At 69.1% G+C, this 57,105-nt stretch carries 47 protein-coding genes (2 of these 47 cut by a window edge); 11 read left to right on the top strand and 36 right to left on the bottom strand.

Features of this window, described 5'->3' with window-relative positions; translation table 11 throughout:
* From FG99_RS33070 to FG99_RS08020, 5 genes are all read right to left on the bottom strand, one after another.
* Positions 1–1,495: the beginning of an RNase A-like domain-containing protein gene (locus FG99_RS33070; protein WP_051878596.1), read on the bottom strand. The gene continues 6,473 nt to the left of window position 1, outside the view; only the first 1,495 of its 7,968 coding nucleotides appear in the window; the start codon lies at positions 1,493–1,495; its stop codon lies off the left edge, out of view.
* Positions 1,452–2,156 carry a filamentous hemagglutinin N-terminal domain-containing protein gene (locus FG99_RS33180; RefSeq protein ID WP_051878594.1) on the bottom strand — a complete coding sequence of 235 codons (705 nt, stop codon included), beginning with the start codon at positions 2,154–2,156 and terminating at the stop codon, positions 1,452–1,454. Before FG99_RS33180 ends, FG99_RS33070 begins: the two co-directional genes overlap by 44 nt.
* A gap of 28 nt (positions 2,157–2,184) precedes the next feature.
* Positions 2,185–3,882, bottom strand: coding sequence for a ShlB/FhaC/HecB family hemolysin secretion/activation protein (locus tag FG99_RS08030; protein WP_051878591.1), 1,698 nt, complete (start codon positions 3,880–3,882; stop codon positions 2,185–2,187).
* A 113-nt stretch (positions 3,883–3,995) separates the two neighbouring features.
* Positions 3,996–5,060, bottom strand: a complete 1,065-nt coding sequence (locus FG99_RS08025) for a fatty acid desaturase family protein (protein WP_043268664.1) — start codon at positions 5,058–5,060, stop codon at positions 3,996–3,998.
* 18 nt (positions 5,061–5,078) lie between these two features.
* Positions 5,079–6,176, bottom strand: a complete 1,098-nt coding sequence (locus tag FG99_RS08020; RefSeq protein WP_043268662.1) for a flavin reductase family protein — start codon at positions 6,174–6,176, stop codon at positions 5,079–5,081.
* A 147-nt stretch (positions 6,177–6,323) separates the two neighbouring features.
* Here FG99_RS08020 and FG99_RS08015 point away from each other — a divergent pair, with 147 nt between their 5' ends.
* The 5 genes from FG99_RS08015 (at position 6,324) to FG99_RS07995 (ending at position 9,826) form a co-directional block, all read left to right on the top strand.
* On the top strand, positions 6,324–6,959 hold the full coding sequence (locus FG99_RS08015) for a TetR family transcriptional regulator (protein ID WP_043268660.1): 636 nt from the start codon (positions 6,324–6,326) through the stop codon (positions 6,957–6,959).
* A gap of 473 nt (positions 6,960–7,432) precedes the next feature.
* Complete coding sequence (gene ureE / locus FG99_RS08010; protein WP_043268658.1) at positions 7,433–7,933, top strand: urease accessory protein UreE; 501 nt, start codon at positions 7,433–7,435, stop codon at positions 7,931–7,933.
* Complete coding sequence (locus tag FG99_RS08005) at positions 7,930–8,604, top strand: urease accessory protein UreF (protein WP_043268656.1); 675 nt, start codon at positions 7,930–7,932, stop codon at positions 8,602–8,604. Before ureE ends, FG99_RS08005 begins: the two co-directional genes overlap by 4 nt.
* Before the next feature lie 11 nt (positions 8,605–8,615).
* A complete protein-coding gene (ureG, locus tag FG99_RS08000; protein WP_043268654.1) occupies positions 8,616–9,230 on the top strand; it encodes an urease accessory protein UreG in 615 nt (204 codons plus the stop codon).
* Positions 9,231–9,253: 23 nt separating this feature from the next.
* Entirely contained in the window at positions 9,254–9,826 is a 573-nt protein-coding gene (locus tag FG99_RS07995) for a HupE/UreJ family protein (protein WP_043268652.1), read from the top strand.
* Between the two features lie 274 nt (positions 9,827–10,100).
* On the opposite strand, the gene FG99_RS07990 is transcribed toward FG99_RS07995, so the two are convergent.
* From FG99_RS07990 to mdlC, 5 genes are all read right to left on the bottom strand, one after another.
* On the bottom strand, positions 10,101–11,351 hold the full coding sequence (locus FG99_RS07990) for an OprD family porin (RefSeq protein WP_043268650.1): 1,251 nt from the start codon (positions 11,349–11,351) through the stop codon (positions 10,101–10,103).
* Positions 11,352–11,448: 97 nt separating this feature from the next.
* Entirely contained in the window at positions 11,449–12,924 is a 1,476-nt protein-coding gene (locus tag FG99_RS07985; RefSeq protein WP_043268648.1) for an aldehyde dehydrogenase family protein, read from the bottom strand.
* Between the two features lie 25 nt (positions 12,925–12,949).
* A complete protein-coding gene (locus tag FG99_RS07980) occupies positions 12,950–13,918 on the bottom strand; it encodes a ketopantoate reductase family protein (RefSeq protein ID WP_009613394.1) in 969 nt (322 codons plus the stop codon).
* A 28-nt stretch (positions 13,919–13,946) separates the two neighbouring features.
* Positions 13,947–15,338, bottom strand: coding sequence for an MFS transporter (locus tag FG99_RS07975; protein ID WP_043268646.1), 1,392 nt, complete (start codon positions 15,336–15,338; stop codon positions 13,947–13,949).
* 59 nt (positions 15,339–15,397) lie between these two features.
* Complete coding sequence (gene mdlC / locus FG99_RS07970; protein WP_043268644.1) at positions 15,398–16,984, bottom strand: benzoylformate decarboxylase; 1,587 nt, start codon at positions 16,982–16,984, stop codon at positions 15,398–15,400.
* 109 nt (positions 16,985–17,093) lie between these two features.
* On the opposite strand from mdlC, the gene FG99_RS07965 reads away from it, so the two are divergent.
* Entirely contained in the window at positions 17,094–17,990 is an 897-nt protein-coding gene (locus tag FG99_RS07965; protein WP_043268642.1) for a LysR family transcriptional regulator, read from the top strand.
* Between the two features lie 7 nt (positions 17,991–17,997).
* Here FG99_RS07965 and FG99_RS07960 read toward each other — a convergent pair whose 3' ends face one another.
* On the bottom strand, positions 17,998–19,323 hold the full coding sequence (locus FG99_RS07960; protein ID WP_043268640.1) for an MFS transporter: 1,326 nt from the start codon (positions 19,321–19,323) through the stop codon (positions 17,998–18,000).
* Between the two features lie 336 nt (positions 19,324–19,659).
* On the opposite strand from FG99_RS07960, the gene FG99_RS07955 reads away from it, so the two are divergent.
* Both FG99_RS07955 and FG99_RS07950 read left to right on the top strand, forming a co-directional pair.
* A complete protein-coding gene (locus tag FG99_RS07955; RefSeq protein WP_043268638.1) occupies positions 19,660–20,718 on the top strand; it encodes an aromatic ring-hydroxylating oxygenase subunit alpha in 1,059 nt (352 codons plus the stop codon).
* 52 nt (positions 20,719–20,770) lie between these two features.
* Complete coding sequence (locus tag FG99_RS07950; protein WP_043268636.1) at positions 20,771–21,715, top strand: PDR/VanB family oxidoreductase; 945 nt, start codon at positions 20,771–20,773, stop codon at positions 21,713–21,715.
* A gap of 206 nt (positions 21,716–21,921) precedes the next feature.
* On the opposite strand, the gene FG99_RS07945 is transcribed toward FG99_RS07950, so the two are convergent.
* The 10 genes from FG99_RS07945 to FG99_RS07900 all read right to left on the bottom strand — a co-directional run bounded on the left by FG99_RS07945 (position 21,922) and on the right by FG99_RS07900 (position 33,520).
* Positions 21,922–22,650: a GntR family transcriptional regulator gene (locus tag FG99_RS07945; RefSeq protein ID WP_043268634.1), complete on the bottom strand. Its 729-nt coding sequence runs from the start codon at positions 22,648–22,650 to the stop codon at positions 21,922–21,924.
* A 388-nt stretch (positions 22,651–23,038) separates the two neighbouring features.
* On the bottom strand, positions 23,039–23,800 hold the full coding sequence (locus tag FG99_RS07940; protein WP_043268632.1) for an SDR family oxidoreductase: 762 nt from the start codon (positions 23,798–23,800) through the stop codon (positions 23,039–23,041).
* 357 nt (positions 23,801–24,157) lie between these two features.
* Entirely contained in the window at positions 24,158–25,090 is a 933-nt protein-coding gene (locus tag FG99_RS07935) for a bifunctional Delta(1)-pyrroline-2-carboxylate/Delta(1)-piperideine-2-carboxylate reductase (protein ID WP_043268630.1), read from the bottom strand.
* Positions 25,091–25,168: 78 nt separating this feature from the next.
* Positions 25,169–25,885 (bottom strand): ABC transporter ATP-binding protein, encoded by a 717-nt coding sequence (locus FG99_RS07930; protein ID WP_009613406.1) that lies wholly within the window; start codon positions 25,883–25,885, stop codon positions 25,169–25,171.
* Positions 25,882–26,754, bottom strand: a complete 873-nt coding sequence (locus FG99_RS07925) for an ATP-binding cassette domain-containing protein (RefSeq protein ID WP_009613407.1) — start codon at positions 26,752–26,754, stop codon at positions 25,882–25,884. Before FG99_RS07925 ends, FG99_RS07930 begins: the two co-directional genes overlap by 4 nt.
* Positions 26,751–28,040: a high-affinity branched-chain amino acid ABC transporter permease LivM gene (gene livM / locus FG99_RS07920; RefSeq protein ID WP_043268628.1), complete on the bottom strand. Its 1,290-nt coding sequence runs from the start codon at positions 28,038–28,040 to the stop codon at positions 26,751–26,753. The genes FG99_RS07925 and livM overlap by 4 nt, the downstream gene beginning before the upstream one ends.
* A gap of 2 nt (positions 28,041–28,042) precedes the next feature.
* The gene (locus tag FG99_RS07915) at positions 28,043–28,957 is read right to left on the bottom strand and encodes an ABC transporter permease subunit (protein ID WP_009613409.1); all 915 of its coding nucleotides are present in this window, start codon (positions 28,955–28,957) and stop codon (positions 28,043–28,045) included.
* A 143-nt stretch (positions 28,958–29,100) separates the two neighbouring features.
* Positions 29,101–30,237 (bottom strand): branched-chain amino acid ABC transporter substrate-binding protein, encoded by a 1,137-nt coding sequence (locus FG99_RS07910; protein ID WP_009613410.1) that lies wholly within the window; start codon positions 30,235–30,237, stop codon positions 29,101–29,103.
* Between the two features lie 387 nt (positions 30,238–30,624).
* Positions 30,625–31,908: an L-pipecolate oxidase gene (locus tag FG99_RS07905; protein ID WP_043268626.1), complete on the bottom strand. Its 1,284-nt coding sequence runs from the start codon at positions 31,906–31,908 to the stop codon at positions 30,625–30,627.
* 121 nt (positions 31,909–32,029) lie between these two features.
* Positions 32,030–33,520: an L-piperidine-6-carboxylate dehydrogenase gene (locus FG99_RS07900; protein WP_043268624.1), complete on the bottom strand. Its 1,491-nt coding sequence runs from the start codon at positions 33,518–33,520 to the stop codon at positions 32,030–32,032.
* Between the two features lie 170 nt (positions 33,521–33,690).
* On the opposite strand from FG99_RS07900, the gene FG99_RS07895 reads away from it, so the two are divergent.
* Positions 33,691–34,587, top strand: a complete 897-nt coding sequence (locus FG99_RS07895) for a LysR family transcriptional regulator (protein WP_043268622.1) — start codon at positions 33,691–33,693, stop codon at positions 34,585–34,587.
* Between the two features lie 99 nt (positions 34,588–34,686).
* Positions 34,687–35,514, top strand: a complete 828-nt coding sequence (nadE, locus tag FG99_RS07890; RefSeq protein ID WP_009613414.1) for an ammonia-dependent NAD(+) synthetase — start codon at positions 34,687–34,689, stop codon at positions 35,512–35,514.
* Positions 35,515–36,346: 832 nt separating this feature from the next.
* Here nadE and FG99_RS07885 read toward each other — a convergent pair.
* Positions 36,347–36,979 carry a PAQR family membrane homeostasis protein TrhA gene (locus tag FG99_RS07885; protein WP_043268620.1) on the bottom strand — a complete coding sequence of 211 codons (633 nt, stop codon included), beginning with the start codon at positions 36,977–36,979 and terminating at the stop codon, positions 36,347–36,349.
* A 104-nt stretch (positions 36,980–37,083) separates the two neighbouring features.
* The gene (gene azu, locus FG99_RS07880; protein WP_009613416.1) at positions 37,084–37,530 is read right to left on the bottom strand and encodes an azurin; all 447 of its coding nucleotides are present in this window, start codon (positions 37,528–37,530) and stop codon (positions 37,084–37,086) included.
* Positions 37,531–37,904: 374 nt separating this feature from the next.
* On the opposite strand from azu, the gene FG99_RS07875 reads away from it, so the two are divergent.
* On the top strand, positions 37,905–38,492 hold the full coding sequence (locus FG99_RS07875; protein WP_009613417.1) for an LOG family protein: 588 nt from the start codon (positions 37,905–37,907) through the stop codon (positions 38,490–38,492).
* Here the strand turns inward: FG99_RS07875 and FG99_RS07870 are convergent.
* From FG99_RS07870 to FG99_RS07810, 13 genes are all read right to left on the bottom strand, one after another.
* Entirely contained in the window at positions 38,489–38,884 is a 396-nt protein-coding gene (locus FG99_RS07870) for a type IV pilin protein (protein WP_043268618.1), read from the bottom strand. The genes FG99_RS07875 and FG99_RS07870 overlap by 4 nt on opposite strands.
* Entirely contained in the window at positions 38,881–42,558 is a 3,678-nt protein-coding gene (locus FG99_RS07865; RefSeq protein ID WP_051878588.1) for a pilus assembly protein, read from the bottom strand. Before FG99_RS07865 ends, FG99_RS07870 begins: the two co-directional genes overlap by 4 nt.
* Before the next feature lie 9 nt (positions 42,559–42,567).
* Positions 42,568–43,152: a pilus assembly PilX family protein gene (locus FG99_RS30725; protein ID WP_051878586.1), complete on the bottom strand. Its 585-nt coding sequence runs from the start codon at positions 43,150–43,152 to the stop codon at positions 42,568–42,570.
* On the bottom strand, positions 43,149–43,907 hold the full coding sequence (locus FG99_RS30720; protein WP_009613424.1) for a PilW family protein: 759 nt from the start codon (positions 43,905–43,907) through the stop codon (positions 43,149–43,151). Before FG99_RS30720 ends, FG99_RS30725 begins: the two co-directional genes overlap by 4 nt.
* Position 43,908: 1 nt before the next feature.
* Entirely contained in the window at positions 43,909–44,442 is a 534-nt protein-coding gene (gene pilV, locus FG99_RS07850) for a type IV pilus modification protein PilV (RefSeq protein WP_043268616.1), read from the bottom strand.
* Positions 44,439–44,903, bottom strand: a complete 465-nt coding sequence (locus tag FG99_RS07845) for a GspH/FimT family pseudopilin (protein WP_051878584.1) — start codon at positions 44,901–44,903, stop codon at positions 44,439–44,441. The genes pilV and FG99_RS07845 overlap by 4 nt, the downstream gene beginning before the upstream one ends.
* A gap of 278 nt (positions 44,904–45,181) precedes the next feature.
* A complete protein-coding gene (locus tag FG99_RS07840; RefSeq protein ID WP_043269128.1) occupies positions 45,182–46,033 on the bottom strand; it encodes a mechanosensitive ion channel family protein in 852 nt (283 codons plus the stop codon).
* Between the two features lie 768 nt (positions 46,034–46,801).
* A complete protein-coding gene (locus FG99_RS07835; protein WP_141766098.1) occupies positions 46,802–47,731 on the bottom strand; it encodes a transglutaminase family protein in 930 nt (309 codons plus the stop codon).
* Positions 47,731–50,229, bottom strand: a complete 2,499-nt coding sequence (locus FG99_RS07830) for a circularly permuted type 2 ATP-grasp protein (protein ID WP_043269124.1) — start codon at positions 50,227–50,229, stop codon at positions 47,731–47,733. The genes FG99_RS07835 and FG99_RS07830 overlap by 1 nt, the downstream gene beginning before the upstream one ends.
* Before the next feature lie 50 nt (positions 50,230–50,279).
* Positions 50,280–53,564, bottom strand: coding sequence for a transglutaminase family protein (locus FG99_RS07825; RefSeq protein WP_043268615.1), 3,285 nt, complete (start codon positions 53,562–53,564; stop codon positions 50,280–50,282).
* A 452-nt stretch (positions 53,565–54,016) separates the two neighbouring features.
* Positions 54,017–55,144, bottom strand: a complete 1,128-nt coding sequence (locus FG99_RS07820; RefSeq protein ID WP_043268613.1) for an SO2930 family diheme c-type cytochrome — start codon at positions 55,142–55,144, stop codon at positions 54,017–54,019.
* Positions 55,141–56,388, bottom strand: a complete 1,248-nt coding sequence (locus FG99_RS07815) for a parallel beta-helix domain-containing protein (protein ID WP_043268611.1) — start codon at positions 56,386–56,388, stop codon at positions 55,141–55,143. Before FG99_RS07815 ends, FG99_RS07820 begins: the two co-directional genes overlap by 4 nt.
* A gap of 428 nt (positions 56,389–56,816) precedes the next feature.
* Positions 56,817–57,105, bottom strand: the final stretch of a protein-coding gene (locus FG99_RS07810) for a YgiQ family radical SAM protein (RefSeq protein WP_043268610.1). It continues 1,967 nt past the right edge of the window; only the last 289 of its 2,256 coding nucleotides appear in the window; its start codon lies beyond the right edge, outside the window; it ends in the stop codon at positions 56,817–56,819.

Raw genomic sequence — 57,105 nt, 5'->3', positions numbered from 1 at the left:
CGTTCAGGGCAAAGCCCTGGTTGCTGGAGATTTCCCCACCACGGTTGTCGAGGTTGCCCAGGCCGTTGACCTGCAGCGCGCCGGCGGCGCTGAGCAAGCCGCCGCGGTTGTCGAAGTCGCCATGCTGACCGTTGCTGTCCAGGTCGATACGCACGTTGCCTTCGCCGATCAGCTTCGCCTGTTGCTGGATCAGCCGGGCCACGCTCAGCTGCAGGTCGCCCTTGGCAGAGACTTCGCCGCCACCGATGGCCTCGAATTGCCCGGCGCGCAGTTCGAGGGCGCCCTGGCTGGTGATCAGGCCGCCGGGTTGGCCGGCGGTACTCGTACCGTTGCGGATGTCGCCGGCATGCAGCGACAGGCCCTGCTGGCCGCTGAGCACGCCGGCGCGGTTGTCGAGGCCGGCGGTGCTGGCGTCGAGGCGGCCCTGGGCGAGGATCTGCCCGCCACGGTTGTCGCTGGCGCCGCTGGCCAGTTGCAGGTTGCCGTTGCTGGAGAGCAGGCCGCCCTGGTTGTCGAGGCTGCCGGCCATGACGTCGAGCGTGCCGCTGGCGACCAGGGCGCCGTCGCCGTGGTTGTCCAGCGCGCCACGCACATTCGCCCGCAGGTCGCCGCTGCTGGCCAGGGTGCCGCCGTCGCTGTTGTCGAGGCTTTCGAGGTCCAGCTGCAGGCCGGCCTTGCCGCTGGCCACGCCCTGGGTACTGTTGTCCAGCTTGCCGCCGGAAACGCTCAGGACGGCATCGCTGACCAGCCGCCCGCCGCGGTTGTCCACCGCCCCGGCCTGCACGCCCAGCGCGCCCTTGGCCGAAAGCAGGCCGTCGGCATGGTTGTCCAGCTTCTGGCTGACCTTGGCCTGCAGCGTGCCGTTGCTGACCAGGGTGCCCTGGCCGCTGTTGTCGAGGCTGGTGAGGTCCAAGCTCAGCGCCTGGCCGGCACTGAACAGGCCGAGGCGGTTGTCGAGGTCGCCGCCGCTGACCTGGAGGCTGGCGGCGCCGGCCTGGCCGTTGCGGTTGTCCAGGCGCTGCGCCGCGAGCGTCAGGTTGCCGTCGGCCAGCAGGCGGCCCTGGCGGTTGTCGAGGGTGTTGGCCGTGAGGTTCGCGTTGCCGCCCTTGATGGCGCCGCCCTGGTTGTCCAGGGTGCCGGCGACCTTCGCTTGCAGGTTGCGGCTGGCAAGCACGGTGCCGGCGTTACGCAGGTTCTGGGCGTCGATGACCACGTCGCCGCGGGCGTTGCGGCTGTTGTCGGCGTTGACGCCAGCCTCGATCACGCCGTCGTTGCTGAGCTGGCTGGCCTTCAGTTCGAGGGTCGAACCCGCCGCCAGGCTCTGCGCATTGCTCAGCGCCCCACTGGCCTGCACGCTGGCACTGCCCCCGGCATAGGCCGGGCCGTTCAGCGCCACGTCCTGGCCTTTCAGCGCCAGGTCCCCGCTGGCCGCTACCTGGGCCAGTTCCAGCTTACCGTTGGCGTCGATGCGGATGTCGCCAGCGCTGGCCGCCATGTTGCCGGCCAGCCACCACGGTGAGCTGTTTGGCGTACAGGTCGGCGTTGAGCTTGGCGCTGCGGGTGATCAGCTCGAACTGGTCGAGGTTGCTGGCATTGAGCCCGGCGCCTTCGATGGCGATTTCGCCGCCATCCACGTCGTAGCCCTGCAGGCGTTCGCCGGCCAGGATCGGTTTGCCGGTGGTGAGGGTGGCGCGCGGGGTGTTGATGAAGCCGCAGCCGTTGCAGGTGATGCCGTGGGGGTTCGCGACTATGACGTGGGCGCCCTGCCCGGCCACTTCGGTGTAGCCCTTGAGTTGCGAGGGGCTGCCGCCAGTGACTTCGTTGAGGCTCTTCTGCGCCGCCTGGCCCTTGAGGTTGGGGTTGCCGAGGATGATCCCGCCCAGCTGGGTGCTGGAGGTCTTGCCGGTGGCGTTGTTGAGGATCAGGCCCTGCTGGCCGACGTTGTAGTCGCTGAATTTATTGTGCGAGAGGCCGTTGCCATTGGGCGTGGCGATGTTGACGATGGGCACGCCGTTGCCCGCCGCGCCGATCTGCGTGTTGCCACCGGCGGCCGCATCCACCGCCAGTTGGGCGGCGGCTGCGACTATCGGATTGAGGAACAGAAGGCCGGCCAGGGCGCTGGCGATGGCTTTGTAGAAGGGGCGGCGGATGTCCATGTCCTGGGGTCTCCGTGGTGTTGCGGCGTCAGAAGAACAGGTCGACGCGGAAGTAGACCGGGTGTTCGCGTTTGTCGATCACGCTGGGCCGCTCCAGGGAGCGGGCGAAGCTCAGGGTCGCGGCCAGGTACTGGCCACGGGCGTTGAACTCCAGCGCGTGGCCGCTCAGGCGGCCGTGCAGTTCGGGGTTGTAGCGGTCGTGCGCGATGGCGCCGAAGTCGTAGCCGTAGCCCACGCCGTACTCCTGCAGCCAGGGCTGCAGCGCCACCCAGGTCACCGGGCGGCGCCAGCGCAGCTGGTTGCGCCAGTAGTAGCCGCTGTCGCCGGACAGGCTCTGGTCCTTGAAGCCGCGCACCGAGTTGAGCCCGCCGAGGCTGATGCGCTGCGGGCTGTAGAGCACGTCTTCGCTCTTCTGCGCGGTGGCCAGGGCGTCGAAGCTGAAGTTCTCGCCCCACAGCTGGAAGGGCTGCAGGTAGCTGAGGGTGAGGGTGTATTTGTCGTAGCGGGCGTGGGGCTGGTAGGGCTGCGGGTCGTGCTCGCCCTGGGCGCCGAGCGCGCCTATGCCCTGCTGCCAGCCGGCGTCGAGGTTGACGAAGGCGCTGCCGATGCGCCGGCCGTGGTTGAAGCCCAGTTGGCCCTCGGTGATGCGGCTGCTGGAGACGTCGAGCTTCTCGTCGTCGATGTAGTTGTTCGAGCGCACGTGGGCCAGGCCGAAGTTGACCGCGGTCTTGCTCAGGCTGTCGCGGTGCAGCACGCGCTCGGCGCCGAACTGGTGGGAGCGGCTGTCGCCGTCGAGCTTGAAGGCGAAGCCACTGCCTTGGTTGCGGGTGCGGTAGTAGCTCTGGTTGTAGCTGTAGCTGAAGGTCCACCAGCCGTAGGGCAGGCTGTAGAACAGGCCCTGGTTGTCGGAGTGCTTCCAGTGGTCGCTGACCACGTCTTCGGCCACCCGCAGGCCGAGCTGGTCGGCCAGGCCCAGCGGGCTGTCCCAGTCCAGGCCCAGGCCGGCCTGCTGCTCGCCGCTGCTGCGGTCGCCGTTGTTGTCGCGGAAGGCCGAGACGCGCCAGGGCTTGCCGCGCTCGCCGGCCAGCTGCACGCGGCTGCCGCCGACCTGCTCGCCGGGCACCAACTCCACTTGCGCATGGCGCGAGGGCAGGCGGTTGACCTGGTCCACCAGCTGTTCCAGCTCGCGCAGGTCGAGCACCTCGCCGGCCTTGCCGGGGAAGCCCATGGCCAGTTCGCGTGGGCTGGCCACGGCGGAGTCGTCGAAGCCTTCCAGGCGGCCTTCGACCACGATGATTTTCAGCGTGCCGCCGGAGAGGTCCTGCTGCGGCAGGTAGGCGCGGGTGGTGACGAAGCCGCGGGCCAGGTAGTGGTCGGTGATGGCCTTGAGCAGCGCATTGAGCTGGGCCACGCCCAGGCACTGGCCGCGGTAGGGCGCCAGCAGGCGCTCGCGGGTGGCGGCGCCGAGGTGCCCGGCGCCTTCCAGGGTGATTTCGCGGATGTCGAAGCAGCGCGTGTCGGCGGGCTGCTCGGCGGGGGCCTGCGGCGCTGCCTTGCCGGGTAGCTGCTGCAATTCCTCCAGGCGCTTCTGCTGTTCGCGCAGCAGCTGCTCCTGGCGGTCGCGTTGCAGGTCGCGGTCGCCGGGGGTGGTCAGCGGCGCGGCGGAAACATCCAGAACGACGGCCAGGGCCAGGCCCAGCGTCCAGTAATGGGGAATGGACTTCATCCCTTCGATCCCTCGACTACGACATCCGGTTACAAAACCTGGCCGATTAAATCATGGCCAATTGATGTTGAGGGAGTGTCATTCGGCGACTGGTTTCTCTTTTAAGACTATTCCTATGAAGCCGGCAGACGGTGAACCCAGATGCGCCGCAGCACCGTGGCGAATTGCCGCGACAGGCGCCCGCTGTTGTAGTGCTGGCCATAGCGCTCGGCTATCTGCCGCACTTCGCGGGCCAGTTCGGCGTAGCGGCGCGCCGGCAGGTCGGGGAACAGGTGGTGCTCGATCTGGTGGCTGAGGTTGCCGGTGAGCAGGTGCAGCAGCGGCCCGCCCTCCAGGTTGCTGGAGCCGCGCAGCTGGCGCAGGTACCAGTGGCCGCGGCTCTCGCCCTGCAGCACGCTGGCCGGGAACACCGCGGCCTTCTCGGTGAAGTGGCCGCAGAAGATCACCGTGAAGGTCCACAGGTTGCGCAGCAAGTTGGCCACGAGGTTGCCGCAGAACACCGCCCAGAAGCCGCCGGCCAGCAGGCCCAGCAGGGGGAAGGCGAGGTAGTCCTTGGCCCACTGGCGGCCAAGCTTGGCGTTGAACCGGCGCAGCAGCGGGCGCAGTTCGTCCTTGCCCAGGCGGCCCTTGAAGTACTGGTCCAGGCGCAGGTGCTGGATGGCGACGGCGTACTGGAAGAGCACGGCCTGGATCGTCACCCACAGCGGCTGCCAGCGGTAGAAGGGCTTCCACTTCTGCTCGGGGAACAGGCGCACCACGCCGTAGCCGACGTCGTCGTCCTTGCCCAGGACGTTGGTGTAGGTGTGGTGGATGTGGTTGTGGGTGTGCCGCCAGAAGTCGGAGGGGCCGGCGATGTCCCATTCGTACTGGCGCCCGGAGAATTCCGGGTCGTTCATCCAGTCGTACTGGCCGTGCATGACGTTATGGCCCAGCTCCATGTTCTCGAGGACCTTGCCCAGGCCCAGGAGCAGGCTGCCGAGCAGCCAGGTGGAGGCGGACCAGCCGCACAGCAGCAGTGCGCGGCCGGCCCAGCAGCAGGCGCGCACGGCGCTGCGCACGCGGCGGATGTAGCGGGCGTCGGCGGCGCCGAGGTCGTCCAGGGTGCGTTGGCGCAGGGCGTCCAGTTCGGCGCCGAAGGCGGCCAGCTCGGCCGGGGTGAGGTCGCGGTCTTCGCGCATGCTGGGGTTCCGGGGAGGCTAGAGGTCGAGGCTGACGTCGCCCTGCGGGGCGCTGACGCACAGGCGGATGGGCTGCTGCGGCTCGTTGTGCAGCGCGCCGCTGCGCAGGTCGCGCACGCTGCCGGCGAGCAGGGTGCAGGTGCAGCTGGCGCAGATGCCCTGGCGGCAGCCGTGGGCCGGGCGCAGGCCGGCGGCCTCGGCCTGTTCCAGCAGGCTGCGCTGGTTGTCGCCGGCCACCTGGCGGCCGCTGCGGGCGAAGTGCAGGTGGACCTCGCGCGGGGCCTCGTCGGTGGCCCAGGCGGGCGCGCTGAAGGCTTCCCATTGCAGGCTGGCGGCGCGGGGTTCGAGGTGGTCGCGCACGGCGCCGACGAAACCGGCCGGGCCGCAGGCCAGCACGTGCCCGGCGGGCAGGCCCTGCAGGTGTTCGGCGTGGAAGCGCCCCTGCAGTTCGCCGGCCTGCGCCGCGCCGCCGCTGATGGCCCAGCGCGGGCGGAAGTTGGGGTACTCGCGGGCCAGGGCCTGCAGGCGCTCGACGAAGGCGCGCTGGCTGCGTTCGTGCACGTAGTGCAGCAGCGTCACCGGGCCGCGGTAGCCGTCGGCCAGGGCCTGGCGCAGCAGGCCGAGCAAGGGTGTCAGGCCACTGCCGGCAGCCAGCAGCAGCACGCCGCGTTCGTCCTGCGGCCAGTGCAGTTCGCCGCCCGGCGCGCCCAGTTCCAGCACGTCGCCGACGCACAACCGGCCCAGCAGCAGCGGCGAGACCCGCCCGCCGGGCTGCAGCTTCACCGCGATCTCCAGGCAGCCGTCCTCATCGGCGATCAGGCTGTAGCTGCGCCCCAGGCGCACGCCGTCGTGCTCGATGAACAGCTGCAGGTGCTGGCCCGGCCGCGCGCCGCGCCAGTTGGCATTGGGCCGCAGGCGCAGGGCGAGCATGTCGTCGGCCACCCACTGGCGGCCTTCGACGCGGGCGAACACCCGGTTCAGCGCCCAGGCCGGGTTGAGCATGGCCAGCACGGCATCGACGTCGGCCTCGCGCAGCCAGCGCTGGCGCACCAGCACACGCAGGGGGCCGAGCAGCGGGCGCAGGGCACGCAGCCAGGCCAGGGGAAGCAGGGACATGGACGGCATCCAGACAGTAAACACTTGTTCACTAAACTGGCATGCCGCCACTTTTCAGTCAACAGTCGTTCACTGAAGTAGCCGGCGCAGTCGCCGATTTCCCCGGCCATTTGCTAGAGTGCCGGGGCCCCTGCCATGGAAGCCCCGATGTCCTCTCCCCGCGCCGAACAGAAACAGCAGACCCGCCAGGCCCTGATGGACGCCGCGCGCGGCCTGATGGACAGCGGCCGCGGCTTCGGCAGCCTGAGCCTGCGCGAGGTGGCGCGCGCGGCGGGCATAGTCCCGGCCGGTTTCTACCGGCACTTCGCCGATATGGACGCCCTGGGCCTGGCCCTGGTGGCCGACGTCGACGAGACCTTCCGCCAGACCCTGCGCGCGGTGCGGCGCAACGAGTTCGAGCTGGGCGGGGTGATCGAGGCCTCGGTGCGCATCTTCCTCGACGCGGTGAGCGCCAACCGCACCCAGTTCCTGTTCCTGGCCCGCGAGCAGTACGGCGGCTCGCTGCCCATCCGCCAGGCCATCGGCACCCTGCGCCAGCGCATCACCGACGACCTGGCGGCGGACCTGGCGCTGCTCAACAAGCTGCCGCACCTGCAGGCCCAGGACCTCGACGTGCTCGCCGACCTGGTGGTGAAGACGGTGTTCGCCACCCTGCCCGAACTGATCGACGCGCCGGCCGAGGCGCTGCCGGCGCACCTGACGCCGGAGGCCAAGGTTACCCAGCAGCTGCGTTTCATCATGATTGGGGCCAAGCATTGGCTGGGGATCGGGGCAAGGGGCTGAGGCTGGGGCTTCCTTGTAGGAGCGAGCTTGCTCGCGAACCCGCCGGTGGCACCTGCGCACGGGTTCAACTCCGCTCCCTCTCCCTAACCCTCTCCCTGAAGGGAGAGGGGACCGTTCGGAGTGCGCTGATGTTTTGGCGTTAGCCGGCTTGCACCGAGTAGCCGGCTGACACCAAACCCTCTCTCGGCACGGACAAGCCCCCTCTCCCTTCAGGGAGAGGGCTGGGGAGAGGGCAAGGAGGTCGGGCCGACTACGTTGTCACCGGCCAACACCCTTCGCGAGCAAGCTCGCTCCTACGAAACCCCCATTCCGCCCCACATCGGTGCGCACCATTCCCGTGCGCACCAGCAACGCGCACGCGCACCATTGCTGACCACTCGGACAACCCGCCCAGCCCCCGCCATTGCTGGCCGCGCCCGGCCCTGGCAAGGCCCTTGCTGTAGCTCGGCCATTGCCTACTGCCGGACACCGCCATGCTGGTCATCCACCAACGCATCGAGCCCCGCGAGCGCTGGGACGCCGAACTGCACCTGAACTACGAGGCGCGCAGCAAGCGCCGCCTGCGCTGCTACAGCCGCGATGGCGAGGACGTCGGCCTGTTCCTCGAACGCGGCCAGCCGCCGCTGGCGGACGGCGACTGCCTGCTGGCCAACGACGGCCGCGTGGTGCGCGTGTGCGCCGCGCCCGAGCAGTTGATGCACGTGACCTGCGCCAGCCCGCGCGAGCTGAACCGCGCCGCCTACCACCTGGGCAACCGCCACGTGGCGCTGCAGGTGGGCGAAGGCTGGCTGCGCCTGCTCGACGACTACGTGCTCAGGGCCATGCTCGACCAGCTCGGCGCCACGGTGCAGAGCATCGAGGCGCCGTTCCAGCCCGAGCACGGCGCCTACGGCGGCGGCCATCACCATTCGCACCATGGCGAGGCGGAATTCAACTACGCGCCGAAGCTGCACCAGTTCGGAGTGCGCAAGTGACCGGCGCAGGCCTCTGGCCGTTGCTGCGCCTCGCCAGCCCGCAGTTGCCCATCGGCGGCTACAGCTATTCCCAGGGCCTGGAAGCCGCCCTGGAGCACGGCCTGGTGAGTGATGCCGACAGCGCCTTCGCCTGGCTGGCCGACCAGCTGCAACTGAACCTGGCGCGCTTCGAGGGCCCGCTGCTGGCCGAGCTGCTGCGCGCCGCGCTGGCCGCCGACTGGGCCGCGCTAAGCGATGCCGCCGAACGCCACCGCGCCAGCCGCGAAACCCGCGAACTGGCCCTGGAAAGCCGGCAGATGGGCTTTTCCCTGGCGCAACTGCTGGAAGCCCTGCCCGAGCTGGACGAAGCGGCCCGCGCCTGGCTGGCCGCGCAGCCGGAACCCTCGCTGGCCGCCACCTGGGCGCTGGCCGCGCGGGCCTGGGGCCTGGACGTGGAGCAGGCCCTGGCCGCCTGGCTGTGGAGTTGGGCCGAGAACCAGCTCGCGGTGCTGATGAAGGCCCTGCCCCTGGGCCAGCTGGCCGCGCAGAAGCTTACCTCGCGCCTGCTCCCCGAGCTCGAACGCGCCTGCGCCGCCGCGCTGGCGGAGGACGCGCCCGGCGGCGCGCCCTTCGGCCTGGCCCTGGCGAGCATGGTCCACGAAACGCAATACAGCCGTCTGTTCCGTTCCTAGGAGAACCCCGCATGAACTCCCAACCCCTGCGCGTCGGCATCGGCGGCCCGGTGGGCTCCGGCAAGACCGCCCTGACCCTGGCGCTGTGCCACGCCCTGCGCGAGCGCTACAACCTCGCCGTGGTGACCAACGACATCTACACCCAGGAAGACGCCCAGTTCCTAGTGCGCAACCAGGCCCTGGCGCCGGAGCGGATCATCGGCGTGGAAACCGGCGGCTGCCCGCACACGGCGATCCGCGAGGACGCCTCGATCAACCTGGAGGCGGTGGACCAGCTCAACCGCCGCTTCCCGGGCCTGGAGCTGATCCTGGTGGAGTCCGGCGGCGACAACCTCTCGGCCACCTTCAGCCCCGAGCTGTCGGACCTGACGCTGTACGTGATCGACGTTTCCGCCGGCGACAAGATCCCGCGCAAGGGCGGCCCGGGCATCTGCAAGTCCGACCTGCTGGTGATCAACAAGATCGACCTGGCGCCAATGGTCGGCGCCTCGCTGGAAGTGATGGCGCGCGACGCGAAGAAGATGCGCGGCGAGCGGCCCTTCGTGTTCAGCAACCAGAAGACCGGCCAGGGGCTGGACGAAATCATCGCCTTCATCGAACGCCAGGGGCTGCTGACCGCGGCCTGAGAACAACCCACAAGGAGTCCCCCATGTCCCTGCGCAAAAGCCTCTTCGCCCTGGCGCTGTGCCTCGCCCCGGCCCTCGCCTTCGCCCACCCCGGCCACGGCGAGCACGGCCTGGCCGCCGGCGTGCTGCACCCGCTGACCGGCCTCGACCACCTGCTGGCGATGTTCGCCGTCGGCCTCTGGGCCGCCCAGCAACGGGGCGCGGCGCGCCTGGCGCTGCCCTGCACCTTCGTCGGCGCCATGCTGCTTGGCGGCCTGCTCGGCTTCGACGGCGTGCAACTGCCCTTCGTCGAAACCGGCATCGCCGCCTCGGTGCTCGCCCTGGGCCTGTGCGTGGCCCTGGCGGTGCGCCCGCCGCTGCCGCTGGCCATGGCCGTGACCGCGCTCTTCGCCCTGGCCCACGGCATCGCCCACGGCCTGGAGCTGCCGGAACTGTCCAGCCCTTGGGCCTACGCCGCCGGCTTCGTCTGCGCCACCGCTGCGCTGCATGCCGCGGGCTATGCGCTGGTGCGCTTCCTGCCGCAGGCTGCGGCGCCGTTGGTGCGTGTGGCGGGCCTGGCCTCGGCGGGTGCCGGGATGTGGTTGCTGGCGGGTTGATCGCGAATCCGGATTGAGAATCGCGGACGGAGTCCGCTCCTACGGGGGAGGAATACCGTGCCTCCCAGCAGCCTGTAGCGGGCCCTGCCCGCGATTCGCGCGCAGGGCGCGCTCCTACATGGGAATGAGCATGGGACGAAGCCATGGTGCTCTTCGTAGGATGGGTTGAGCTTGCGAAACCCATGCGGTCACGGTGATGGGTATCGCTTCGCTCAACGCCATCCTACGACGGCGCTAAGGCTCGCTCCTACGAGAAGCCATACGCACCGCCCCGTCAGAGCGAAATGGGGTAGTTGAAGATCACCCGCGTCTGGTCGAAATCGCTGTTGAAGCTGCGCCGGTTGCTGCCATGGTTGACGCGCACGTTGAGCTTCTTCAGCGGCCCGCTCTGCACCGTGTAGCCCAGCTCCAGGTCACGCTCCCATTCCTTGCCGCCGCTGCCAGCCTTGGTGGTGGCGTTGTCGCCCTTGCCGTAGCGCACCATGCTCACCAGGCCGGGCACGCCCATCGCGGCGAAGTCGTAGTCGTAGCGCAGTTGCCAGGAGCGTTCGTCCTCGTTGGTGAAGTTGCCGTTGAACATGTCGTTGCCCATGGTCCTGCCGCTGCTGCCGTAGACCGACTGCCAGCCACCCTCGCCGCCGACCTTCTGCAGGCCGAGGTAGAGGGTATGCCCGCCATGGTTGGCCGAGAGCAGCGCGTAGGCGGTGTGGCTGTCGATGTCGCCGGCCAGGGCGCGGCCGTCGTCGCGGTCGAAGAACAGGCCGAGGTTGGCGCCCAGCACCCAGTCGCCCACCGGCTGCTTGTGCAGCAGGTTGAAATAGCGCTGGGTGTAGATGTCCTCCAGTTGCGCGTACCAGGCGCCGACCAGGGTGCGCTGGTCGTTGAAGCGGTATTCGCCGCCGGCGTAGTTGAAGGCGTCGGACTTCGCCGTGGGCGCCGACCAGGACGACAGGTCCTGCATGTCCGCCGAATTGCGCAGGCTGACCTGGTCGTAGCGCCCGCCGTACAGGCTCACCCCGGCCCACTCGCGGGACACCAGCGCCGCGCCGCGGAAGGTCTGCGGCAGCAGGCGGCCATCGTCGTAGCGCAGCACCGGCACGTCCGGCAGCATTTCGCCGAGCTTCAGCTCGCTGGCCGACAGCCGCAGCTTGGCCGCCACCGCCACGCGCCCGTATTCGTCGGCGGCCTTGCCGTCGTCGTGCACCGGCAGCAGTTCGGAGCCGCTCTGCTCGCGGCTGCTGTTCAGCTTCACGCCGTACAGGCCCATGGCATCCACGCCGAAGCCCAGCGGCCCGCGGGTGTAGCCGGAGCTGAACTTGAGGATGAAGCCCTGGGCCCATTCGTTGATCAGGCTCTTGCCGGCGCTGTGGTCGCGGAAGTCGCGGTTGAACGCGTAGTTGCGCAGCACCAGGTCGGTGCGCGAATCCTCGAAGAAGCCGCCCTCCTCGGCCAGCGCGGGCGCGCACAACAGCGGCAGGGCCACGCAGGCGAGGGACGGCAATACGGCGGTGTGACGGTTTTGCATTGTTATTGTTCTCCGTTTTTTTTCGGGGTGCAGCGGCCCGCGGCGCGTCCGTGTGAGCGCGCCCTGGGCGGGATTGGTGGCAGAACCGGCTAGGCGATCAGAACGGGTAGCGGCGCGCCTCCCGTTGCACGCTCACCCAGTGGTCGCGGGTGAATTCGTCTATCGCCCAGTCGCCGTTGAAGCGGCCCAGGCCGGAGTTCTTCTCGCCGCCGAAGGGCGCGTTGGCCTCGTCGTTGACCGGGATGTCGTTCACGTGGGTCATGCCCGCGCGGACCTTGCGGGCGAAGGCCACGCCGCGCTCCAGGTCGCGGCTGAACACGGCGCTGGAAAGGCCGTACTCGCTGGCGTTGGCCAGTTCCAGGGCATGGGCCTCGTCGCGGGCGCGCAGCAGGCCGATCAGCGGGCCGAAGATTTCGTCGCGGGCGATCTCCATGTCCGGGCCGACTTCGCCGTACACGTGGGGCGCCAGCAGTTGGCCCTGCACGCCGCCTTCGTACAGCGGCCTGGCGCCTTCGCGGCGGGCCAGGGCGACCTTCTCCAGCAGGCCTTCGAGCTGGCGGGCGTTGATGATCGGGCCGATGGCGGTCTCCAGCGACTGCGGGTCGCCGACCTTCACCTGCTTCACGCGCTCGACGAAGCATTCGGCGAAAGCGTCGTACAGCGCGTCGACCACGATGATGCGGTTGATCGCCATGCAGATCTGCCCCTGGTGCAGGAACTTGCCGAACACCGCGGCATTCACCGCCTGCTCCAGGTCGGCGTCCTCCAGCACCACGAAGGGGCTGTTGCCGCCCAGCTCCAGGGCCACGTGCTTGAGGTGCGCGCCGCCGCTGGCGATGCGCCCGATGTTGCGCCCCACCGGGGTGGAGCCGGTGAAGGTCACCAGGCCCGGCACCGGGTGCTCGACGAAGGCGTCGCCGATCTCGCTGCCGGCGCCGACCACCACGCCGAGCACGCCGGCCGGCAGCCCGGCTTCCTCGAAGATGCGCGCCAGCAGCAGGCCGCCGCACACCGGGGTGTCGCTGGCCGGCTTGACCACCACCGCGTTGCCCAGCGCCAGGGCCGGGGCCAGCGAGCGCTGGGTGAGGTGCAGCGGGAAGTTCCAAGGGCTGATGACGCCGACCACGCCGATGGCGCTGCGGTACACGCGGCTCTCCTTGCCGGGGATGTTGGAGTCGACGATGCGCCCGTGCACGCGGCTGGGGAAGGACGCCGACTCCAGGGTGATGCCCCGCGCCGCGCCCCATTCCAGGGTGGCCTTCAGGCGGGTGCTGCCGGACTCGCGGACGATCCAGTCGATGATCTCCTCGCGGCGCCGGTCGAACACCTCCACCACCCGGTGGAGCAGCGCGGCGCGTTCCGCCGGCGGCAGCGCGGCCCAGGCCGGCTGCGCTTCGGCGGCCTTGCGGTAGGTGGCATCCAGGTCCTCGCGGCTGGCCTGGGGGATTTCCGCCAGCAGGCTGCCGTCGTAGGGGTTGCTGTCGCGCAGCACCTTGCCGGCGCTGCCGGTGCGCCATTCGCCGGCGAGGGGTTGCAGGTGGAAGTCGGTGTAGGGGGTATTGGCATCGCTCATGACAAAGCTCCTTGAAAGACGGGGTTCATACCAAGGGTCCGCTCGCGGCGGCGGCTTCGCGGGCGCGCGCCTCCACCAGGCGCAACAGCCCGAGCAGCATTTCCGTGCGCGGCACGGCGATGCCCGCCCGCCGCGCGCGAGCCACCACTTCGCCGTTGATCGAACCGATCTCCGTGGGCCGCCCCGCCAGCACGTCCTGCAGCATCGAGGGCTTGTGCGTGCGGTGCTGGGCGATGGCGTCGGCCACACTCGCCAGGCAGTGCCGGGGGTCCACGGCGATGCCCTCGGCGCGGGCCACGGCCAGCACCTCCTGCGCCACGGCGCGGGCCAGTTCGGGGCCTTGCGGCACGGCCGCCAGTTGCCCCACCGCGCAACCGGTGACTGCGCACAGGCTGTTCAGCGCGGCGTTGAACGCGACCTTCTCCCAGATCGCCGCCCACACGTCCGCATCCGCCACGCAGCGCAGGCCCGCCGCATCCAGCACGGCCGCGACCTCCGCGCAGGCCGGGCGTTCGACACCGTCCGCCGAGAAGACCCGCACCACGCCTAGGCCGTGGGACTCGACATGGCCGGGGCCGTGCAGGTCTGCGGGCCAGGTGGTCATGCCGATCAACACCTGCTCCGGCGCGACGTGGCGGCACAGCGTCTCGGCGTTGCCCAGGCCGTTCTGCAGCGACAGCACTCGCGTGTGCCCGCCGATATGCTGCGCTACGCTGGCCAAGGCCTGCTCGGTGTGCAGGGTCTTGGTGAACACCAGCAACAGGTCCGGGTGCCCGCTGGCCTGTTCCGGGCGGCAGGCCGCCAGCCCTCGGATGCGCCGGTCGCCGCTGTCGGTGACCAGGCGCAGGCCCTGTTCGCGGATGGCCGCCAGGTGCGCATCGTTGATGTCCAGCAGGGTCACCCGCCGGCCGCTTTCGGCCAGCAGGCCGCCGAACAGCGAGCCCATGGCGCCGGCGCCAAGGATGCTGACGTGGGTAATGCTGCATTCGCTCATCGGATCGACCTCCCGCTCGTGAGCCGTTTCAAGACAGCCCCGGCGCGCGCCGGGGAATGTGCCGGCGCACCAGCATCAGGGCGATCATCGCCGCCACCATCACCGTGCCCAGCAGCGTCAGGTAGCCGTGCGCGCCGCTCAGGGTGATGACGCTGGCCCCGGCGAAGGCGCTGAGGATCGCGCCCAGGCGGCCGAAGGCCAGGGCCGAGGCGGTGCCGGTCGCCCGCACGCCGGTGGGGTAGATGAAGGCGCACAGGGCATAGAGCGTGGACTGCACGGCATTCACGAACAGGCCGTGCACGCCGAAGCCGAAGATCAGCAGGCTGGCATGCTGGTTCACGTCCACCAGTTGCATGGCGAAGGCGCTGGCGGCGCCGCCCAGGCAGCACAGCAGCAGCGGCCAGTAGGAGCCCCAGCGGGTCATGGCCACGGCGCAGACCAGCGCGCCTATCACGCCGCCCAGGTTGTAGGCGGTCAGCCCGGAACCGGCCACGGCCAGCGACAGGCCTTCGGCCTGGAGCATGGTCGGCAGCCAGCTGAAGGCGCTGTAGACGGCGGTCAGGCACATGAAGAAGGCCACCCAGACGGCAACGGTGTCACGCCCGTAGCCGAGATCGAACAGGGCGCGGAAGCCGGCGCGTTTCTCCCGCGCCTGTTCCAGCGAATCGGTGTAGCGCGCGCCCTCGGGCATGGGCCGCTGCATGCGCCCGAGCAGGCGGCCCAGTTCGCCCCAGCGCTGCGGCCGGCGCGCCAGGAAGCGCGGCGACTCCGGCAGCGTCGCCAGCAGCAGGAAGCCCAGCACCAGCGGCAGCGCGCCGCCGGCGAAGAACAGCGTGCGCCAGCCGTATAGCGGCAGGATGTGCGAAGCGAAGAAGCCCGCCAGCATGCCGCCCAGGGGCACGCAGACGATGGTCGCGGTCACCGCCAGGGTGCGCCGCCGCGCCGGGGTGAATTCGGCGGTCATGGTGGTGGCGCTGGGCAGCGCGCCGCCGATGCCCAGCCCGGCGACGAAGCGCAGCAGCGCCACCGTCAGGGCATCCGGGGCCAGGCCGATGGCGCAGGTCGCCGAGCCGAACACGAAGACGCTGGCGATGACTGCCATGCGCCGCCCGAAGCGGTCGGCGAACAGGCCGGCGCAGGCGCTGCCGATGCCCATGCCGATCAACCCGGCGGCCACCGCCGGGGCGAAGGCCTCGCGGCTGATGCCCCACTCGGCGATCATCATCGGGATGGCGAAGCCGATGAGCTGGCCGTCGAAGCCGTCCAGCACGATGGACAGCGCGGCCAGCAGCACCACGACCTTCTGCATCCGGGTGAAGGGGCCTTCGTCCAGCAGGGTACCGATGTCGGCGCTGGCCGCAGGGCGGCTCGAGTGCCGGCCGGCAGCCTCCAGCGTCTCACTGACGGTAGTCGTATTCATATCCACCTCGTTCTTATTGTTGTGGCGTGGCCGCGAGCTGCGGTCGGTAAGTCGGGCCCTCAGGGCTCGATGGTCAGGGTGGGCACCTCGATCAGCACCGGCTCGTCGCCGGCCAGGGCGCGGGCCAGTTCCGCGCGCAGGCTGGCGGCGTCGGCGGCCTGCACCGAGCGCACGCCGTAGCCGCGGCCGAGCTGGCAGAAGTCCAGGCCGGGCACGTCCAGGCCCGGGGCGTCGGGCACGTCGAGCACCCCGGCGAACCAGCGCAGCGCGCCGTAGGTGCCGTTCTTGAGGATGATGAACACCGCCGGGATGCGGTATTGCGCGGCGGTCCAGAGGGCGGTGATGCCGTAGTTGGCCGAGCCGTCGCCGATGATGCCGATCACCCGCCGCTGCGGTTGCGCCAGCTGCACGCCGACCGCCGCCGGCAGGCCGAAGCCCAGGCCGCCGGCGGCCGGGAAGAAATAGCTGCCCGGCTCACGCATCTGCACGCGCTGCCAGAAGGCGGTCACGGTGGAGGTGGATTCCTTGACGAAGATGGCGTCGTCCGGGGCCAGTTCGTCGATCACGTCGAACACGGCTTCCGGGTGCAGCGGGCCCGCTTCGTCGGCGCGCGGCGCCGGGCGCGGCAGGGCTTCGGGCATCGGCCGCGCGCTGGGGCGAACGGCTTCCACCAGGGCTTCGAGGGTGAGGAAGATGTCGCCGACCAGGGCATCGCCCATGGGCGCGCGGGCGGCCTCGCCGGGGTCGCAGGTGATGTGCACCAGCTCGGCGCCGGCGGGCAGGTAGTCGCCCGGGGCGAACTGGTGATAGCGGAACACCGGGGCGCCGACCACCAGGATCAGGTCGTGCCCGGCGAGCCGCTGCGAGATCCCGGCGATGGCCGCCGGCAGCACGCCACGGAAGCACGGGTGGCGCGTGGGGAACGGGCAGCGCGAGGCAGATGGTGCGACCCAGGCCGGCATGCGCAGCTTCTCCGCCAGTTGCACGGCCAGCGGGTTGGCGCGGGCGCCGTCGACGTCCGGGCCCAGCACCAGCACCGGGTTGCGCGCCCGCGACAGGCGCCCGGCCAGCTCGCCCAGTTGCGCCGGCGAAGGCAGCCCGGCGCTGGCCACGTTGCGCGCGGCCAGGTGCTCGACGCCCGCCGGCGCCGGCTGCGCCCAGTCGTCGTAGGGAATCGACAGGTACACCGGGGCCTTGGGCGCCAGGTTCGCCATGTGGATGGCCTGGCTCAGCGCGCGCGGCACGTCCTGGGCGCAGGCCGGCTCGGCGCTCCATTTCACCAGCGGCTTGGGCAACTGCGGCGCCTCGACGTTGGCCAGCATGGCCTCCACGCCGATCATCGAGCGCACCTGCTGGCCGGCGCTGATCACCAGCGGGCTGTGGCTGTACCAGGCGTTGGTCAGCGCACCCATGCCGTTGCCGGTGCCGGCGGCGGCGTGCAGGTTGACGAAGGCGGGCTTGCCGCTGGCCAGGGCGAAGCCGTCGGCCATGCCGACCACCGCGCCTTCGTGCAGGCCGAGGATGTAGCGGAAGTCCGCGGGGAAGTCCTTGAGGAACGGCAGCTCGTTGGAACCGGGGTTGCCGAAGATGGTGGTCAGGCCGTGGCGACGGAGGATGTCGTAGGAGGCGCAATGGACGGTTTTCATGCTGGCCCTTCAGGCTCGTTCTTGGGTTTGCGCTACTCTCGCAGCGGCCTGATAATCGATCAAATCGATAGTCTTTCTATCGAAAATAAAAACCATCTATGCGACTGCCATGGCCCAGATCGACCTCAACCTGATCCGCACCTTCGTCACCCTCTACGAGGCCGGCAGCGTGACGGCCGCCGCCGAGCGCCTGTTCGTCACCCAGCCTTCGGTGAGCTACGCCCTGGCGCGGCTGCGCGAGCTGTTCGACGACCCGCTGTTCAGCCGCAGCCGCGACGGCATCCAGCCGACCTTCGTCGCCGAGCAGCTGTACGCCACCCTGCGCGAGGCGCTGACGCGCATCGAGGGCGCGGTGCAGGGCACCCGCCAGTTCGACCCGGCCACCACCGAGCGGCGCTTCCGCATCGCCCTGTCGGACCTGGGCGAGCTGGGCTTCCTGCCGCTGATCCTGGCGCGGCTGACCCGCGAGGCGCCGCTGGCCGAGGTGGAAGTGCTGCCGCTGCAGGTGGACGAGGTGGGCGACTGGCTGGCCAGCGGCAAGGTGGACACCGCCATCTGCCGCCAGGCGGTGCCCGGCAGCCGCAGCCGGGTGCTGATCCAGGAGCGCTACGTGTGCCTGCTCAGCGCCGACCACCCGCGCATCGGCGAACGCCTGGAGCTGGCCGGCTACCTCGCCGAGCGCCACGTGGTGGTGACGCGCACCTCCGGCCACGGCATCGCCGAGGACGTGCTCCAGGCGATGAAGCTGGAGCGCCGCATCGCCCTGCGCGTGCCGCACTTCTCGGTGCTGCCGAAGATCATCCCCGGCACCGACCTGCTGACCATCCTGCCGGCGCAGATCGCCCGCATGTTCGTCGCCGAGGGCGGGCTGAAGATGCTCGAACTGCCCTTCGCCGTGCCGGCGTTCGAGGTGTCCCTGCACTGGCGCGCGAGCAGCGAGCAGTCGGCGGCGCTGGAGTGGTTCCGCAACGCCATCGCCGACGCGATCCTCCAAGGGCAGCATTGAGGCGCCCTCAGTGCGCGGCCAGCGGCTCGCCGGCCGGCGCCGCCGGGCGCAGGCCCAGCAGCACCAGGGCGGCGGCGGCGAAGACCACGGCGAACACGCCGTACAGATGCAGCGGTTGCCAGCCGTCGTCCAGCAGCAACCCGGCCACGGTGGGCGAGAGAATGGCGCCCAGGCGCCCCACGCCGATCGCCCAGCCCACCCCGGTGGCGCGCACGCCGGCCGGGTAGATCAGCGGCGACAGCGCGTAAAGCCCGGCGATGCAGCCATTGGCGAACAGCCCGATGAGCAGCCCCAGGCCAAGCGCGGCGGCCAGTGACGAGGCCGAGCCGAGGAACAGCACCAGCAGCGCCGCGGTGATCAGCATGAAGCCCTGCAGCACCCGCGCCAGCGGCACGCGCGCCGAGAGCGCGCCGACCAGGGCGGCGCCGAAGATGCCGCCGATGCTCAGCAGCACGCCGCCGGTGATGCCCTGCTGCGCGGTGAGGCCGGCGGCGGTGAGCAGCTTGGGCGTCCAGCTCATGATGAAGTAGAAGCCGAACATGGCGAGGAAGAACAGCAGCCAGATCAGCAGCGTCGAGCGGCGCAGCGTGGGGGCCAGCAGCTGCAGCATCGCCACGCCGGAGGCCTCGCGCGAACGGGCTTCGGGCAGCGCATCCAGGCTCTGCAGGCCCAGGCGCCGGGCCAGGCCGTTGACCCGCGCCAGGGCGTTGGCCGGGCGGCGGGCGAGGAGGAAGTCCAGCGATTCGGGCAGGCCCGCCAGCACCAGCGGGATGGCCGCCAGGGAGATCAGGCCGCCGGCCAGGAACACCGAGCGCCAACCCCAGTGACCGATCAGCCACACCGCCAGCAGGCCGCCGAAGGTGGCGCCCAAGGCGTAGCCGGTGGACTGCAGGCTGACCGCCAGGGGGCGCCAGCGGCGGTTGGCGTATTCGGCGGCGATCACGTTGCTGCTGGCGAGGATGCCGCCGATGCCAAGGCCGGTGAAGCCGCGCAGCAGGGCCAGTTGCGTCGGGCTCTGGGCCAGGGCCGAGAACAGCATGCCGAGGCCGCACAGCAACAGGCAGAAGAGGATCAGCGGGCGGCGCCCGAAGCGGTCGGCGCGCGGGGCGATGAACAGCGAGCCGGCGGCCATGCCGAACAGCCCGGCGCTGAGCAGCAGGCCGACCTGGGCGCCGTTCAGGCTCCACTCGGCGGAGACCGAGGCGGCGGTGAAGGCCATCACCAGCACGTCGAAGCCGTCGATCATGTTGAGCAGGATGCAGATGCCGATGGCCGTCCATTGGAAGCGGTTCATCGGGCCCTGGTCGAGGGCATGGCGCAGGTCACGATTCATGGGCGCACCTCCGGCAGACGGAGGTTCGGGGCTGGGCGCACGGCATGGCGGGTTCCTCTTGTTCTTGTTGTGGAGGCTTGGTTGGCGCACACCCTGGCAGCGGTGGATCCCGAGCACAAGCCCCCATTGGATCCCAAAATCACGGAATGGGCTGACGGAAACCACAGATCCCACAGCCTTTACGACGCCAATATCCAGATTTTACGGAGACTTCAGCTTGGATTCGGAATTCGTTCGGTTATCGAACTGATTATTTTTCGACCACCACGGTTGACAGGCTTTCCGCTCGAAGCCAACCATTGGATCCAATAAAAACCACAAGATGAGGATCGCCCCATGTTCCCGAAGAACGCCTGGTACGTCGCCTGCACCCCCGACGAGATCGCCGGGAAGCCCCTGGGCCGGCAGGTCTGCGGCGAGAAGATGGTCTTCTACCGCGGCCCCGAAGGCCGCGTGGCGGCACTGGAGGACTTCTGTCCGCACCGCGGCGCGCCGCTGTCGCTGGGCTTCGTCGAGGACGGCAAGCTGATCTGCGGCTACCACGGCCTGGCCATGGGCTGCGAAGGCCACACCGAGTCCATGCCCGGCCAGCGCGTGCGCGGCTTCCCGGCGATCCGCAAGTTCGCCGTGGAAGAGCGCTACGGCTTCATCTGGGTGTGGCCGGGCGATGCCGCGCAGGCCGACCCGGCGCTGATCCACCACCTGGAATGGGCCGACAACCCGGACTGGGCCTACGGCGGCGGCCTGTACCACATCCAGTGCGACTACCGGCTGATGATCGACAACCTCATGGACCTCACCCACGAGACCTACGTGCACGCCAACAGCATCGGCCAGAAGGAGATCGACGAAGCCGCGCCGAAGACCCGCGTGGAAGGCGAGGAAGTGATCACCGAGCGGCATATGCAGAACGTCATGGCCCCGCCCTTCTGGCGCCTGGCCCTGCGCGGCAACGGCCTGGCCGACGAGGTGCCGGTGGACCGCTGGCAGATCTGCCGCTTCACCCCGCCCAGCCACGTGCTGATCGAAGTGGGCGTGGCCCACGCCGGCCACGGCGGCTACCACGCCCCGGCGCAGCACAAGGCGGCGAGCATCGTGGTCGACTTCATCACTCCCGAGACAGAGACCTCCATCTGGTACTTCTGGGGCATGGCGCGCAACTTCCAGCCCCAGGACGCGGCGCTTACCGCGACCATCCGCGAGGGCCAGGGGAAGATTTTCGGCGAGGACCTGGAGATGCTCGAACAGCAGCAGCAGAACCTGCTGCGCCACCCGCAACGGCAACTGCTGAAGCTCAACATCGACGCCGGCGGCGTGCAGTCGCGGCGCATCCTCGAACGCCTCTGCGCGGCCGAGCAACAGCAACCTGCCGCCGCGCTGATCGCCAGCGCCTGAGCCCCCTTTCCAGCGCCGGCCCGCGAGGCCGGCCAAGCGTGAGACCGCCACCGTGCTAGACGTCGTCATCACCCGCGTGCAGCGGGAAACCCCGGACATCCTCAGCCTCGAACTGGCCCGCCCCGACGCCGGCCCCCTGCCCGCCTTCAGCGCCGGCGCGCACATCGACCTGCACCTGCCGGGCGGGCTGGTGCGCCAGTACTCGCTGTGCAACGCGCCGGAGGAAACCCACCGCTACCGTATCGCCGTGCTGCGTTGCGCCGACTCGCGAGGCGGCTCCCGCGCGGTGCACGAACTGCAGGCCGGGCAGCCGCTGCGCATCGGCGAACCACGCAACCTCTTCCCCCTCGTCGAAGGCCCGGGAAGGCGCCTGCTGCTGGCCGGCGGCATCGGCATCACCCCGCTGCTGAGCATGGCCGAGCAGCTTTCGCGCAGCGGCGCCGACTTCGAACTGCACTACTGCGCCCGCTCGGCGCAGCAGGCGGCTTTCGTCGAGTACCTGGCGCAGTCCGCCTTCGCCACCCGCGTGCATTGCCACTTCGATGACAGCGAGCCGGCGCGGCGCCTGGACGTGGCGGCGCTGCTGGCGGCGCAGGCGGACGATGCGCAGCTGTACACCTGCGGCCCGGCGGGCTTCATGGAGCACGTGCTGGACAGTGCGCGTGCCCTGGGCTGGGACGAGTCGCGCCTGCATCGCGAGTACTTTGGAGCCGAACCGGACGTGGGCGGGGAAGCCTTCGAGGTGCAGTTGGCGAGCAGCGGGCAGGTGGTGCGCGTGGAGGATGGGCAGAGTGTGGTGGAAGCGCTGCGGTGCGTCGGGGTAGAGGTGCAGGTGGCGTGCGAGCAGGGTATCTGCGGTACCTGTCTGACGCGGGTGCTGGAAGGGGTGCCGGAGCATCGTGACCAGTACCTGACCGAGGACGAGCAGGCTGCCAATGATCAGTTCACGCCTTGCTGCTCGCGGTCGCGGAGTGCGCGGTTGGTGTTGGATCTGTAGGGGTGGGATTGCTTGGGGAGTTTCCCGTGTAGGAGCGCGCCCTGCGCGCGATTCGCGGGCAGGGCCCGCTCCTACACCCTCCGGCAAACACACCACCCCGTAGGATGGGTTGAGCGAAGCGATACCCATCACCGCGACCGCATGGGTTTCGCAGGCTCAACCCATCCTACGCAGAGCGCCTCGGCGCGACCGGCAGAACCATGCCCCTACGACCGGTCTTTTTCCGCAGCAGTGGGCTTCTTCAGCACCGCCACACCCTCGCGCGGCGGGTGGAAGTATTCGGCGTAGCGCAGGGTGGCATTGGCATGCTCGCGCATGATCGCCTCGGCGCGGGCGCCCTGGCCGTTGACCAGGGCGTCGTAGGCGGCGTGGTGCTGCATATGGGCGAAGTTGAAGCGCTGGTATTCGCGGGGCAGGTTGTCGCGGTCCACCGCCAGCGAGCTGACCGAGGCGAACGGCAGGTGGTCGTTGCGCGCCAGGGCCTCGGCGATGGCGCGGTTGCCGCTGGCCTCGATGATCGCCTGGTGGAAGCGCATGTTGAGGCTGTGATACGCCTCCAGGTCCTCGGGCAGTACATGGCCCTTTTCGAAAATGCGGTCGCCTTCGTCCAGGCACTGCTGGAGCTGCGCCCGCGTCTCTTCGGAAATTCCCCGCTCAGCCGCCTGGCGCGCTGCCAGCCCTTCCAGCACGCCGCGCACCTCCACGGCGCCGGCGATGTCGTCCTCGGTGACTTCGCGCACCGTGTAGCCACGGTTGCCGGCCTTGACCAGCAGCCCTTCCTGCTCCAGCACGCGCAACGCCATGCGCACCGGCATGCGCGAAACCTGCAGGCGCTCGGCGGTGGGAATCTCGACGATGCGCTCGCCGGCGGCCAGCTCGCCGGAGGCAATCATCTTGCGCAGTTCAGCCAGCACGCGTTGGCCTGGTTTGCTCATCGAGGGGGCTCTTGTGGCGGGAGGAGTTGGCGGATGATAACGCGGCGTGGCGCTTTTCGTAGGAGCGAGCTTGCTCGCGAATGGCGTTACCCGGCAGCCTCGCAGTTTGCCCCAGACTCAGTCCCCTCTCCCCAGCCCTCGGCTGCGCGCCCCGCCCTGAAGGGAGAGGGGGCTTGTCCGTGCCGAGAAAGGATTTGGTGTTAGCCGGGTAATCGGTACAAGCCGGCTGACGCCGAAACATCAGCGCGCTCCGAACGGTCCCCTCTCCCTTCAGGGAGAGGGTTAGGGAGAGGGAGCGGAGTCAAGCCAACGCAGAGGAATCGCCGGGATACTCCGTTCACGAGCAAGAACCAGGCGTCCCCCTCGCTCCTACAAGAGCCCGCGCTCCTCACCCCTTGCGATGCACCGAGAACCCCGCCCAGGCCTGGCTTACCGGCATGATCTCCAGGCTGTTGATGTTGATGTGCGGCGGCTGGTTGACGATCCAGTGGATGGTTTCGGCGATGTCTTCGGGCTGCAGCGCCTCGGTGCCGGCGTAGGTCTTGTCGTAGCGCGCCTGGTCGCCGCCGAAGCGCACCAGGGAGAATTCGCTTTCGCACAGGCCCGGTTCCAGGTTGCTGACGCGCACGCCGGTGCCCTGCAGGTCGCAGCGCAGGCTCAGGGAGAACTGTTCGACGAAGGCCTTGGTGGCGCCGTAGACGTGGCTGCCGGGGTACGGCCACTGGCCGGCCACCGAGCCGAGGTTGAGGATGCTGGCGCCGCGGCCGTGGGCGATCAGCCGGGGCAGCAGCAGGCGGGTGCAGTACATCAGGCCCTTGATGTTGGTGTCGACCATGGTGTCCCAGTCGTCCAGGTCGCACTCCTGCGCCGGGTCGGCGCCCAGGGCCAGGCCGGCGTTGTTGATCAGTGCACGCAGCTTGTCGAAGCCGGCCGGCAGGTTGTCCACGGCGCGAGCCACGGCGGCGCGGTCGCGCACGTCGAGGGTGATAGGCAGCACTTCGGCCTGGGCGGACAGTTCCTTGGCCAGGGCCTGCAGGCGGTCTTCGCGGCGGCCGGTGATCACCAGCGACCAGCCGTCGCGGGCGAAACGGCGGGCACAGGCTTCGCCGAAGCCGGAGGTGGCGCCGGTGATGAACAGGGTGGGAGTCATGGGCCAATTCCTCTGCTGGCGGTTTTTCTGTCGGACTTCGCAGGATAGCAGCCCTGCCCCGCCAGCCAGCGCTACAGCGGCCGTCCACAATGGCCGAACAGTTCGGCAGGCGCCCAGGGACGCGGGACGGAGAGGTTTTCCCCCAGGTTTTCCACAGGCTGCTCCACAGCCGGCAGCGGTTTTCGGCAATGCCTGGCGAGCGCCTGCCACGGGCGCAGCAGCTCAGGCGTTTCGCGGCTTGCGCCATGCCCCTGGTCAGTATTCAGGCAGCGCTGCGCAAGCCACGGCGCGTCTGGGCCGGGAGCAGCTTTCCCAAGCTTATCCACAGCTTGCCCAACAGATTCCGTGGACAACCCGCTAGCCGCCCTGCTCCACCAGCAGGCGCGCGGCGATCAGGTCTTCCAGGGCGTAGCCGACCGACTTGAACAGGGTGATTTCCTGGTCGTCACGGCGCAGCCCGCGGCCCTGCAGCAGGTCGCCGAGCTGGGTGTGGATGGCCGATTCGGCGATGGCGCCCTCGGCCAGGGGGATCAGCAGGTCGCCGGCCTCCTCCAGCGCGCCTTCGCGGGTGTCGACGACGATGCGCGCGCGGCGCACGGCTTCGCTGTCGGTCTCGCGCATGCTCGGCAGGAAGGCGCCGACCAGGTCGAGGTGGCTGCCCGGGCGCAGCCACTCGCCGCGCACCAGCGGCTCGCGGGAGGTGGTCACGCAGCTGATGGTGTCGGCCGCGGCCACGCCTGCGGCGAGGTCTTCGCAGGCGCGCACCGGGTAGCCTTCGCCGGCCAGGCGCTCGACCAGCGCGGCGACCTTGGACGGGTGCCGGCCCCAGATGGCGACGTCGGTGTAGTCACGCACCGCGCAATGGGCGCGCACCATGTGCGGCGCCAGGGTGCCGCTGCCGACGATGAGCAGGCGCTCGGCGTCGCGCCGGGCCAGGTGGTCCGCCGCCAGGGCCGAGGTGCAGGCGGTGCGCCGGGCGGTGAGTTCGGAGGCTTCGAGCAGCGCCAGCGGGCGGCCGTCGACGCCGTCGAACAGGCAGAACAGCGCGGCCACCGCCGGCAAGCCGCGCGCGCCGTTGCCGGGGAACACGGTGACCAGCTTGACGCCGATGTCCTGCCCCGGGCGCCACACCGGCATGGTCAGCAGCGTGGCGTTATCGGGCAGCGCATGGCAGCCGCGCACCGGCGCCTCGCAGGTGTCGGCCAGGCCCTGGCGCAGGGCTTCGATCAGTTGTGGATAAGCCAGGCGCTCGGCGACGTCGGCGTTGGTGAGGAAACGGACATCGTGCATGGAGACTCCCCATAAAGTCAGGCGAGCCCTTGTAGGAGCGAGGCGTCCCCCTCGCTCCTACGAAGAGCAGATGTGCGGTCAGTGCCCGCCCAGATAGGCGTCGCGCACCTCCTGGTTGCCCAGCAGTTCCGCGCCCGTGCCGCTCATGCGGATCTCGCCGTTGACCATCACGTAACCGCGGTCGGAGAGCCTGAGGGCGTGGTTGGCGTTCTGCTCGACGAGGAACAGCGTCATGCCGGTCTGCGCCAGTTCGCGCAGGGTCTGGAAGATCTGCTTGACCACGATGGGCGCCAGGCCCAGGGAGGGTTCGTCGAGCAGCAGCAGCTTGGGCCGGCTCATCAGCGCGCGGGCGATGGCGAGCATCTGCTGCTCGCCGCCGGACATGGTCATGGCGCGCTGGTTGCGCCGCTCCTTCAGCCGCGGGAACAGCTCGAACATGCGCTGCATGTCTTCCTGGGCGTGGTCCATACCGATGGGGATGGTGCCCATCAGCAGGTTCTCCTCCACGCTCATGTCGGGGAACACCCGGCGCCCTTCCGGCGACTGCGCGATGCCGTTGGAGGCCACGTAGTGCGCCGAGCGCCGGGCGATGTCCTGGCCGCGGTAGAGAATCTGCCCGGCGGCCGCGCGCGGCTGGCCGAAGATGGACATCAGCAGGGTGGACTTGCCGGCGCCGTTGGCGCCGATCAGCGCCACCGTCTCGCCTTCGCCAACGGTCAGGGAAACCTTCTTCAGCGCCTGGATCGGCCCGTAGAACACATCCACATCACGGAATTCCAGAATCGGCGCCGTCATGCGACCTCCTCTTCGTCTGCGCCCAGGTAGGCGGCGATCACCTTGTCGTTGCTGCGGATCTCCGCCGGCAGGCCGCGGGCAATCACGTCGCCGTGGTCGAGCACGATGATGTGGTCGGAGATGTTCATCACCATGCCCATGTCGTGCTCGATGAGCAGCACGGTGATGCCGTGGTGGTCGCGCAGGAAGCGGATGATCCGGCTCAGCGCCTGGGTCTCGGCCGGGTTGAGGCCGGCGGCCGGTTCGTCCAGGCAGATGATCTCCGGGCGCGTGCACATGGCCCGGGCGATCTCCAGGCGGCGCTGCTGGCCGTAGGACATCTCGCCGGCCAGGCGGTTGGCGCAGTCCACCAGGTCGACCACTTCCAGCCAGTAGAAGGCGTGGTCCAGCGCGTCGCTTTCCGCGCGGCGGTAGCCGGGGGTGTTGAGGATGCCGGAAACCAGGTTGCGGTTGACGTACATGTGCTGCGCCACCAGCAGGTTCTCCACCACCGACATTTCGCGGAACAGGCGGATGTTCTGGAAGGTGCGCGCCAGCCCCGCGCGGTTCACCAGGTGGGTGCCGCCGAACATCTTGTAGTACACGCGGCTGCCGAACTGCGCCGGGTTGACGAAGTCGCCGGCCTGGAACGGCTGACCGAGGATCTTGATGACGTCGGTGGTAGTGCCCTGGGTGTTGAGCAGGATCTTCCCGCCGGTGGCCTTGTAGAAGCCGGTCAGGCAGTTGAACACGGTGGTCTTGCCGGCGCCGTTGGGGCCGATCAGCGCGGTGATGGAGCCGCGCTCCACGTCCAGGTTGACGTCGTTGAGCGCCTTGATGCCGCCGAAGTGCATCATCAGGTGCTCGACGCTGAGAATCTTGTCGCTCATGGCGCCACCCCCTTGCGCTTGGCGAAGCCCCGGCGGTTGATGCGGATCAGCCCGCGCGGGCGCCAGATCATCATCAGCACCATGAGCATGCCGAACAGCAGCACGCGGTAGTCGGCGAAGCTGCGCAGCAGTTCCGGCGTCACCGTCAGGACGAAGGCGGCGATCACCACCCCGAGGGTCGAGCCCATGCCGCCGAGCACGACGATGGCGAGGATCAGCGCCGACTCGAAGAAGGTGAACGACGACGGGTTGACGAAGCCCTGGTAGCTGGCGAAGAACACCCCGGCCAGGCCCGCGGTGGAAGCCCCGAGCATGAACGCCGAGAGCTTGACCAGCACGTGGTTCAGGCCCAGCGAGCGGCAGGCGATCTCGTCCTCGCGCAGCGCTTCCCAGGCGCGGCCCACCGGCATGCGCGTGAGCCGGTGCTTGACGTACAGCACCAGCAGCACCACCAGGAACAGCACGGCGTAGATGAAGATGAACTTGAGGTTCTGGTTGTAATCGATGCCGAGGAACTCGTGGATCGGCGTGCCGCCCTCCTTGGCGCGGCGGCCGAACTCCAGGCCGAAGATGGTCGGCGCCGGCACCTGCATGCCGTTCGGACCGCCGGTGAAGGACAGCCAGTTGTTCAGCACCAGGCGGATGATCTCGCCGAAGCCCAGGGTCACGATGGCCAGGTAGTCGCCGTGCATACGCAGCACCGGGAAGCCCAGTAGCGCCCCGGCCATGGCCGCGGTGATGGCAGCCAGCGGCAGCACCGTCCAGAAGCCCAGGCCCAGGTACTGGTAGCCCAGCGCCAGGCCGTAGGCGCCGATGGCGTAGAAGGCCACGTAGCCCAGGTCGAGCAGCCCGGCCAGGCCCACCACTATGTTCAGGCCCAGGCCCAGCAGCACATAGATCAGCCCGAGGATGACCACGGTGAGCAGGTACTTGTTGGCGAAGAACGGCAGCGCCACGGCGGCCACCACCAGCAGCGGGATGATCCAGCGCAGGCGCGTCTTGTAGCCCGGCGGCAGCACCTGGATGCCGGAGTCGGAGCCCTCGAAGCGGTCGAGCACGCGGCTGCCCACGGCGGTCTGCAGGAACAGGCTGAGCACCAGGCGCCCGGCCATGACCGCGCCGACCATCCAGGCCAGGCGCACCGGTTGCAGGTTGAAGCTGTAGCCGTCGAGCACGATGCCGACGATGGGGCCGAACACGATGAGGGCGACCAGGCCGGCCAGGACGGTGTCCACCAGGCTCTGCTTGAGGTCGATGCGCGGGGCGGAAGCGGTTGCGGTAGCCATGCTCACACCTTCGATACCTGGGGCCGGCCCAGGAGTCCTTGCGGTCGGAAGATGAGGATGGTCACCAGCAGCCCGAAGGCGAACACGTCCTTGTAGTCGGTGTTGACCATGCCGGAGAACTGCGCCTCGGCCACGCCCAGGATCAGGCCGCCGAGCATGGCCCCGGGCAGCGAGCCGATGCCGCCGAGCACCGCGGCGGTGAACGCCTTGATACCGATGATGAAGCCGGCGTAGAAGTCGAAGGTGCCGTAGTTCATGGTGATCAGCACGCCGGCCAGCGCGGCCATGGCGGCGCCGATGACGAACACGTAGGAGATCACCCGGTCGGTGTTGATGCCCAGGATCGAGGCCATCTTGCGGTCCTGCTGGGTGGCGCGGCACATGCGCCCGAGCTTGGTGTACTGGATCACGTAGGTGAGCACGGCCATGCCGGCGAAGGAGGCCAGCAGGATGAACAGCTTGGTGTAGGTCAGCTGCACCCAGCCGTCGCCGATGTGCAGCTTGAAGGCGCCTTCGAGCAGCGTCGGCACGCCCTGCTGGCGCGGGCCCTGGGCCAGCTGCACGTAGTTCTGCAGGATCAGCGACATGCCGATGGCGCTGATCAGCGGCGCCAGGCGCGTGGAGTTGCGCAGCGGCTTGTAGGCGATGCGCTCGATCACCCAGCCGTACACGCCGGTGACCAGGATGGTGAAGATCAGCGTGCCGAGGATCAGCAGCGGGAAGGAATGCAGGCCGAAGAAGGCCAGCAGCGCCAGGCCGATGGCAGAAAGGTAGGCCGATACCATGTAAACCTCGCCGTGGGCGAAGTTGATCATGCCGATGATGCCGTAGACCATCGTGTAACCGATGGCGATCAGGCCGTAGACCGACCCGAGGGTCAGCCCGTTGATCATTTGCTGGAGAAAGATGCCGTCCACGATTGGATACTCACGCAAGCGGGGCAGGAAAAGGCTGACGCAGCGCGCCTGATGCGGCTCGTGACCGCCAGCGGGCGACGTCGACCTGCGGGGATGCCGGCGCCGCTCGTGGCGGCGCCGGCAGGCGGCGCGTCAGGCCGGGATCACTTCTTGAAAGCGTCCAGCTGGTGGTACTTGCCCTTGTCGTCCCACTCGTAGACCACGTAGTCGGAGACTTTCAGGTCGCCCTTCTGGTCCCACTCCTTCTTGCCCATCACGGTCTGCACCGGGTGCGACTTCAGCCACTTGGCGGCGGCCGCCGGGTCGGTCTTGCCAGCACCGTTGAAGCCGGCCGCAAGGGCCTGCACCGAGGCGTAGGCGTAGAGGGTGTAGCCTTCGGGCTCGAAGCCGCCGGCGCGGAACTTCTCGACCACCGCCTTGCCGTCGGGGATCAGCCGCGGGTCGGCGCCGAAGGTCATCAGCACGCCCTTGACGTACTGCGGGCCGCCGGCGGTGGTGACCAGCTCGTCGGTGACGATGCCGTCGTCGGACATGAACTTGGCGGTCAGGCCCTGTTCGCGCATCTGCCGCACCAGCGGGCCGGCCTCGGGGTGCAGGCCGCCGAAGTAGACGACCTCGGCGCCGGAAGCGCGGATCTTGGTGACCAGGGCGTTGAAGTCCTTCTCGCCGCGGGTCAGGCCTTCGTACAGGACTTCCTTCACGCCGCGCTTGTTCAGCTGCGCGCGGGTGGCGTCGGCCAGGCCCTGGCCGTAGGTGTCCTTGTCGTGGATGACCGCGACCTTCTTGGCCTTGAGCACATCGACGATGTAGTCGCCGGCGACGATGCCCTGCTGGTCGTCGCGGCCGCACATGCGGAACATGCCGGAAAGGCCGCGCTCGGTGACCTGCGGGTTGGTCGAGCCGGGGGTGATGGCGATGATGCCGGCCTCGTCGTAGACCTCGGAGGCGGGGATGGTGGAGGAGGAGCAGAAGTGGCCGACCACCGCCACCGCCTTGTCTTCGTCGACCAGGCGGTTGGCCACGGCCACGGCCTGTTTCGGCTCGCAGGCGTCGTCCGCCTTCACCAGCTTGATCTTCTCGCCGTTGACGCCGCCGGCGGCGTTGATGTCCTCGGCGGCCTGGGTCGCTCCGCGCCAGTATTGCTCGCCGAAGGATGCGTTGGCCCCGGTGTGCGGGCCGGCGACGCCGATCACTACGTCGGCCTGGGCGAGAGAAGTCATGCCCATCGCGGCGGTTACCGCCAGGGCCAGAAAGCCTTTTCTGAAAATCTTCTGCGACATGGAGTTTTGCTCCTGAGGTTTTTGTGGTGACGCGCGAAACAACAGATGTTGGCGATTAGCCAACAGCAAGCCGCGTGCCATCCGTTTTTGTTATTCGAAAAGTCGGACAGCAGAACCGGCCAGGGCCGGCAGAAAACAGCTTTTGGCGTGTGCAACCCCCAAAAATAAAAGGTGCAACCCAAACATCCGATAGGCGCAACCATCCATCCCGCGAGCTGGCACAACCAGCAGCCAACGGGCGCAACCCGAGCGGTAACCATCGCTGTCACCTAACTGCACATTCTCGGTGCGCGCCCATCGAGGTAACGCACCAAAAAGGCTAGACCAAAGTGCAGAAGGGGCCAGACGAGGCGGACGAGGCCGGGCGCCCCCGTCCCGGGCGCGCCGCTAGATCACCACGCGCAGGCACTGCCCGGCGTGGTAGAGCGAGAAGCCCGCCTCGTACAGGCAGCTGCGCAGGCCCGCCGCGGAAACCTCCTCCAGCGGCCGCAGGGGCATGGGCAGGGCGCTGGCCTCGCCGCGCAACAGGAAGTCGGCGAAGGCCTTGCCCACCACGGTGCCGGTGGTCACCCCACGGCCGTTGTAGCCGCTCATGGCGAGCAGCCCCGAGGCCGGCTCGAACAGGCGCATCAGATGGTCGGGGGTGAAGTCGATGCAGCCGGTCCAGGTGAATTCCCAGTCCACCTTGCCCAGCCGCGGGAAGTAGTGCTGCTGGATGCGGTCGGCCCAGCTGCGGATGAACCACTCCGGCTTGCCGGTGCCCTTGCCCAGGCTGCCGAGCAGCAGGCGGCCGTCGGCGTCGCGGCGGATGCTGCTGAGCACCTGGCGGGTGTCCCAGGAGCCCTGGCCGCCGGGCAGGATGCGCGCGGCCTCGGCGCCCTCCAGCGGGCGCGAGGCGACCTGGTAGTAGTAGCCGGGGAAGAAGGTGCGGCGCAGTTGCGTCCACTCGCCCTCGGTGTAGGCGCTGGAGGCGATCACCACCTTCTGCGCCAGCACGCTGCCCTCGCCGGTGATGACGCGCCAGGCAGTGCCCTCGCGCTCCAGCGCGGTCACCGCCGAGTTGTGGTACAGCCCGCCGCCCAGCTCGACCACGGCGCGGGCCAGGCCGCTGACGTAGGCCATGGGGTTGAGGGTGCCGGCGCGGCGGTCGAGCAGCGCGCCGGCGATCCGCTCGGTGCCGCAGGCCTCGGCGCAGGCCGCGCCGGTGAGCAGCTCGACCGGGGCGCCACGGCGCTGCCATTGCTCGCAGCGGCTGCGCAGGTCGTCCAGGCCGCGCTGGTTGTGGGCCATGTGCAGGGTGCCCTCGCGGCGCGCCTGGCAGTCGATGGCGTACTTGTCGATCAGCGAGAAGACCAGCGAGGGCGCCGCGCCGAGCATGCGGTTGAGGCGCGAGCCGACCTCCTGGCCCATGCCCGCCTCGATCTCGTCCGGCGGAATCCACAGGCCGGCATTGACCAGCCCGACGTTGCGCCCGGCGCCGCCATGGCCGGTGCGATGGGCCTCCAGCACACAGACGCTGCGCCCCGCCTCCAGCAGGTGCAGGGCCGCGGAGAGCCCGGTGAAGCCGGCGCCGACGACGCATACGTCGGCCTCGTGTTCCCCCAGCAGCGACGGCGCCTGCGGCCGCTCGGGGGTCAGGTGTTCCCACAGACACTCTTGGCGAAGCGACATCCGCTGATCCTTGTACAAGGAGCTGCAAGCGGCAAGCGGCAAGCTCCAAGAAAGAGCCTGCCGCCCCACCCACAGCTAGAAGTCACACCCTGGTCTTGCGCTTTCAGCTTGCAGCTTGCAGCTAATCGAACACTATGCCCTGGGCCAACGGCAACTCCCGCGACCAGTTCACGGTGTTGGTCTGCCGGCGCATGTAGGCCTTCCAGGCGTCGGAGCCGGACTCGCGGCCGCCGCCGGTTTCCTTCTCGCCGCCGAAGGCGCCGCCGATTTCCGCGCCGCTGGGGCCGATGTTGACGTTGGCGATGCCGCAGTCGCTGCCGATCGCCGACATGAAGGCTTCCGCCTCGCGCAGGTCGGTGGTGAACACGCAGGACGACAGGCCCTGGGGCACGGCGTTGTTCAGCGCCACCGCCTCATCGAAGTCCTTGTAGGGGATCACGTAGAGGATCGGGGCGAAGGTCTCGCTGCGCACCACGTCGCTCTGCTCGGGCATCTCGACGATGGCCGGGGAGACGTAGAAGGCGTCGGGGAACTGCTGTTGCAGCTGGCGCTCGCCGCCGAACACCACGCCGCCCTCGCCGCGCGCCTGCTCCAGCGCGCCCTGCATGGCCAGGAAGCTGCGTTCGTCGATCAGCGGGCCGACCAGGTTGCCCTGCAGCGGGTGGCCGATGCGCACTTTCGAATACGCGGCCTTCAGGCGCGCGACTATCTCGTCCTTCACCGACTCGTGGGCGATCAGCCGGCGCAGGGTGGTGCAGCGCTGCCCAGCGGTGCCCACGGCGCTGAACAGGATGGCGCGCACGGCCATGTCCAGGTCGGCGCTGGGGGCCAGGATCATGGCGTTGTTGCCGCCCAGCTCGAGGATGCTGCGGCCGAAGCGCGCGGCGACGCGCGGGCCCACTTCGCGGCCCATGCGGGTGCTGCCGGTGGCGCTGACCAGGGCCACGCGCGGGTCGTCCACCAGGGCCTCGCCGGCGGCGCGGTCGCCGATCAGCACCTGGCTGAGGCAGGCCGGGGCGTCGCCGAACTGCGCCAGGGCCTTGTCGAACAGCGCCTGGCAGGCCAGCGCGGTGAGCGGCGTCTTCTCCGACGGCTTCCACACCACCGGGTTGCCGCACACCAGGGCCAGCGCGGTGTTCCACGACCACACGGCGACCGGGAAGTTGAAGGCGCTGATGACGCCGACCACGCCCAGCGGCTGCCAGGTCTCGCGCATGTGGTGGCCGGGGCGCTCGGAGGCGATGGTCAGGCCGTAGAGCTGGCGCGACAGGCCGACGGCGAAGTCGCAGATGTCGATCATCTCCTGCACTTCGCCCTGGCCTTCCTGGGTGATCTTGCCGGCCTCCCAGGACACCAGCTCGCCCAGCTCGGCCTTGTGCGCGCGCAGTTGCTCGCCGAACAGCCGCACCAGTTCGCCGCGGCGCGGCGCCGGCACCGCGCGCCAGGCGGCGAAGGCCTGGGCCGCGCGGCCGATCTTCTGCTCCACTTCGGCGGCGCTTTCCAGGCGCACGGCGCCCAGGCGGCTGCCGTCGATGGGGCTGTGGATGACATGGTCGCCGTTGGAGTAGAGGGAGGAATCGACTCCCAGTTTCTCGAGCAGTGCGGAAATCATCGCGTCTCCTGAGCCAGTCGGTTAAGCCATTGGAATGCAAGCAGTAATAACCGGCTTGCAGGCGGCCAACAAACGACGTTTCCTATGCACATCATTCCGTAAATTCATGCCAGGGGTGGCTGCGCGTCGGCGGAGCCGCCCTACCGGCATTCACAGAGCCGATCACGACGATGCTCAACAAACGCCACCTGCCCTCCATGACCGCCCTGCAGTGCTTCGAGGCCGTGGCCCGGCACCTGAGCTTCACCCGCGCCTCGGAGGAGCTGGCGCTGACCCAGAGCGCGGTGAGCAAGCAGGTGGCGCAGCTGGAGGAAATGCTCCAGCACCTGCTGTTCCGCCGCGTGCGCCGGCGCCTGCAACTGACCCCGGCGGGCGAGCTGTACCTGCAGGAGGTGCGCAAGATCCTCAGCCAGGTGGAGCTGTCCACCCGTTACCTGCTGTCCTACGGCGGCGAGACCGAGGTGCTGCGCGTGTCCACCCCGCCCACTTTCGGTGCGCGCTGGCTGATCCCGCTGCTCAACGGCTGGCGTCACCGCCACCCGAACATCCACCTGGACCTGCGCCAGGAACTGGAGCCCGACGACCTGCTGCACTCGCGCTGCGACGTGGCTTTCTTCTTCGGCCCCGGCACCCTGCCCGGCGCCGAGTGCCTGCACCTGTTCGGCGAGGAAATGCTGCCGGTGTGCTCGCCGGCGCTCCTCCCGGCGCAGCCGCTGGAAGACCCGCTGCAACTGGACGAACTGGTGCTGCTGCAGAACGCCACCCGCCCGGAGGCCTGGCACGAGTGGTTCGCCAGCCTCGACCGGCGCAGCGAGCACAGCTTCCACGGGCCGCGCTTCGACACCTTCTACATGTGCATCCGCGCCGCCCAGGCCGGCTGCGGCGTGGCCCTGCTGCCGCGCTTCCTGGTGGAGGAGGAACTGGCCGAAGGCAAGCTGGTGGTCGCCTGGCCGCACAGCCTGCAGAGCCGCAGCGCCTACTACCTGGCCTACCCCGAGCAGGCCGCGGCGGTACCCAAGGTGCGCGCCTTCGTCGAGTGGATCGGCGAGCACCTGCAACAGCCCTGAAGCGCCCGCGACCATCCGGGCATCGCCCGGCACGCCGCGTGCTGGTATTTTTTCCGCATCCGACGGGCCGCGCCCGTCCACAACCGGACAGAGAAGCCCATGAAAACCATCCAAGACGACATCGCCAAGGACCTCAACGTGCAGCGGCCCTTCGCCACCGAGGCCGACGTGCAGGCGGAAATCCAGCGCCGCATCCGCTTCATCCAGGACTGCCTGCGCGAGTCGGGCACCAGGACCCTGGTGCTGGGCATCAGCGGCGGTGTCGATTCCCTCACCGCCGGCATGCTCTGCCAGCGCGCCGTGGAAGGCCTGCGCGAGGAAACCGGCAACCCGGACTACCGCTTCATCGCCGTGCGCCTGCCCTACAACGTGCAGGGCGACGAGTCCGACGCCCAGGCGGCGGTGGACTGCATCGCCCCGGACGAGCGCCACACGGTGAACATCGGCCCGGCGGTCCAGGCCCTGGCCGAGCAGACCCGCGCCCTCGACGGCCTGCCCGCCGCCACCGTGGACTTCGCCCTGGGCAACACCAAGGCGCGCATGCGCATGGTCGCCCAGTACACCATCGCCAACGCCCGCCAGGGCCTGGTGGTGGGCACCGACCACGCTGCCGAGGCGGTGATGGGCTTCTTCACCAAGTTCGGCGACGGCGCCTGCGACATCGCCCCGCTGACCGGCCTGGTGAAGCACCAGGTGCGCACCATCGCCCGCACCCTGGGCGCCCCGGAATTCCTCGTGGAAAAAGTGCCCACCGCCGACCTCGAAGACCTCGCCCCGGGCAAGCCGGACGAACACGCCCACGGCGTGACCTACCAGGAGATCGACGCCTTCCTGCACGGCCAGCCGGTCAGCCCGGAAGCCTTCGAGATCATCAAGCGCACCTACGAGAAGACCCACCACAAGCGGCAGCTGCCGAAGGCGCCGTAAGCGCGCCCTGCGCCATGCCCTGTAGGAGCGACTGTCTTGCAAGCCGCGCCGGGGCGCTTTTCGTAGGATGGGTTGAGCTTGCGAAACCCATGCGGTTGCTCTGATGGGTATCGCTTCGCTCAACACCATCCTACGGGTCTCGTGCTTGCCGGAGGGGGTAGCGGACCTTGTCCGCGATAGCCGGCCCCACCGGCGCGATTCGCGGATGAGATCCGCTCCTACGCTGCCCCACCCGCGCCATTCCATGTAGGAGCGCGCCCTGCGCGCGATTTCGCGGGCAGGGCCCGCTCCTACAGGTTGCCGGGAGGCACGGTATTCCTCCCCCCGTAGGAGCGGACCTTGTCCGCGATTAGCCGGAACCTCCGGCGCGATTCGCGGATGAGATCCGCTCCTACGCTGCCCCACCCGCGCCATTCCATGTAGGAGCGCGCCCTGCGCGCGAATCGCGGGCAGGGCCCGCTCCTACAGGTTGCCGGGAGGCACGGTATTCCTCCCCCGTAGGAGCGGAGCTTCTCCGCGATGTATCGGCGCGATTCGCGGATGAGATCCGCTCCTACGCTGCCCCGCCTGCGCCATTCCCCTGTAGGAGCGCGCCCTGCGCGCGATTTCGCGGGCAGGGCCCGCTCCTACAGGTTGCCGGGAGGCACGGTATTCCTCCCCCCGTAGGAGCGGGCCTTGTCCGCGATGGGCCGGAACCTTCGGCGCGATTCGCGGATGAGATCCGCTCCTACGCTGCCCCACCCGCGCCATTCCATGTAGGAGCGCGCCCTGCGCGCGATTTCGCGGACGGAGTCCGCTCCTACAGGTTGCCGGGGGACACGGTATTCCGCTTCTATGCCACCCGCGCCGGCAGCACGTACTGCCACACCGCGATGAAGTGCAGCAGGCTGCCGGCGATCACGAACAGGTGCCAGATGCCGTGCCAGTGGCGGAAGCGTTCGTCGTAGGCGAAGAACAGGATGCCGATGGTGTAGCTGGCCCCGCCGGCCACCAGCCAGGCCAGGCCGCCCGGGCCGAGGGCGCGGTACAGCGGGCCCAGGGCGATCAGCACGATCCAGCCCATCACCGCGTAGATGACGATGGACAGCACCCGCGCCTCGGAGCGCGGCTTGAGTTCCTGCAGCATGCCCAGCACCGCCAGGCTCCAGACGATGCCGAACAGCGTCCAGCCCCAGGCGCCCTTGAGGCTCACCAGGCAGAAGGGCGTGTAGCTGCCGGCGATCAGCAGGTAGATCGACAGGTGGTCGAGCTTGCGCAGGATCGCCTTGGCCCGCCCGCGCACGCTGTGGTAGGTGGTGGAGACGCTGTAGAGCAGCAGCAGGCTGCCGCTGTAGACCGAGACGCCGACTATCTTCAGCGCATCGCCGAGCAGGCTGCTGGCGATCACCAGCCAGGTGCCGCCCACCAGCGCCGCCACGGCGCCGAGCAGGTGGGTCCAGGCATTGAATCGTTCACCGTGGTACACGTTCTTCCCCCCTGACGCGACCCAGGCACGGCGGGTCGCCTACCAGGATAAGTTAAAACGAAAAAGCCCGGCTGCAAGCCGGGCTTTCGTACGAAGCGACGAACTCACTTCAGAGCGAGGGTGCCCTTCATCATTGCCGAGTGGCCCGGGAAGCTGCAGAAGAACATGTACTGCTCGCCTTCCTTCAGCTTGGAGACATCGAAGCTCACCGAGTCTTTCTCGCCGGAGCCGATGATCTTGGTGTGGGCGATCACGCGGGTATCGCCGTCCTTCAGGTAGTTCTTGTCCAGGCCGGCGGCCATGCCGTCGGCGACCACGCCCTGCATGTCGGCGGCGGTGGTCAGCACCCAGTTGTGGCCCATGACGTTCTTCGGCAGGGCGCCGGGGTGGGACAGGTTCACGGTGAAGGTCTTGCAGCTCTTGTCCACGCTGATGGCGTTGGTGTTGAACTGCATCTGGTCGTTGCCTTGAATGTCCACCGAGCATTCGGCAGCCAGCAGCGGGGCGCTGAACAGACCGAGCAGGGTGACAGCAGCGAGTTTGTGGAACATACGAGCCTCCTGGGCAGGTTGGGCGGAGAATCCGGAACGGCAGACTGCCCGATAGTCGGGCGGCGCCTGCTGATCCAGGTCAATTCGGTGCGGGCGGCGCCATAGTCTTGCCAGCATGCAGTTCTATCAGGCTGATACGAACTTTCAACGAGGCAAATTAGCGCGCCCCGTCCAGCATAGACCGTCACGGATGCCTGACGGAGAGCGTCGCCATGCACGACAAATCGGATACAAACATGTATACAATTTTTCAGCAAGTCCTCGCGTGCTATGCCCAGGGCGCCTGCGGCGGCTAGGTCGGCCATGGCGGCTTGGAGCGCGGACACGCAGCAGTTACTCTGACGACCGTTTTGACGGTCACGGAGTTCCAGACAATGACCTTGCGTTCCATCTGCGTATTCTGCGGCGCCAGCCCCGGTGCCAGCCCCATTTACCGCGAAGCGGCCGAGAGCCTCGGCCGGCACATCGCCGAGCGCGGCCTGCGCCTGGTCTATGGCGGCGGCGCCGTGGGCCTGATGGGCATGGTGGCCGATGCCGCCCTGGCCGCCGGCGGCGAGGTGGTGGGGATCATCCCGCAGAGCCTGAAAGAGGCGGAAATCGGCCACAAGGGCCTGAGCCGCCTGGAAGTGGTCGACGGCATGCACGCGCGCAAGGCGCGCATGGCCGAGCTGAGCGACGCCTTCATCGCCCTGCCCGGCGGCCTGGGCACCCTGGAGGAACTCTTCGAGGTCTGGACCTGGGGCCAACTGGGCTACCACGCCAAGCCCCTGGGCCTGCTGGAAGTGAACGGCTTCTACGACCCGCTGCTGAGCTTCCTCGACCACCTGGTGCAGGAGCGCTTCGTCCGTGCGGAACACCGCCAGATGCTGCAGCGCGGCGCCACCCCGGCCGAACTGATCGACGCCCTGCAGGCCTGGAAGCCCCTGGCCGCGCCCAAGTGGGTCGACCGCGCGCCGACCTAGCGCCAGCACTCGCTGGTGGCCGGGCTGCGCTGGCCCAGGGCGTTGAGCGTCAGGGTGCCGCAGCGGGGATCGTTGCGTTGCGGCTCGACCTCCAGCAGGTAGCCGCCATCGCCATCTTCGCCGGCCGACAGCGTCAGGCCGTAGCGCCCATTGCGCGAGGTCGCCTGCAGGCCGAGAGAGGCGATTTTTTTATTGTCCACCATATAGCGACGGTTCTGCGCGAAGAAGCGTTCCTGGCGCGCCGCCGCCTCCATCAGCAGGGCCTGGCCTTCGGCGCGGTCGGAACGCCGCACGTATTCCACGTAGCTGGGATAGGCGACGCTGGCCAGGATGCCGACGATGACCACGACGATCATCAGCTCCAGCAGGCTGAAGCCGTTCTGCCCGCTCATTCCGATGCCTCCATCTGGCGCCAGCTCTGCCGGCCCGGGCGGATGCCGTCGTAGAAACGCACCGCCCCTTCGCTGCCGTGGGCGACACCCAGGCCGCTGGACAGGTCGAAGCCGAGGGACGCCCCGCCCAGGCCGCCGGGGAGCAGCACACCGGCGACCTTGTTGCCGTCGTCACGGTCCCGCGCATCGACCACGCCGTCGTTGTTGTAGTCCAGCGCGTCCGTCAGCGGCGCCCCGCCAGTCAGGGGGTTGAGCGCCAGCAGCCAGGTGCTGACGCCATCCTGGCAGGGGTCGGCGTTCGGCGTCAGGGTGGCGAACAAGGCCAGCCGGCCGCTGCTGGCCGGGTCGGCGACGACCTGCTCGCCGGTCTGCGGCAGGTCCAGCAGCCAGCCATGCACGCCGTTGCCGCCCGCGCCGGGCTTCTGCGCAACGGGCGCCCAGGCCAGCGGGTTGCTGCTGAGGCTTCGGTAGCTGTCGGCGATCTTGGTGAACTCCTGGGCCTGGAGCCTGCTGCGCGTCACCGTCGAGTCGTTGCCGCCCTGCTCTCCCGCGACCAGCCGGTCCCAGATGCCGTAGAGGCTCATCGCCCGGCTGGTGTCGGCCTCGGCGTCGTGGACCTCGAAGTATTTGCCGGTGCCCAGCAGCGCCAGCACGCCCTGGCCCGAGGGATGGCGGACCAGCCAGGGCGCCGCGGTGATGGGCTGTACCTCGCCCTCTTTGCCCGGAGCAAGAGGGGCAAGGCGGGCGCGGAACAGCGGCCGGCCGGCCAGCCCGACCCGGTAGTCGGAGGCGCTGGCGGAGTCGGGGCCGCCATATCCGCCCTGGCTGGTGGCCTTGTAGAGGTCGAAGCGCCAGAGGTTGCCGAGCAGGTCGCCGGCGTAGGCATGGTCGACGATGCCGTCGCCGTCCATGTCCGCGGCGCGGGGGCTGGACAGGCCGTTGGCGGCATCGCCGCCCCGGCTCACGTTGAGTTCGCGCAGCAGCGAGCCGGTGGCGATGTCGATCAGGTAGAGCACCGCCATGTCCTGCAGGCCGTCGTAGCCGTTGGCCGCCAGCACCGCCCACTGGCCGCTGTGCAGGCGGGTGATGACCGGGCGCGCCAAGGTATGGCCGAGGCGTGCGAACGGGCCGGCGCCGCCTTCGATCTCCCAGAGCAGCTTCGGCTGCTGCGGGTCGGTGACGTCCAGGGCGAAGAGCGCGCGGCCGCCGGCGCCGAGGCCGCCGACCAGCACGGTGCGCCAGGCGCCGTCGAAGAACACGTCTTCGGCGACCAGGGGGCCGTCCACCAGGTAGCGATGCTCCGCAATGGTGTAGCGCGGATCGGTCAACCGGTACATGCCGGCCAGGGCGGGACGGGGCACGAAGGCGAAGACCTCTTCGCCGGTCTCGGCGTCGAAGGCGTGCAGCATGCCGTCGTTGGCGCCGACGTAGATCATGCTGCGCCGCGAGGCCTGCGCCGCCTTGAATTCGCTGTAGGCGCCGTCCCTGCTGCTCAGGCCGTCATTGTCGGGGCTTTCCAGGCGGTCGCGCGGCAGCGCCGGGCGGGACGGCGCCGTCACCAGCAGCGGCGCCGAGTTGACGATGTCGCCGAGCAGCCCGCCGCGCACGCGGAACTCGCTCCCTTCGAGGTCGCGCTTGCCGGCCAGGTACTGCACGCGTGCTTCGCCGCGGGAGTCCTGGTCGCCGGAGAGCGTCTGGTTGAAGACGCGCCGCTGCCCGCTGTCGAGGTTGCTCCAGGCGAAGTCCACCAGGCTCTTGCCCTTGCCCATGAGTACCCGCCGCGGGTTCTTGCGCGCGTCGAGCAGCGCCTTGGCGCTCCACAGCTGCTGCCGGCCGGCGTTCGCCGGTTGCAGGTACTTGACCAGGTCGCCGCTCCAGTCCTCGCTGGAGAAGGAGGCGACGTAGACATGCGCCTGGTCCTTCACCTCGCCGGCCGCCACCGCCGGCCGCGCCGCCGAGGCCGCACGGTTGACGATGCGCGAGAGGATGCTGGCGAAGGCGTCGACCATCTGCTGCGGGTCCTCGGCGCTGAAGAACTCGCCGCGGGAGTTGATCGCCGCGTGCCAGAGGTCGTAGACGTTGTTTTCATGATCGGAGCTCGCTGGCGGCCAGGCGATGCTGCCATTGGCCAGGCCCTGGTAGCCGGCCCCCTCGAAGGTGCCGCCGGACCATTGCGGGCTGAGCAGCGAGTGCCCCAGGCCCAGGCCCATGGTGAAAGTCACCAGGTGCTGCCAGGTCGCCGGGTTGTTGCGCGGGTCCCAGTATTGCCGGGTGGCATCCGCCTGGGCGAAGGGAACGTAGGGCTTCAGCTCGTTGGCAAGGTCCGTGCGCGCATCGGTGGCCCAGTAGTGGAAGGCCAGGTCGGCCAGGGTGTTCTTCGCCCCGTCCTTGAAGGGCGAGCGGGCCGCATAGTGAGCGCCGTCCGGCAACGTCCTGCCGCTACCATCGACGTTGCCGCCCACCGAGCCCGCCCTGCCGTTCCACAGCCCATCGGTCATCATCAGGTGATAGCTGGGGCGACAGGTGAATTTCGGCTCTTTCTTGCCGCCGGGCTCGAAGTCGTAGGCTGGGCCGTCCTCGTCGGCGATGAATTTGCCGGCCCGGTCCAGCGCCTGGCGCAGAGGCGTACCGCCGCTGAACCTGACGCTCGACAGCCAGTGGAAGAAATCCGCGCGGTGCTTCTTGGCGAATGGACGAAACGGGTTGCCACCGCTGTAGCTGATGCCGTTGCACCCCCACTGCCCGTCGAGCTGGCTGCAGCCGTTCAAATCCTGCCAGGTCAGCCGGATGGACTCGGGCAGGCTGTTGAAGGCCAGGTTGGCGGCGCTCTGGGTGGCCAGGGCGCGGTTGCGGTAGAAGGCGTACCAGATGGCGAAGTTCTCCCGTTCGTCCTCGCCGTTCGGGCCGGAGTTCGCGCCGACCTTGACCAGTTTGTAGCACTTGTCGTCGGTCGAGGACGCCGAGCAGCCGCTCAGGCTCGCGTCGAACCTGTAGTAGTAGGCCGGCACACCATGCTGGGTAAGGTCCACCGTGGAGGTGCCCGCGAACAAATCGTAACTACAGGGAACCCACCTGCCGTTGAGATGCCCATCGCATGAGAACCACCCCGTGCGCTTGATCTCCAGCCTAAGGCCGGGAGCGAGGTCACCATCCCAGGTCTGCCCGGTGGACAGCGAAGCGCTGCGCTTGAAGTCGCTTTCGGGATTCTTCGTCTGCTCGAGATCGCTCGACGAATCCGGAGAATAACGCCAGGTCACCCGGTACTCATTGGCCAGGTCGATCGTCTCGCGTCTTTCATCGAAGCCGTTACGCCTGACCCGGGTGAAATCGAAACCACCGCCCTGGCTGACGGGGTATTCGCGCACCGTCAGTCGACCGTTGCTGAAGGTGACCTGCTTCGGCACCCGGTAGGTCAGTTGGGGGTTGTAGTACATCGGGTTGTAGCTGGCCGCCTTGGCCCGACGACTATCGGCGTGCTTACCGATGGCATCGGGAACGTAAGCCATGTGCATGCTGCCGGAACTGTCCATCGTCAGGATCAGGTTCGGCGCCACCGTCTGGCTGAGGAACAGCGGCTGCTGGCTGATGTGCAGCTTATCGGCGCTCGCCGGCATGGCCAGCCAGGCCGCTGCCAGGCCGAGGAAGAGACGGGGGTAGTGGCGGCGAAGGCTCATCGGTTTTCCTCAGTTCACGTAGCGCCGGGCGAAGACCGATTGCAGGAGCACCGGCGTGCGCCCGTCATCGCTCCCGGCATAGACGTCGGCGTAGTAGTAGTCGGTGCGCAGCTGCGGCTCGTCGAGGTTGCCCAGGTTCAGGCCGTCGCCATCGCTGGCGAAGTAGGCGGCGTGCTGGCGCAGCGTCCGGTCGAAGCCGCTCTGGCCGTCGGCGCCGCGGTAGTCGATGGCGTTCTGCGCCTTTCCCCACCACTCGCCCGGATCGCTGCTCCAGCTCCACTGCCAGGCGCCCTGCTCGTCGACGCGCCGCACGCTGTCCACCTGCAGCACGCAGAGGCCCTGGCGCCCGGCGCAACTGGCGCCGCGCAGGTCGTCGCCGCCGGCGATATCCGCCAGGCGCCGCTCGACGTTGCGCAAGGCCGATTCGGCCGCGTTGAAGGCGCGCACCTGTTCCGCGCGGTTGCCGGCCAGGCGGAACTCCAACTGGCTGGCGGAGATGCCGGACAGGGCCAGCACGGTCATCAGCAGCAGCATGACCAGCGCCACGACGAGCACGGCGCCGCCCTGGGCCGTTGCGCTTGCACGGACATTCATGGCTTCAGGTTCCTCTGGGCGATGGCGGCGAAGGCGATCTGCAACGGACGGGTGTCGCTGGCGGCGATGGCGGGGGCTCGGCCACTCAGCGCCTGCCAGTCGTTGCGCACCCCGCTGACGATGCCGTCGCCCTGGCCGCCCTTGCCGGCGAACAGCAGGTACAGGCCGACCTGCTGTACTTGCTCGGTGCTGTCGGCCAGCGGCTGGAAGCTGAAATCCACCATGTCCTCGACCAGCACGCTGGCGGAACCGGGGCCGCTTCCCCCTTCGACGAAGGAAGTGCAAGTCAGCTTTCCGGCGTTGCTGTCCAGCGCCAGGTGGGCGACCACGTTGAGCGGTTTCGTCGAGAAAGGCAGCGACGCGCCACTGCAGTCCGCCTCTTGCGCCTCCAGGCCACGCTGGTAGCGCACGCACAAGGCCGCGCTCCTGTTGCCCTGGGCCAGGGCCAGCGTCTGCCCGGCGGCGAAAGCCGGACAGCCATGGACGGCTCCCCGTGCCGGGAAGGCTTCCTCGGCTATTTGCGCCTGGGGCCTGGCCCGGTAGCCGGCGCGTGCCACCAGGCGCTCGATGGAGTGGGTGGCGAAACGGGCATTGCCCTGGTTGGCCAGTTGGCCGAACTGGAACTGGGCGTGGCGCTTCTGGTCGAGGAACAACTGGGTGACACCGATGATCAGCACGCTGCCGAGCAGCAGCGCCACCATCAGTTCGACCAGCGACAGGCCCCGCTGGCCATGCTGCAGATGGGAGGCTCTCATTTCACAGCTCCGCGCGCAGCACGTAGCTGCACACGCCCCCGTCGCACATTTTCGAACGCTTGTCGGCCCAGGCGACGCGGATCATCACCAGGGAACCGGCGTCGGAACAGGCTTCGCCCGAAGCGCTGCGGCAGACCGCGAACTCCTTCGTCAGGAGGTCCGCGGTCACCGGCAGCAAGCGCTCGATCCGGCCACGCCAGCAGCCGAGGTCGGCGGTCGCGACGCCGTCGCCACCGCTACCGCGCTGCCGTGTCCCGCAGTTGTCTGGTATGGCTGGAAAGACGGACTTCTCGGCCTTGAAATACTTCGACTCGCCGTTCAACTGCCCCGTCGCGTCGAGCACCGCGTCGCGGTTGCTGCGCATCATCTCCAGCAGGTCGTGGGCGAGCATCACCGCGTTGCCCTGCAGGATGGCCGCCTGGGTGTTCTGCACCGCCTGCGACTGCAGGGCGAGCATGCCCAGGCCGCCCACCGTCAGCACCAGCAGCGCCACCAGCACCTCGATCAGGCCGACGCCCGCGCATGCGGCCCTCATGAGCAGCCTCCGCTGGCCGGCAAGGCTATCTGCCCGCTGGCGAGGATGCGGATGCGCTGGCAGGTCGCGCCGTCCACGGCCGGGCAGATGCTGATGCAGGTCGCGTTGCCGCCCAGGCGCCCATCGGCGCGGAAGACGATGCTGTTAGCAGCGCTGGCCAGGACGACGGCGTCACGCAGCGTCACCTGCCGCAGGCTGGTGCTGCCGGCCGTCACCGCCAGAGTCCCGCGCCAGGTACTGCCCTGGGCCGGCTTCAGTGTGACGGAGCGCCCGCGGCTGGCCGCCTCGCTGCGGGTATAGAGCAGCAGCGCATACAGCTCCTGGGCGGCGCCCTGCACCTGCTGGCTGCGTACCAGTTGGGTGAAGCCGGGCACCGCGATGGCGAGGGTGATGGCCAGCACGGCCAGGGTGACGAGCAGCTCGATCAGGCTGAAAGCGGCGAAACGGGAATGGCGTGGCATCGGGCCCCCGGGCGATGAAGACGGCGACCGGCGCGGGAAGCGTCGGTCGAGGTCCACCCAGGGTGCGCTTGTCGACGGGGGGAATATGCAGGATGAATCGCCAGCTTCGGCGGGGCCTCCCCACTCGCGGGAAGGTGAAATTTCCTATGGCGGCAGGAAAGCTCCTGCGCACTCACCGGCTGTCGAGGATTGACGACCGCCCATCCCCAACGGCGTAGGAAAACGCATTCGGAAGCACCAGGGGCACCCTTGCGGTGCCCCTGCGTGTGGCGCGGCGATCAGTTGGCGGATTGCTGCTGCACGATGATGGTCTGCGCCGGCATCGGCGCCGGGAAGCCGGTGCCCAGGGCTTCCTTGATGGTGCGGTTGGTGTCGAAGTAGACCTGCCAGTAGTTGTCGTTGTGGCAGTACGGGCGCACCGCCAGCACCGGGCCGACCAGGTTGAACTCGAGGATCTCCACCTCCACCGGTGGCTCGTCGAGCACGTTGGGGATCTGCGCGATGCGCTCCTTGAGCAGGGCCGTGGCGGCCGCGTAGTCGGCGGCGCCGGACAACTGGGCCTTGAGTTCGACGCGGCGGAAGGGGTTGTGGCTGTAGTTCTGGATGGTGTCGCCGAAGACCTTGTTGTTGCCCACCAGGGTCAGCACGTTGTCCGGGGTGTTGATGGCGGTGGAGAACAGGCCGATCTCCTTGACCGTGCCGGTGACGCCGGCGGCGGTGATGAAATCGCCGACCTTGAACGGCCGCAGGACGATGATGAAGCCGCCGGCGGCGAGGTTTGCCAGCAGCCCCGACCAGGCCATGCCGATGGCCACGCCGGCCGCGGCGATCAGCGCCGCCAGGCTGGTGGTCTGCACGCCGAAGTAGCCGAGGATGCCGATCACCAGGACGATGTTGAGGGTCACGGTGATGAAGGAGCCGACGTAGCGCAGCAGCGTCGGGTCGACGCTCTGCCGGGCCAGGGCCCGCTCGACCATGCCCACCGCCAGGCCGATCAGCCAGCGGCCGATCACCCAGAAGGCGATGGCGGCGAGGATCTTGATGCCGAAGGCCAGGGCGTACTGCTGCACCAGCGACCAGATTTCGTTGAACTTCTCCGTACCCACGTTGACGATGTTCGTGTCGCCCATGGCCTGGCCCATCCGTTGATTGGGAAATGACCAGGGAAAAGCTAGCACGCCGTTTGCGGCTTGCCCGGCGGGTGGGGTTGTCAGGAGCAACTAACTTGCCGGCTGCGCAGAGGCGCTTTTCGTAGGATGGGTTGAGCTTGCGAAACCCATGCGGCCTTGGTGATGGGTATCGCTTCGCTCAACCCATCCTACGACGGCGTTTCTCCTGCACCACCCTCACCCCAACCCTCTCCCGCAAGCGGGAGAGGGGGCTGTCCTGAGCGGGTGGGGAATCCGGGGGCATCCTGGTACACCTGGCTACGAACAGCGCTTGCCCGTAGGGCGCAAGATCGTAGCGGACCTTGTCCGCGATAGCCGGAACCACCGGCGCGATTCGCGGATGAGATCCGCTACGCTGCCCCACCCACGCCATTCCCCTGCGCGCGTTTCGCGGGCAGGGCCCGCTCCTACAGGCTGACGCCGAACCTCCAGCCCACGCCGAACGGCCCCCTCTCCCTCCGGGAGAGGGCTGGGGTGAGGGAGCGGAGTCAACCGGATACACAGCAGCCACCCGCAAGCACCGTTCGCGAGCAAGCTCGCTCCCACAGGCTGACGCCGAACCTCCAGCCCACGCCGAACGGCCCCCTCTCCCTCCGGGAGAGGGCTGGGGTGAGGGAACGGAGTCAACCGGACACGCAGCAGCCACCCGCAAGCACCGTTCGCGAGCAAGAACTAGGCGTCCCCCTCGATCCTACGGAGAGCACCTCGGAGCCTGGCCGTGTTGCTCCGTCACACCGCCAATTCCCAATGCGGCATCACCGTCACCCGCACTTCCGGGTCGTGGCTGCCGCCGCCGAGGATCACCCCGCGCAGCGGCGAGACGTCGGCGAAGTCGCGGCCCCAGGCCAGGGTGATGTGTTCCAGGGCCGGGAGGATGTTGTTGGTGGGGTCGAAGTCCACCCAGCCATTGGCCGGGCAGTACAGCGAGACCCAGGCGTGGGAGGCGTCGGCGCCGATCAGGCGCGGTTGGCCGGGTGGCGGGCGGGTCAGCAGGTAGCCGCTGACGTAGCGGGCCGCCAGGCCGCGCGAGCGCAGGCAGGCGAGCATCAGGTGGGCGAAGTCCTGGCACACGCCACGGCGGCGCTCCAGCACTTCGGTCAGCGGCGTCGCCACCTGGGTGGCTTCGGCGTCGAAGGCGAATTCGTCGAAGATTTTCTGCATCAGCGCCGCGGCGCCTTCCAGCAGCGGCCGGCCGGCGGGGAAGCAGTCGGCGGCGAATTCGGCGAACTGGCGCTTGATGCGCACGTAGGGCGATTCCATGCGGAAGCGGCAGGCTTCCAGTTCCTGCGCCGACAAGGCGCGGCCGCTGAAGGCCAGGCCGGCGGCCACTTGTTCCCAGGCCGGCGAGGCGTGCAGCGGCAGGCGCGGCAGCACTTCGATCTGCAGGCGGGCGTTCACCTGCAGTTCGTCGTGGGGCCGTTCGAAGGCCAGGCGCGTCAGCGGGTTGCCGAACACGTCGAAGCCGTCGCTGCGCTGGGTGGGCACGGGTTCGATCTGCAGTTCGCGGCCCAGGCAACGCTGCCGCGGGCAGTCGCGCGGCCACAGGTGCAGCAGTTGCTGCGACAGCGACACCGGCGCGGCATAGCGGTAGCGGGTGTCGTGGAACACCTGGTAGCGCGCCACCGGCGCGGGCGTTGGGGAAAGCTGGGCTTCGGCCATCAGGTGGACACCGTGCGCTGGCTGACGTCGTCGACGTGGGCGAAGTAGCGCAGGCCGAGGCGGTCGGATGCCTGGCCGGCGCCCTGCGCCAGTTCGCGCAGCAGGCGCGCCAGGCCGGCGAGCACTTCGTCCTGCCCGGCGCTGCCGAACAGCGGACTCTCCAGGGTGGCGAAGTCGAAGGCCAGCAGGCGCGCGGTGAGCAGCGCCAGTTCCTGCTCGCGGGGCATGCCGAATTCCTGGTGCAGGCGTTCCAGGGAACGCTCCAGGGCCTGCAGCTGAAAGTACAGGGCGTGGGGATTCTGCTCGTGCAGCAACAGCAGGTCGAGCACCGGGATCAGCTGCGGCCCGGCGAGGTAGCGCGAGCGGTAGGTGATGGTGCTGTTGCCCAGCTCCAGCAGCCATTCCAGGGCGCCCGGGTCCCAGGCCGCGCCGCCGTCGAGGAAGCCGGCGATGGCGTCGGCGAAGAACTGGATGCGCTCGATGCGCCGGCCGATCATCAGGAAGCGCCAGCCGTCGTCGCGGGTCATGTCGTCGAGGGCGAAGCCGGACAGCGCGGCCAGGGACATCAGCAGGCGGTTGAGGAAGTCCAGGGCGTCGCCCAGTTCGGTGTCGCGCGCATCCAGCGCCTGCAGGTCGCGCTGCAGTTCCATCAGCGCCAGCCAGTTCTCCCGCGACAGCCGCCCGCGCACCTGGGCGGCGGCCCAGTGCAGGCGGCGCAGGTTGGCGCAGAGGCTGTTGCTCCAGTGCTCGTCCAGCAGGGCCGCCAGCAGGCGCTGCTCCAGCGGCGCCTCGCCCTGGGAGATCAGGCCCATGGCGCCGGCCAGGTCCAGCGCGCTGCGCAGGGCCTGCTCGTCGCCGTCGGCATCGACGTAGCGCGACAGCACCACGCGCAGCAGCCGGGCGTTGTCGTCGCAGCGCTCGGCGTAGCGGCCGAACCAGTAGAGGTTCTCCACTACCCGCGAGGGCAGGTACGGGTCCTGCCGGATCAGGTCGCGCGCGCCTATGTTGCGCGGCCGCAGCGGCTCGCCGTGGACCGGGCGGTCGGCCAGCACCCAGGTGTCCTTGCTGGCCCCGCCGCGCTGCATGGAGACCACTTCGGCGTCCGCCGCCGAGGCCACCCGCGTCAGGCCGCCGGGCATCACCCAGTAGCGGCCGTCGCTGGCGGCCACGGCAAACACGCGCATGCCGATGGCGCGCGATTGCAGTTCGCCGTGCGCGCCGACCTGCTGCCACACCGGCGCCTGGGACAGCTGCGCCTGGCGCTGCGCCACGTAGGCGTGGGGCTGCGCGCGCAGGCGCTGGCACAGCTCGGTGCGGGCCGCCGGGCCCAGGGTGTGGCCGAACAGCGGCTCGAAGCTCTGCGAGGGGAAGGCCGGCTTGATGACCAGGCGGTCCAGCTCGCCCAGCGCCATGTCCAGGGCGCCCGGTTCGCCGCACCAGTGGGTCTGCACCGCCGGCAGCAGCAGGTCTTCGCCGAACAGCCGGCGGCTGGCCGCCGGCAGGAAGCCCAGCAGCCCCGGCGATTCCAGCACGCCGCTGCCCAGGGCGTTGGCCACCAGCACGCGGCCGCGGCGCACGGCGTCGAGCAGGCCGGGCACGCCGAGGGCGGAGTCGGTGCGCAGTTCCAGCGGGTCGCAGAAGTCGTCGTCCAGGCGCCGCAGCACCGCGTGGACGCGCTTCAGGCCACCGAGGGTCTTGAGGTAGAGGGTCGCGTCGCGCACCGTCAGGTCGTGGCCTTCCACCAGCGGGAAGCCCAGTTGGCGCGCCAGGTACAGGTGCTCGAAGTAGGTTTCGTTGAAGCGCCCCGGGGTCAGCAGCACCACCAGCGGCGTCTCGCCGTCGGCCGGGGCACAGTGCGCGAGGGTTTCCTGCAGGGTGCGGAAGTAACCGGCCAGGTACTGCACGCGCAGTTCGCGGTACAGCTCCGGCAGGGCGCGGGAGATGATCTGCCGGTTCTCCAGGGCGTAGCCGGCGCCGGAGGGCGCCTGGGTGCGGTCGGCGAGCACGTGCCAGCGGCCGTCGGCGTCGCGCGCCAGGTCCACGGCATAGCTGTGCAGGTAGATGCCACCGGGCACCGGCAAACCGCCGCAGGGCCAGAGGAAGTTGGGGTGGCCGTAGACCAGTTCGGTCGGCAGCACGCCCTCGGCGAGCAGGCGCTGCTCGCCGTAGAGGTCGGCCAGCACCGCGTTGAGCAGCCGCCCGCGTTGCGCCACGCCGGCGGCGATGCCGGCCCATTCCTCAGCGGACAGCAGGTTGGGCAGCAGGTCCAGCTCCCAGGGGCGGTCGGCGCCCTTGGGGTCGGCGTAGACGTTGTAGGTCACGCCATTTTCCTGGATCTGCCGCGCCAGCAGGGCCTGGCGCTGCTCCAGCTGCGCGGCGCTGGCGCGTTCCAGGCGCTGGACCAGGCGTTGCCAGTGCGGGCGCACGCCGCCCGCGGCGTCCAGCAGTTCGTGGTACGCCGTGGCGGACAGCGGGTAGTGGGCGAGCAACTCGGACATCAGGGACTCGGCGTGCAAGGCGGCCTGTTCACTTTAGCGGGCGGCGGCGCTCATGTCCGCCGCAGGTCGAGGGTCATCGGCAGTTCGGCGTCGGCGCGCGGCGCCTCCACGTTCAGCTTGCCGGGTGTGTGGCCGTGGCGGAAGAAGCGCGCCAGGCGCCGGCTCTCGGCTTCGTAGGCGTTCACCGGGAAGCTGTCGTAGCTGCGCCCGCCGGGGTGGCTGACGTGGTACTGGCAGCCGCCGAGGGAGCGCTGCATCCAGGTGTCGACGATGTCGAAGACCAGCGGCGCCTGTACGCCGATGGTCGGCTGCAGGCAGGACGCCGGCTGCCAGGCGCGGTAGCGCACCGCGGCGACGTATTCGCCGACCTGGCCGGTGGGCCGCAGCGGCACCGGGCGACCGTTGCAGGTGACCACGTAGCGGTCCGGGGCCATGCCGGCAACCTTCAGTTGCACGCGCTCCAGGGACGAGTCCACGTAGCGCACGGCGCCGCCGGGGGCGCCCTCCTCGCCCAGCACGTGCCAGGGCTCCAGGGCCTGGCGCAGTTCCAGGTCGATGCCTTTCACCGCGTAGTCGCCGTATTTCGGGAAGCGGAATTCGAAGTGCGGGGCGAACCAGTCGCTGCGCAGCGGGTAGCCGAAGGCGTTGAGTTCGTGGACCACGTCGGCGAAGTCCTGCTCGACGAAGTGCGGCAGCAGGAAGCGGTCGTGCAGCTCGGTGCCCCAGCGCACCAGCTTCGGCGGCGTGTAGGGCTCGGCCCAGAAGCGCGCCACCAGGGCCCGCAGCAGCAGTTGCTGGGCCAGGCTCATGCGCGCGTGGGGCGGCATTTCGAAGGCGCGCAGTTCCAGCAGGCCGAGGCGGCCGCTGGCGCTGTCCGGCGAGTACAGCTTGTCGATGCAGAATTCGGCGCGGTGGGTGTTGCCGCTGACGTCCACCAGCAGGTTGCGCAGCAGGCGGTCGACCAGCCAGGGCGGGCAGTCGGCGCCCGGCTCGGGCATCTGCGCGAAGGCGATCTCCAGTTCGTAGAGCGCGTCGTTGCGCGCCTCGTCCACCCGCGGCGCCTGGGAGGTCGGGCCGATGAACAGGCCGGAGAACAGGTAGGACAGCGAGGGGTGGTTGTGCCAGTAGCTGATCAGGCTGCGCAGCAGGTCCGGGCGGCGCAGGAAGGGCGAGTCCGCCGGGGTGGCGCCGCCAAGGACGAAGTGGTTGCCGCCGCCGGTTCCGACGTGGCGGCCGTCGACCATGAACTTCTCGCTGGACAGCCGCGACTGGCGCGCCGCCTCGTAGAGGAATTCGGTGCGCTCGACCAGTTCGTCCCAGTTCGCCGAGGGGTGGATGTTCACTTCGATCACGCCCGGGTCGGGGGTGATGCGGAAGTTGCTCAGGCGCGGGTCGGCCGGCGGCTCGTAGCCTTCCAGCAGCACCGGGCAGCCCAGTTCGCCGGCGGTGGCCTCGATGGCGGCGACCAGCTCCAGGTAGGCCTCCAGCTCCGCCAGTGGCGGCATGAACAGGTACAGCCGGCCTTCGCGAGGCTCGGCGCACAACGCGGTGCGGGTGATCCAGCCGGCGGACTGGTGCAGCAGCGGCTGGCGCGTGGCGTCCGGGCCGCCGGGCATGCGCTCGCGTACCTGTTGCAGTTGCGCGGCGCGGCGCAGCGGTGGGCGCGGCTGGCTGGGGTCGGCCGGGTTGACGTAGGGGTAGTCGGCCTCGCTGGCCCAGGGCTGCGAGTCCAGCGGCAGGCGGTAGCCCAGCGCCGAGTCGCCGGGGACCAGCCGGCAGTGCTCGCCACGGAGGAACCAGCGGCTGCTTTCCCAGGCGTCGCCGGCGGCGCTGCGCGCCAGTGGCAGCACATGGCCGACCTCCTCGCCCAGGCCGCGCTCGAACACCCGGCACAGGCGTTCGCGCTCCAGCGGGTCAGCCAGGCGCGGGTCTTCCGGGGTGACGTTGCTGGGTAGCCGGCGCTCGCGCCAGAGGTAGTAGAACCAGTCTTCGTAGGCGGCGAACAGGGTGTCGCCGGCCAGGCCCAGGCGCCCGGCGAGGCGGCGCAGGAAGCGCGCGGCCAGGGCGGCGTCGGCGCCGTAGCTGCGGCCCTCCTCGGCGTAGAGCATGGGGTTGTTCCACAGCGGCTCGCCGTCGCGCCGCCAGTAGCAGTTGAGCGACCAGCGCGGCAGCTGCTCGCCCGGGTACCACTTGCCCTGGCCGAAGTGCACCAGGCCCTTGGGCGCGTAGTGGCGGCGCAGGCGGTGGAACAGCTCGGCGGCCAGGCGGCGCTTGTTCGGGCCCAGGGCGGCGGTGTTCCACTCGGGGTCGTCGGGGTAGTCGATGGCGATGAAGGTCGGCTCGCCGCCCATGGTCAGGCGCACGTCCCGTTCGGCGAGGTCGGCGTCGATGCGCGAACCCAGTTCGCGGATCGCCTGCCACTGTTCCTCGCTGTAGGGCTTGGTCACCCGTGGCGCTTCCCAGACGCGCTCCACGCGCATCTGGTGGCTGAACTGCACCTCGCATTCCTCCAGCGCGCCGGTGATCGGCGCCGCCGAGGACGGCTCGGGGCTGCAGGCCAGGGGGATGTGGCCCTCGCCGGCGAACAGCCCGGAGGTCGGGTCCAGCCCCACCCAGCCGGCGCCGGGCAGGTAGACCTCGGCCCAGGCGTGCAGGTCGGTGAAGTCCACTTCGGTGCCGCTGGGGCCGTCCAGGGCCTTCTGGTCGGCGCTGAGCTGGATCAGGTAGCCGGAGACGAAGCGCGCCGCCAGGCCCAGGTGGCGCGCCAGCTGCACCAGCAGCCAGGCCGAGTCGCGGCAGGAGCCGGAGGCCAGCTCCAGGGTCTGCTCGGGCGTCTGCACGCCGGGCTCCATGCGGATGAGGTAGCGCACGTCGCCGGCCAGGCGCTGGTTCAGCGCGACCAGGAAGTCCACGGTGGGGCTGGCGTCGCGCGGCACCGCGGCGAGGTATTCGGCGAACCGCGGGCTGGCCGGCTGGCGCGCGAGGTAGGGCGCCAGCTCGCGCTGCTCGTCGGCGCCGTAGGCGAAGGGGAACTGCTCGGCGTAGGGCTCGAGGAAGAAGTCGAAGGGGTTGAACACCGCCATCTCGGCGACCAGGTCCACCTCCACCCGCAGTTCCTCGGTCTTCTCCGGGAACACCAGGCGCGCCAGGTAGTTGCCCTGCGGGTCCTGCTGCCAGTTGATGAAGTGCTTGGCCGGGGCGACCTTCAGCGAATAGCCGAGGATGCGCGTGCGGCTGTGCGGCGCCGGGCGCAGGCGCACCAGTTGCGGGCCGAGGTTCACGGCGCGGTCGTAGCGGTAGTGGGTGACGTGCTGCAAGGCGACATGGATCGACACGGCGGGCCTCCTGCGGGCCTGGGCGACACAGCTTCCGCGCAAGTCCCGTGCCAGCCGCCAGGGGCCGTGGAACGGGCTGCGCACGGGCGCCGGGCACCATCGCGGGGCCCGGGGGCGCATGCCGGGCATGGGGTGCACGGAAATAGGGCGCCGGTGGGGGATAGCCTAGACGGTGGGGTGGTCTTTCGTAGGAGCGAGCTTGCTCGCGAAGGGGGAATTGCCTGGGGGTTTGGTGTTGGGCTGTAGTGCGCCCTCTCCCCAGCCCTCTCCCTGAAGGGAGAGGGGGCTTGTCCGTGCCGAGACAAAGAAGGTTTCAAATGGAAGCTTCCGGTATTGCCGGCTGACGCCAGAACATCCAAGCACACCGAACGGTCCCCTCTCCCTTCAGGGAGAGGGTTAGGGAGAGGGAACGGAGTCCCCCCACGCACCGAAGTCGAAGGAAAACTCCAACCTCAACTACATCCCCCCGACAACCCCGCAATCCACCGCTCCAGCACCTCCAACCCCTCCTTGTGCACCAACGCCCGCCCCAGCTCCGGCATCATCTCCCCGGGCTTGTCGCTTCCCACTCGGTAGGTCAGCACCGACAGCTCCGGATGCCCCGGATGGATATCCTCGCGACGCCCGCCGGTACCATTGCCCGCCGCCACCGGCTGCTTGCAGAACCCGTAGTTCACGCCCAACTCGGCACTGGCATCGATATACAGCCCCGACGTACGCGCCGCCCCCTTCGGGTTATGGCAATGACCGCAGTTGGCGTCCAGATAGCTGCGCGCCTGCTTCTCCAGGCTCTCGCCTGCCCGCGGATGGCCCCACAGGGCGTTCTGCGGCACCTGCGCCAGCTCCGGCAGGCCCTGCAGAAAACCGCGTGCCTGCCAGTGGCGCAACTGGTTGTCGCTACCGTCTGCGTAGGCGAAGTCCTTGTTCAGGTGGCGGGCCTTGGGGCCCAGCGGGGCGATGCCGGCGCCCTTGGTCTCGGCGTGGCACTCGGAGCACTGGTTGGCGTCCGGCACCATGTAGGTGAAGGCCACCTTCTGCCCGGCCGCATCCTGCAGTTCCAGGGCCTGGCTGTCGCCGGCCAGTTCCAGGTGCGCTTCCTTCTGCTCGGCGTCCCACACGTAGGGCAGCGCCGTCCAGCCGTCCTTCTGCTTCACCAGCACGCGGGTCTCGACCAGGCGCACCCTGGCCAGGTCCAGGCCCTGCTGCGGGTCGCGGTCGTCCTGCGAGTTCTCCAGCAGTTGGCCCTTGCCGTCGGTGGGGTAGTAGAAGGTCTTGGTCAGCACCGTGCCCAGCGGATAGTCGAAGTGGTCCTCGGCGTACTTCGCCGCCTGCCCTTCAGGCATCCACACCGTGCGCAGCTTGTGCGCGTAGTCGGTGAACAGCGGCGTGTTGAGGTCGTAGGGCAGCACCTCGGGCGCGGGCTTCAGGTGCCCGTCGCCCAGGTGCAGCATGCCCCAGCCGCTCAAGGTCTGCGGGTAGTCGTCGCCCTCGGGCTGGTAGCGCGGCTTCGCCTGCTGCCCGCACCCGGCCAGCGCCACGGCCAGGGCGAGCGACAACCAGGCGCAGGCGGCTCGCGTCATGCCTTGCCTCCCTTCTCGCCCAGGCCGGCCTGTTCGATCTTCGGCAGCGGCTTGAGCTTGCAGCGGTGGCCGCTCATGTCGGTGCTGATGTTCTTGTAGCCGTTGGGGCCGTCGACGTTGACTATGCCGGCTTCGCCGTTGTCGATGCAGATGGCCAGTTCCTCCGGCAGCTTGCCGCCGACCAGTTTCTTCTGGTTCACGTAGCCGTCCCAGAGGATGTCCGGCAGGCGCCCGTTGAGGCCGAACTTGGCGATCTTCAGCGCCTTCAGCTCCAGGTGGTCGGGACTGTCGCCGCCGGGGCCGAAGGTGTTGCCGTGGATGTAGATGCCCTCGGGATAGGGATCGAAGTTCGGCTGCGTCGCCTTGTCCGAGTAGTTGGTGCTGTAGTAGCTGCTGATGATGACGTTGGCGGTCTTGTGGTCGCCGATCCTGTTGTCGAAGATTTCCACGTCGTCGTTGGAGTTGACCACCACCCCGGAACCGGCCGGGACGCTGGCCACCGGCGTGCCCTTGTGGCCGAAGTTGTCGTGGTTGTTGCCCTGCACTTCGTTGTTGTAGACGCGGGTGCCGCGCCCCGGCTGCTGCAGGTTGGGCATGTTGAAGACGAGGATGCCGCCGGTGTTGCCGGTGGCCACGTTGTCGTAGACGTCGGCGCCGATGGTGTTCTCGATCTCGATGCCGGCGACGTTGCGCTCGGCGCGGTTGTTGCGCACCACCACGTTGCGCGACTGGCCGACATAAATGCCGGCGTCCGAGGCGCCGATGGCCACGTTGCCCTCCAGCAGCACGTTCTCGGTCTGCACCGGGTACAGGCCGTAGGCGCCGTTCTCGGTGGCCGGGCCGTTGGTCCATTCGGTGCGCACGTTGCGGATCACGATGTTCTTGCCGCCCAGCACCTTGAGCGCGTCGCCCTTGCTGTCCTCGATGGCCAGGTTCTCGATGGTGAAGTCCGAGGCGTCCACCAGCAGGCCTTCGGCGCCGGCCTTCTGGTTCTTGAAGCTGAGGATGGTCTTGTCCATGCCGTCGCCGCGGAGGGTCACGCCATCGACCTTGAGGCTGAGGCCGCGGTCGAGGTGGTAGGTGCCGGCGGGGATAGCGATGACGTCACCGGGCTTGGCCTTGATCAGCCGGGCCTGCAGGTCTTTCTGGAAATCCGCGCTGACCGCGGCGGTGGGTTTGTCCTGCTCGCCGCAGGCGGCCAGGAGCACGGCGAGGCTGAGGAGGGACAGGGCGGCGCGACGCATGGCGGGGTCTCCGGTCTTGTTTTTATGATTTTGGAACTATAGTACCAAAATATTTCCGTGGATAGCCCGGACGCAGTCGCCTCCCTGTAGGAGCGAGCTTGCTCGCGAACCGTGCCTCCCGGGGGCTTTGGGGATTGGGCTGTAGAGCGCCCTCTCCCTAACCCTCTCCCTGAAGGGAGAGGGGACCGTTCGGTGCGCGTTGGTATTCCTGAGTCAGCTGGCTAGCGCAGAGATTGCCAGCTGAAACCAGGCCATTTCTCGGCACGGACAAGCCCCCTCTCCCTTCAGGGAGAGGGCTGGGGAGAGGGTGCGGAGGTCGGTCTGATGCCGGCGTATCCGGGAAACTCTGTTCGCGAGCAAGCTCGCTCCTACGAAAGCAGGCCCGGAAACGAAAACGGGGCCTTGCGGCCCCGTCGTCGGTCATGCACTCAGCGCGGTATGTTCGGCTGGCGCTTGGTGGTGCGCTTCTTGCCCTTGGCGTAGCCCGCGGCCTTGCCCTCCTCGCCCTTGTTCCACGGGCGCGAGCCGTCGCTGGCGCGGGGCGGCAGGCCGGTGTGCTGGGTCAGCAGCGGCTTGCCGGCCTTCTTGCTGCCCACCGGGGTGGAGTTCTTGCGCCGGGCGCTCTGGTAGCTGCCGTCGGCGTCGGGCTGGTGGGTGGGGATCAGCTGGTGCTTGCCGTTGCCGATCAGGTCGGCGCGACCCATGTCCTTGAGCGCC

It is taken from the genome of Pseudomonas sp. AAC, from assembly GCF_000725445.1.
GTDB classification, from domain to species: Bacteria; Pseudomonadota; Gammaproteobacteria; order Pseudomonadales; family Pseudomonadaceae; genus Pseudomonas; species Pseudomonas citronellolis.
The sequence above is the reverse complement of the archived record's forward strand: the minus strand, read 5'-3'. Positions and strand labels throughout refer to the sequence as shown.

What these genes read in the sequence shown, in the direction of transcription:
- FG99_RS07955 (WP_043268638.1), top strand. Translation starts at nt 19,660, where the DNA reads ATGTTCCCGAAGAACGCCTGGTACGTCGCCTGCACCCCCGACGAGATC.
- FG99_RS08030 (WP_051878591.1), bottom strand. Translation starts at nt 3,882, where the DNA reads ATGAAGTCCATTCCCCATTACTGGACGCTGGGCCTGGCCCTGGCCGTC.
- FG99_RS07905 (WP_043268626.1), bottom strand. Translation starts at nt 31,908, where the DNA reads ATGTCGCTTCGCCAAGAGTGTCTGTGGGAACACCTGACCCCCGAGCGG.
- FG99_RS07820 (WP_043268613.1), bottom strand. Translation starts at nt 55,144, where the DNA reads ATGACGCGAGCCGCCTGCGCCTGGTTGTCGCTCGCCCTGGCCGTGGCG.
- FG99_RS07840 (WP_043269128.1), bottom strand. Translation starts at nt 46,033, where the DNA reads ATGGGCGACACGAACATCGTCAACGTGGGTACGGAGAAGTTCAACGAA.
- FG99_RS07845 (WP_051878584.1), bottom strand. Translation starts at nt 44,903, where the DNA reads ATGCCACGCCATTCCCGTTTCGCCGCTTTCAGCCTGATCGAGCTGCTC.
- FG99_RS07960 (WP_043268640.1), bottom strand. Translation starts at nt 19,323, where the DNA reads ATGAATCGTGACCTGCGCCATGCCCTCGACCAGGGCCCGATGAACCGC.
- FG99_RS08015 (WP_043268660.1), top strand. Translation starts at nt 6,324, where the DNA reads ATGTCCTCTCCCCGCGCCGAACAGAAACAGCAGACCCGCCAGGCCCTG.
- FG99_RS07865 (WP_051878588.1), bottom strand. Translation starts at nt 42,558, where the DNA reads ATGAGCCTTCGCCGCCACTACCCCCGTCTCTTCCTCGGCCTGGCAGCG.
- FG99_RS30720 (WP_009613424.1), bottom strand. Translation starts at nt 43,907, where the DNA reads ATGAGAGCCTCCCATCTGCAGCATGGCCAGCGGGGCCTGTCGCTGGTC.
- FG99_RS08020 (WP_043268662.1), bottom strand. Translation starts at nt 6,176, where the DNA reads ATGTCCCTGCTTCCCCTGGCCTGGCTGCGTGCCCTGCGCCCGCTGCTC.
- FG99_RS07980 (WP_009613394.1), bottom strand. Translation starts at nt 13,918, where the DNA reads ATGAGCGAATGCAGCATTACCCACGTCAGCATCCTTGGCGCCGGCGCC.
- mdlC (WP_043268644.1), bottom strand. Translation starts at nt 16,984, where the DNA reads ATGAAAACCGTCCATTGCGCCTCCTACGACATCCTCCGTCGCCACGGC.
- FG99_RS07935 (WP_043268630.1), bottom strand. Translation starts at nt 25,090, where the DNA reads ATGCACGATGTCCGTTTCCTCACCAACGCCGACGTCGCCGAGCGCCTG.
- FG99_RS07945 (WP_043268634.1), bottom strand. Translation starts at nt 22,650, where the DNA reads ATGAGCAAACCAGGCCAACGCGTGCTGGCTGAACTGCGCAAGATGATT.
- FG99_RS07985 (WP_043268648.1), bottom strand. Translation starts at nt 12,924, where the DNA reads ATGAGCGATGCCAATACCCCCTACACCGACTTCCACCTGCAACCCCTC.
- FG99_RS07965 (WP_043268642.1), top strand. Translation starts at nt 17,094, where the DNA reads ATGGCCCAGATCGACCTCAACCTGATCCGCACCTTCGTCACCCTCTAC.
- FG99_RS07830 (WP_043269124.1), bottom strand. Translation starts at nt 50,229, where the DNA reads ATGTCCGAGTTGCTCGCCCACTACCCGCTGTCCGCCACGGCGTACCAC.
- FG99_RS07940 (WP_043268632.1), bottom strand. Translation starts at nt 23,800, where the DNA reads ATGACTCCCACCCTGTTCATCACCGGCGCCACCTCCGGCTTCGGCGAA.
- FG99_RS07990 (WP_043268650.1), bottom strand. Translation starts at nt 11,351, where the DNA reads ATGCAAAACCGTCACACCGCCGTATTGCCGTCCCTCGCCTGCGTGGCC.
- FG99_RS07875 (WP_009613417.1), top strand. Translation starts at nt 37,905, where the DNA reads ATGACCTTGCGTTCCATCTGCGTATTCTGCGGCGCCAGCCCCGGTGCC.
- ureE (WP_043268658.1), top strand. Translation starts at nt 7,433, where the DNA reads ATGCTGGTCATCCACCAACGCATCGAGCCCCGCGAGCGCTGGGACGCC.
- FG99_RS07975 (WP_043268646.1), bottom strand. Translation starts at nt 15,338, where the DNA reads ATGAATACGACTACCGTCAGTGAGACGCTGGAGGCTGCCGGCCGGCAC.
- FG99_RS07815 (WP_043268611.1), bottom strand. Translation starts at nt 56,388, where the DNA reads ATGCGTCGCGCCGCCCTGTCCCTCCTCAGCCTCGCCGTGCTCCTGGCC.
- FG99_RS30725 (WP_051878586.1), bottom strand. Translation starts at nt 43,152, where the DNA reads ATGAATGTCCGTGCAAGCGCAACGGCCCAGGGCGGCGCCGTGCTCGTC.
- FG99_RS07835 (WP_141766098.1), bottom strand. Translation starts at nt 47,731, where the DNA reads ATGGCCGAAGCCCAGCTTTCCCCAACGCCCGCGCCGGTGGCGCGCTAC.
- FG99_RS07895 (WP_043268622.1), top strand. Translation starts at nt 33,691, where the DNA reads ATGCTCAACAAACGCCACCTGCCCTCCATGACCGCCCTGCAGTGCTTC.
- nadE (WP_009613414.1), top strand. Translation starts at nt 34,687, where the DNA reads ATGAAAACCATCCAAGACGACATCGCCAAGGACCTCAACGTGCAGCGG.
- FG99_RS07930 (WP_009613406.1), bottom strand. Translation starts at nt 25,885, where the DNA reads ATGACGGCGCCGATTCTGGAATTCCGTGATGTGGATGTGTTCTACGGG.
- FG99_RS07910 (WP_009613410.1), bottom strand. Translation starts at nt 30,237, where the DNA reads ATGTCGCAGAAGATTTTCAGAAAAGGCTTTCTGGCCCTGGCGGTAACC.
- FG99_RS07995 (WP_043268652.1), top strand. Translation starts at nt 9,254, where the DNA reads ATGTCCCTGCGCAAAAGCCTCTTCGCCCTGGCGCTGTGCCTCGCCCCG.
- FG99_RS07900 (WP_043268624.1), bottom strand. Translation starts at nt 33,520, where the DNA reads ATGATTTCCGCACTGCTCGAGAAACTGGGAGTCGATTCCTCCCTCTAC.
- FG99_RS07870 (WP_043268618.1), bottom strand. Translation starts at nt 38,884, where the DNA reads ATGAGCGGGCAGAACGGCTTCAGCCTGCTGGAGCTGATGATCGTCGTG.
- pilV (WP_043268616.1), bottom strand. Translation starts at nt 44,442, where the DNA reads ATGAGGGCCGCATGCGCGGGCGTCGGCCTGATCGAGGTGCTGGTGGCG.
- ureG (WP_043268654.1), top strand. Translation starts at nt 8,616, where the DNA reads ATGAACTCCCAACCCCTGCGCGTCGGCATCGGCGGCCCGGTGGGCTCC.
- FG99_RS33180 (WP_051878594.1), bottom strand. Translation starts at nt 2,156, where the DNA reads ATGGACATCCGCCGCCCCTTCTACAAAGCCATCGCCAGCGCCCTGGCC.
- FG99_RS07925 (WP_009613407.1), bottom strand. Translation starts at nt 26,754, where the DNA reads ATGAGCGACAAGATTCTCAGCGTCGAGCACCTGATGATGCACTTCGGC.
- azu (WP_009613416.1), bottom strand. Translation starts at nt 37,530, where the DNA reads ATGTTCCACAAACTCGCTGCTGTCACCCTGCTCGGTCTGTTCAGCGCC.
- livM (WP_043268628.1), bottom strand. Translation starts at nt 28,040, where the DNA reads ATGGCTACCGCAACCGCTTCCGCCCCGCGCATCGACCTCAAGCAGAGC.
- FG99_RS08025 (WP_043268664.1), bottom strand. Translation starts at nt 5,060, where the DNA reads ATGCGCGAAGACCGCGACCTCACCCCGGCCGAGCTGGCCGCCTTCGGC.